We start from the raw sequence: 57,671 nt of genomic DNA, 5'->3' as shown, positions 1-57,671 counted from the left end.
AAAGCCGGTTATCTTTAACTTAATACTTCATATCAAAAAATAGTTTTCAATATATTCAGGACTGTTTTTCTTGTAACCCATCTGGATCATTATCCTTTATCTTTGCTATCTAGTCTAAAAGAAAAGCCCTTGAAAAACTCAAGGGCTTTTTTACTATCTTTGCATTATTCCGGTACACTCGTACTTCCATCATTATAAGCTTCAATATCATCGAAATACAACGTGCTTGATGCCACCGAAGAATCTTCACCTTTATTGACGTAGATTGAGAACATTCGCACATCTTTTAAGCTTGATGCTGTAATCACTTTATCCGCATTCGCTGTATCCCATGGTGCTGGCTTGAAGTCGGTAAAAGGAATCTCGATCATCCCTGCTTCTGTTCCATGAAGCGAAGGATAAGCTTCAAACGAAGTGCCGTTGATATTGATCTGAATGACTAGCTTATTATTGCTACCGTCTGGCTTCATCCAGAAACGAACAGCATTAGTGCCTGACCAGTCACTATTTTGCATATTTTTGGACTCACCTGTATAGCCCTGACTGTTCAGCGTATAGTCATATTTCAGACCGTATTTGCCACTATTTTTGCTATACGTACTGAGTGTGACTGTGTTCGGATCGCCTGCTATCACATACGCTCGATCTAGCAACTCATTGCTACCTTTATACGTTTCAAATTGATCAACTACCCACGGATCGGTTGTCCCATCACTATCACTCACATACAATTGCACTGTTTGGGAAAGAACATTGCCGTCTTTGAGATCAACTTGTACCGTTAATGTGGTTCCCTCTTCTGCAAGAGAAGCATCCGGTGTCCAATCCGCAACATAATAGAATCCGTCTGCATCTTTTTTCATTTTATGCTCTGCACTATTACCTTCCACTTGGTAAGTCACTTTAGCAATCTTGGCTTCATTCACCCGGACTCGAATCGTCGTTGGCTTGCTGAGTGGAATCGTTGCATTGTTGATCGGTGAAACGATATGCATAAATGGTTGCTCTTTGGCTACTTTGGACTTCTGCTGATACGGACGATCTGCTGCAACTTCTTGTTGGAAAGCAGTATACGGATCATTATAAAAAGCTTGGAAATCTGGCAATAGTTCATGATCGCCTAATCCATTCGGTGCATCACGATAAGGGACAAAGATAGAATCTGTACTGAAATTCGCCCATGTGAGCATATACGCCATCTTTTTCGCTTGAGGATCAGATTGTAATGCTTTTAATAACTTGGTAAAAAACTGCAAATCTTTCGTTCCTGTCGGCTTCACATTCGAATAGCCAAATTCGGTAAACGCTGAAATTTTACCTTTCTGCTCTGCGATCTCAGCGACTAAGCGTGCATCTTGGACTGCTGCATCGTACCATGTCGGTGTATTGCCATCATAATACGTATCAAATCCCAGAATATCGACATAATCATCCCCTGGATATGTCTCCAAATAAGTATCTGCATCCTGATTGAATGGACTGCCCGGTGAGAACGCATATAAGAAATTATGCACCTTTTTCACATCGCGTAGATATTCTACCGTATACCGATAAATCTCAACATATTCCTCTTTCGTCCGATAAGGCGCACCCCACCAGAACCAACCGCCATTCTGCTCATGGAAAGGACGGAAAATCACCGGAATCGCTTGCCCGCGGTCATCTTTAAGATGATGAGCAAAGTCGGCAACCTGATCCAGAAAAGCATTATAATCTGCATGCTTGTCTCCACCCGGCAAGATATGGCTGATTACATTCCCTTTGGTATCATAAAAATCATTCCCTGTTACAAAGTTAGGCATATGTGAACTTAAATTGAGTACACCACCTTGCTCGTAAGCCGACTTCATCACCTTAACCAGATTATCCCGATTCTCTGTAGCTGATCCGCCATACACTCCGGGTTTCTCAAATCCTTCTAGACTCAACGTATCCCATCCAAATACTCCCGGCAGATCACCGACAGATCGTTCCACTTCAGATTGCGTGCCATCTTCGGCTGTAATCCCGATCCCTTCGGTAGTCACATGTTGATGACCGAATAGTATTTCTTTGCCTTCATTATTCAGTAAATAGGTAAATAGCGAACGTGTAGCTTTGGTTGCGTCTGCATCTGCTAGATTCACGATCTGCGATTGAGATGTTTTGCTATTGACCGCTTCTACCTCATCTTCTGCCTGTGCCACTTGCCCTGCTGTTGGTGATACCGCCAGCAACATTGCCAATACCCCTATCGCCCAACGCTTCCTCATAATCACAACTCCTCTGTGGTTGGAATAACTATCTATATAGATAGCGCTTACAGAGTTAAATATACAAAAGTATAAGGAAGGATTATATAGGGAAATAAGGAAAAAATAGTGTTTTAACACACAAGCTTTTTTCCTTATTCTTGTTGGTACACTCTTTATGTAAAACTAATTATAATAATGCCAACTATACATACAACTCTAGGTTTTTAAGATCAATAATAAAAGAATGACTTAGCAGGATATCTAATCCTAATAATCCTTGATGATTCTTAGGTAGAATACCGACATCTATTTCAATATTACTAATAATTTCTGCATCAATCTGAATTGAATCTACTACTTTTGTAAAAAATGGGGCGCTCCCACCTATTCCATATGCTTCATAAATAGCATCCCCATTTTCATACACTAAACCTATTTCTTCTAAAATATCAGGGCTAAATATAGTGTGAGAAGAACCTGTATCTATAATAACATTGTTAATTTGCACTGACTTCCCTCGAAATGTAACAGTGAGTGAAACAGTCATTAGTTGCCCATCGTAATTAATTTTCATTCAAACGTCTCACTCTCATTAAAGGATCTTTACGCAAATGTATTATACAATCTGGATTAGCAGTATGATATACCAAATTACCTTCCCCAGCTTGAAAAAATTCTTTATTTGCATCTTCAGCTAAAACAGTGCGAATAGGAGCCACTTCATCTACGATTTTCTTGTTATCTTCTTCATGGTATTGAAGGATAGATACTAATACAAATTGATCTGGAAACAGTTCTCTTACTTCCTGCCATTTCACGATAATACCCTCCCAAATAATAGCTATATTTTATTTTTACTTTAATTTTATCATATTCATTCAATCGTTATATACATAATTTGATATTTCAGCATAGCTATAACTATATAATACTTATCCTTCTTCAAGCACCTTATATACTTTATAATAATCCTTAACTTTAATAGCAAGTTGATCTATATGAACTGCATTTTTGATTTGGTACATTTCGATTCCTATAGGTAATGTGGTAGACATGAACTCGGTAAAAGGTTCATCGTCTTTATGCTGTTGTTGAATCGTTCCTAACTTCTCTCCGATCTGGTTACTCTGTACGGTGAGCTGGTGATCCACAACATATACTCCATTCTTGAATATAAATAAATCTGCACGGGGTGAATCACGGATCGTTTCTTGGGCTAAAATTTCTGTCGTGCTGATTTCTGTAATGTTGTTAGGTTGTACTCCTTGCTGGGTCTGTGTGGTATTGGGACTACAACCTAGAAGTGTGGCTAATAAGGTGATTACTATAGCTGATTTCAAATTAAAATGCACTCCTCTCTAATGTATTCTTCAATAAATATGTAGATTCTCAACAGATATAACACTTTAAACCATACTAGATTCTGCTAGTATAAACAATAAATAAAGAGCCAAAGGAGTTTACATATCTTGCATATTAGAAAAGCAACCCTTCAAGATGCAGAAGCGATTGCCAGAGTTCATGTAGATAGTTGGAAAACGACATATAAAGGTATCATTCCAGATGACTTTCTCAACAACCTATCCTATACCCAAAGAACTGATCTATGGACTCAAGCTATAACACAACAAGATCACTACGTTATGGTAGCAGAGACTTCCGAGGGCGAGATTGTCGGATTTGCAGACGGTTGGAAAAGAGAAACCAACACCGTCCCTCATTCTGGTGACTTAACCTCGATCTATATACTGGAAGCTTATCAAGGCAAAGGAATTGGTAAGCAACTACTCCAATCTTTATTTGAGATATTCAAGCAATTGGGCTGGCAAAAAGTATTGGTTGAAGTGCTAGAAGATAATAAAACATGTGATTAGTATGAGCATTATGGTGCGGCATTATGTAAGACAATGACTGTCCAAATAGGTGGCGTACTTCTCAATGAACGAATCTATGAATGGAATAATATTGACGATGTATTAGCAAGATCATCAAAGTAAATTGATACTACTTCAAGTAAAAAAGCCTATTCAGGAATAGTCGAATAGGCTTTGGCATTGAATAGCATTTGATGTAATACAACAGTAAGACTAGGCTTCAAGATCGGGTTGAATATAAAAAGGTTCCATATTGATCGTGGACAAATATTGACGGAAACGAGACAACTCTTCGACCGCTCTCTCCTTCTGTTGAAACGTCCCTACTGTAAAAGCAGATTCGACTGAACCGTCTCCTACATAAGCGGAAAGAACCGTTCCTTCGGTTGATGTTTCTAGAGTAAGCGCAACAGATTTGACGATGATTTGCTCATCTTGGCTGATGATCCACATGGTTGTTTTCTCCTCTCGGGATATGTATAAGAGGAGTATAAATCAATTTAGTGAAAGATAGAATATGAGGCAACAAATCGTTGCGTTACTATACATTAAGTCACAAATTGTTTCAGGTTCAAGTATAAAAACCAAGCATCTATATCAAAATAACTAATCCTATCAGGCTCTTATTCTTTCTAAGAATGAACCAATAAACTCCTCAAGTACCTGATTCGAATTCATAAAAAATATATTACCTTTGTTCATGTTTTCAATAAAAAAATTATATTTAGTGAAAAATAATTCTTTAACCTCAGTATTTATTACCAATATAACATTGTAATCCTTTTTTTCTGAATATAATTTTATAGATATATCCAGTTCAAGTTTACACCAATTTGACTCCATAAAATCTCTAGTAATATAAAAAAACACAGTATCAGCCTCTTTCAAACCAAGGGTGATCTCTTTTTTTAAAACTTCTTCATTCTCATCAGGCTTCAACCTAAATTTATCAAGCCAGATCAACTCATTGGTGGCTGTCAGATAAGGAATTATTTTTTCTAACTCAGCTTTTTGCTTAGAAGAATGACTTAAAAATAATGATGTTCCACCTATCATTTTTTCAAATAAATCATAACCTTCTTTTCTCAAACGTTGTATGTGATTTTCAGATAAAGAATTATTAAATAATTCATTTTTATTTTGGTAGAAAAATCCATGTGAAATTAAACTTGCATCAAATGAATTTAATATTCCAAAAGAATTAAAACTTCTGTCTCCAATCTTCATAAATAACAACTCTGATGAAAAATCCGGTCTATATTTACCTTTAGAGAATAATACTTCTTTCATTTGTTCAATTTCTCTCAATGCATTAGAATCATATGAGAAATGAACGTAGAATTCTAAACTAGAAGGCACATTATTAATATAAATGCGTAGTTCTTTTAATTTTGGATATACATGTTTATCTGCAATTTCGCCAATTAATTTAAAATTTTTAATTCTATCTTTAAAATAATCAAACTCAAAAATAAAATCCTGATTCATATAATACATCCTTTATAGTATTATTTTTAGAATTAATAATTTATTTTGATAAAATATTTTTAAGACCTTTGAATACAAAATATAATGCTTCATCTATAAATGGAGTATTAAAAAGCTTCAAATTTTCTTCTTCAGATAAACCATTTTTCAAATCTAGGTTGATGATAGAAGACGCAATTTCTTCGTAATTAATTATATTAGGATTTCTTTCTGAATATAATTCTAATACTTCTTTATAACCCCCATTATTTTCAATTTGCCATCCTTTAGTAAGTTCTATAGACATCACTTTATTCTGGATGGATTTACAAATACTTGCTGTAACACCCCCAAACCCACCTAAAAGATATATTGGTAGATTTCTTTGACTTGTAAATAAAATTTCTTCAAGTACTCCTGGCATAATTCCTTTATATCCTGTAAGTTTTCCACCAGCACAAATTCTCACACTACATTTAGCAGATATTATTTTACGCATTTCTGTTAGGTTGCGGCTCCAAACATATAAATTTTGAGTGTTAGAAGGAGGTAAAAAAGATTCTTTACTAGGAATAAACTCTAAAACATCATCAGCTGGTGGTAACTCTATCATTTTGGCAATAGATATATAATTTGCTTTCCAATCCTTAACACTTTCTGTATCAGCTTTATATATTGGCCAAGCTATATAATTACTTAATTGAATTTCATCTGTCATGGTTCTCGTCTGATATGCTAATGATTCATTAAAAATAAATTCTGTAAATCCATCTTCTCTAAGATCGCCTCCATAAATGATTTTTGCTCCTCGAGAAATCAAGTGCCTAGTTAAATCTTGAGATACTTGAATTAAATGGTTTGATGTTTGACCAATTTCTGTAGCTTCTTCAACAGATAAATCAGAGATTGAAATCCCAAAATTATGGTTTAATAAATCACAATAATTTAATTTCAATGGTGTATTGCATTTAATTCCTAATTTACTCAGCAAATTTATTTCTTCTGAATATACTGGAGGTTCTGTGTAAAATAACTGTTTGAATTGGCTTACTATAGCCTTTTCTTCGTTTATTGAAAGTATTTTTTCTAGATCAGATGCTTCAGGAGGACGAGATAAAATTTTCGCATCTTCTGGAATAATTCCTGTAGACTGATACTCTTCTAATAACAATTTAGCGTAAAAATAGCGTACTGTTTCTAATAACGCAGCACTCAAGATTCTCAATAAATCTTTTTTAGTAGGCTCAACATCAAAATTCAAATGAATGGATGGCATATTCATTGCAAAAGGAAATCTTCTATCTTCAAATTCTTCTAGAGAATCCACAGCAATTATAGGTCGATTATTCTCTTTTGCACTAATAATTTCTCTTTGGCACCAATATCTTGATGAATAAGAATCTGTGTGTATGGCAATAACAGTAGATCCTTTTATATGTTCAATAATTTCATTGTCAAACCTGTAACTAGGAGCAATATCTGTTGCATCAAAGAAATTACGCATAGAGCTATTATCAATAAATCTCTTTAATGCCTGGGCAAGAACTACTCCATTTTCTCCATTTTTTGTATGACTCAAAAAAATTTTCAAAGCATTATCCTTTCCATTTGACATTGTCTGAAATTTTTCATTTAATGCAAAACGATAAATTTCGTGAGTAACTGATATAAAAAATAAATCATTTAAATGAGTTTGCTCAAACTCAAAAAATCTTATAAAATTTTCATGTTTAAAAACTGGAGATTGAAAAGCAAACCTATCAAGCGCAATAGGAATACAAATCAAATCTTCTGTATTTTTCATTCTTTCTATATATTCTTTCCAAGAATTATCTATAATTAAATCTCTACTAATGAAAATAAATACTATATTTTTTTTAGATAATCCCTCTATGTCTTTTGGAATACCTTTGTGTGTACTTGTTCTATAATAAACAGGAAGATTCATAGATCTTGAGAACGGTTTATCCACATCTCTTGATAATAAAGAAAAACAATGATCAAAAATAGGTTTTACTTTATCCACATTTGATGGATACCAAACAAAATAAATTGAAAGTGGTGACTTAAAATTTGTCATTAATACTCTCCTTAGAAATAGCAATATTATTTTAAAAGTAGCATTTTATTAGTAATAAAATATTTTTCACTGAACTGTAATTTAAATAATATTTTTACATTAATTCTATTTTTCAAGATAGTTCAAACCATTCTTTAAAAGAAATATCATTTTTATTATTTTTTAAAATTCTTAAATTGTTTGCCATTAAATCAAAAGAAATTTCTTCTACTTGATCGTATAAAGTTAAATATTCTTGGCCTTTAAATTTACTTTTTCTAGGAAACTGTTCAATAGGCATTATTGCAATCTTTTTATTTAGTCCGTCACAGTAGCCCAGTTCCCAAGGCATCCATACAGATTTAGGAGAATTTTTAGAGTATGCAAATATTAAGGTATTTGAACAAGACATTCTGTTACGCATAGTTATTGCAGTTTCTTGTGTTACATTTCCTCTTTTCAAGTTCTTATCTTCTAACCAATCAACGTAAACGCTAAATCCTAACTCATTAAAAAATTTTTTAATACCAGCAATTTCTAATTTATCAATTGAACTATGAGATAAAAAAATATCAAATGTTTTATTAATAGATTCTTTATTGCTCTCACTTAAATAATCATCCAAATTCTTCTCTTGTAAAATAGAATCGGCATACTTACTAATATTTAAAGAGTTAATATTTGAAGTGTATTTCTTAGAAATTTTTTCTTTGAGTGAAAAAAACTGATTTTTATTTAGTGTTTCAATATATTTTATTAACATTTCTTTTTTTATAGACTTTAAAGAATTTAACTTGACTGTTGCTTGTTTTGATTGTTTGATTAAAATTTCAAATAAAAATTTATCTTTAGAATCTTCTATCAAATCATACACTTCAACTACAATACAGGAGTGACCAGTATCTTCAATAACAAGAACTTGGCTAAACTTTTTATTCTTTGTATTTGCTAAATATATATCGCCTGGAAGTATATTCCTATTCATTTAGACTCTCCTATTAAAAATTGTTTAAACGAACTAAACAATAAGCTTTCGTTTTGAATTTTTGGAGTTGATTTAGAAAGTTTTTTATATGCAATGGGTATTGTTTTTCTTTTTCTAAATGCATCATCAATATACTTTTCAGGATTCCTCATGAATGTAGATATTTTAACAATTGAGCAGTAAACTTGATCGTCATCATAATGAGCAACCGGTTTATGAAATTTATTATTTTTAAATATAAGTTCTGGAAGATAATCTTCGAACAATTTTGTTTGTGTGCGCAATTTTATTCCACAATTGCAATTCAAGTTTTTACAAGTAGTTTCAAGATAAATTTTTTGATAAATTTCATCTCTAACTACTGCTAATAAACCTGCTGGATTTTCTCCCCACAAAGATGCTTGAATTTCTGAATTAATAAAAGGACGTTGAGAAGTTTCAGAACCAACTAATACTAATGTTACTGTCAAGTCCTTTAGGAATTTTTCACGAATTGTTCGCATTATTGTATTTTCAGTATTATTAGGATTAATATCACCGTTTTTTACTGATTTATCAATAAAATCATTTGAACCAAATTTTTCAACAATCATATTTTTTAAATCTTGATCGTTATCATGATGATAACTGATAAAGGTTTTGTGCATTAATTTACTCCTACTCTGCTTTGATATATTTATCTAGCTCGTTTATACCAAAGGAACTTTCGTTTAAAATACTATATTTGTAATTATAATTTTTTGATGAATTATTTAAATACTTTTTAACTTAAGTTCACTCTGCAACCGTTCAGTAATACATAAATAATTAAGAATATAATCCATATCTATTAATAGTAAAGGATTTAATTGTTTATTACTTTTCTTCGCATAACAAATTTCATATGAGATCTACCAAGATTCTTTTATTTCTTAGTTTATGATCTTGAATACATAACTTTAATTATAAATCGCTTTCTATAAATTCTGCGATCACTTTTAGATTTTAGTTCATAATTTTTATTAGCGAAATGCAGATTTTTACTTCTTCTTACTTCAACTACTTCATGTATCAAATTTTTAATAATCCTAATAATTGACCTTCTAATTCTTGTCTTGATCGAACATTAAATGATAAAAGATTTCTGGCTCTTTTAGGTATCATCCTCGTATCATCAATATTAAATATCCAAATTTCTATTTTACCTTTTTCATGAAGGTCTAATGCTAATTCAAGTTCATCAAAACACCATGGACTACAAGCATACTCTTTACACCAAGTAGCTATAAATATGTTAGAACGCCTAATCGAATTTTCAATCTCATGCATAACATTGTATCCTGCTATAAAACTTCTTTCATCCCTGTAAACCACTTTATTACGACGACGCAATAAAGTTTCAATAAAGTCTGCTTCTTTAGGTCTTGCCTTAGGATAACTGATAAAATAACTCAATTTATTTTCACTTCTAATAGATTCTTTATGAGAAATTTTCAGAATTAAGTCATTAATTTTTTCTACTATGTTCGTCTCATGTAAAATATACAAATCAGATCTTAAAAAGTCTTCGAGGTGATATTTTTGGCGCTCAAAAGACTTTTCAGCAGCTCCACCAAAAAAAGTAATTGGTAATATAAATTTCCTTTTAGATTCTGCTAACAACAGTAACATATTTGCTGTACCTTCCATTTTCCCTCCTATAGTAATAATTAAATCACTATCATCTAAAGCTTGTAATTGACACAAAAGCCATGAATATTCTTGCGCGGATGCACAAGCTATTTTTTTAATTTTTACCTGATTAAATTCTTTTTCTAATTTTTCTAATTCTTCTTTTGTTTCTTTATCATCTTTAAAATACACTTTGACAGGTTGTGTGCTTGAATAATTAATTTCAGAAAAACCCTTGAGTATCCAATAATCTGCACTATCAGCAAATGGACTGCAAATGTTTAAAGAGTGTTCATTATTCGCTAAATTACGTCCAATATCTTTACAAATATTTTCAAATTGAATTTTATTAATAGATTTTATATTCTCAATAAATTTTCCAATTATAAGACACCTCATAATTAACCTTCCTAACTTCTTATTCTTTATATTCTAGAATTAGCTTATTTCCTACTTTCCTTCACCCTCAAAATCATCTCAACCAGTTCCTCACGATCGACCAAACGGACATTATTCGATCTCGCCAATGTCCTTGCTTGCGGAGTATATCTACTATTAGTTACAACCCAACCGGCAGAAGCTTTGTAATGTGCAATGGCTCCGTACACTTCCTGCACTGCTTTCAATCCTACATTCTTGCTGTACCGCTTCGCCTGAACTACAATCCGCTTGCCATCTTTGTTCAATACCAGATCAGCACCATAGTCTCCTTGTGCCTGAGTCACTGTTGCGTTGTATCCTTGAAGGTGAAAAAGTTGACCTAGATAATGCTCGAACTGATCGCCTGTCATTTTGTCTATTTCAGCTATTCCAGATCTTCTTAATTTGTTGATCCTCGCCTGATTGATCGAGTAGCTAATCAGTGCAAATACAATAATGCCTAAGATGACGGCAACAACACCTACTGCAATACTTTTAGCAAAATAACTAAAGCCTATTCCCCCGAATATAATCAGTCCACCGATTGCATTGGCAGATTCTTGCTGTTGTTTCTTTTTGCTCTTTCTACGTGCCATTTATAACTCCCCTTTGAGAATGTTCTAAAGTCTGTTCTATGATTTGAATCGTTGTTGCTTCTTCTGTTCGACTGCATCACTTGCCTCAACAACCTTCTCTTCCAACCAACCTGCAAATCCTTCAACCTTGCTATAACTCAAAAACAACCAGTCCATCGCTCTCGTCATTCCGATATAAAATAACGACACTTCTCGCTCTGGATGTTCTTCTAACTTAAATGGCATGCTGTCTACATTGACGATAAACACCGCTTTGAAGTCTAGTCCTTTGGAGCTGTCGAGTGTAGATAACTTGACGGCTTCTTGGTGGCGTTTGAATTGTCGTTTGGCGGCTGTATTTTCGGTGAACCAGTTGTACGGAATCTCATGCTTGGATAGTTCTTTTTGCAATACATCGATATAAGAGTACGAATAGCGCTTTTGTACCCGATACAGGACAGCCATTTCGGCGTAAGGTACTTTTTTCTGCTCATGTAGTATCTTCATCTGCTGTGCCACCCATGAGACTTCTTCTGCAAAAGAAGCACAGTGCTTGATCTGTGGCTCTATTCCTTTGCGCTTGGTGCTTTGTGGTGGAATAATCTCTACCCCTTCTATACTTGTGCCTTCTTTGACCTTCTCCCCTAAGCTAGAATGGGTACGGTAGAAGTCCCAGGCGAAGTTGACGATCTGAGCGGTGTTGCGGTAGTTGATACTGAGAATCTTGGAACGTCCACGGAAGTCCAGTCCGGTGTTCTGGCTCAAGCTGGTTTTGCGTTTGTAGATATTTTGCGCTTTGTCCTCGACCAGTAATAGTGATTGGGTCTCCGGGTTAAGCACCTTACTTAGCAATTCTAGCCATGACGGTTCAAAGTCTTGTCCTTCGTCGATCAGAATCGCATCGTATTGCGGTAAGATGGTCTCGCCTCGATTGATCTTTTCCAAGTAGGATTCGATCAGCTCATCTTTGATACGCATGGTGCTCCATAGCCATTCATGGAATGTAGCAATCTGTAGATTGGATTGCTTTTCTATAGAAGGTGTAGAAGACGGATTGCCCTGACTGGCGGCAAAGTCGAACAAATCTTCTGGTTCTTCGAGCATCCGATGGATCTGACTGCGAATCACGCGGGATAACGGAATCCCATAGCAGAGGACAAGGATTTTCCAATCCGGATGTTCTTTGATTAGCATCTTCGCTCTAGCGGCTAGAATTAAGGTTTTGCCACTTCCTGCCACACCTCGAATTAAGCGGTTCTTATCGCCTAACTGTCTGGCAAGTGATTCCTGATGCAAGTCCATCGCTTGTATATTATGAAGCGATAGTAATAGTTGGTCTTGATAATAGGAAGGTTCTCGATACTCTGCACTGATCCGTACTTCCGGGAATAGATGATAACGAATCGCTTTGATATCTTCGTCGGTCAACATCTGATTCATATGGAAAGGTGTATCGAACATATTGGTAATGCGCTCTAGTAGATGATCTGCGGTACAATTCTCATCTTCGAGGTCGATTTCTTCTCGGGTTAACATATATCTAGGGTCGATCACGCGATGTAGACTATGCTTAACAATATGGGTCTGCTTGAGACGGGTAAAGACTACTCCATGTCCGTAGCGGAACTTGAGGTTATTCGCATAGACGCCACTTTGTTGTGTTAGATTCTGATCTTTTTTGAGCTTATTGTTGATTCGAAAAGCATAGTCTCTAGCTTGAAGCAATGGATTTTTGACTGTTTCCATCGATCCTGTTCCTTTTTGGGTATGTAGCTTCCATTCATGAGTATTGAGTTCATAGAGGGTATTTTCAGTGTAGTCTTTGACTTCGAGTACCAGCAGTCCTAGATCAGGGCCGATAATAACATAATCCGGTCGTCTGCCACCAATCTCTGGCTCGTAGTAGACAATATAATCATCGGGAAGGTGTTCTTTGAGCGTTTGAAATAAAAGGCGTTCGCCTGCGGTTGCTTTTCTGGGGATCGTGTCTGGAATAGTATAAGCCATTGATGTATTTCTCCTTCGTGCAGGCAGAAGAGGTATAATAGAGTCCAGTTCTTCTGGAAATCTGCGATAATTTTGCTTTAAAATGAAATATCTCAAATTATTTAGGTCTTAGGTTGGGAATATATTTACCTATATAATACTTCGTCTGGTCGATATTGGAAATACTTTTTTTCAAAATAATGGTTTTAATCCAAAAAAGCAGGACATTATCCATCACTACAATGGAAATGTCCTGCTTTTTATTGAGTATGTTGGTAGTGATCCTTTTTACACAATACATGTTATTCATCTAATTTGATGTACACCGAAGTATTCTTTTTACGCTAAATGCTCTAACCGATACACGACACATCCATGTGGTGGAAGTTCTACTTCCCATTGCCCTTGTACAGTTAGTAGTTCAGTCGACTGCCATAGATTACGCAGATTGACTGGCGCTGTTATATCTAATGAAGACAGATCGAGTGTAACGGTATTCTGTTCTTCCCCTGCGTTAAATAAAGCGATATAGCGATTATTAGTTCCATCTTCTTCAGCTATCCAGATGATCCGATCTTGCTCGTCACGAGAGAGTTGGTATGCTTGACGGCTCTTATGATTCATTTCTAAGATCAAAGGATTGTTCAGTAGTGACAATGTCCATTCATCGTTATCCCGTAGTTCTCCTCCGAACATTAATGGGGAACGGAATATTGACCAGAGTGTCATCATCGTACGCTGTTCATCAGATGTGAATCGTGTCCAGCGATCTGCTCCGCCTCCATCTACCGAACGAATACCGATATGACCGAGTGGCAACATATCACAATCCGGCCAAGAACCCTCGCCTACATACGGTGACCATTTCTCACACCGTTCAAACATCGCATACAACAATGACCAGATATCCCAGAAATCATCGGTGACACGCCACATATTCGCATTGGCTCTTAATTGTTCTTGATATTGCAGTGGCGCTGGGCCTGGAGATAGACTCAATACCATCGGATGACCGCATTGATCGATCGCACGACGAATCAATTCTATTTCTTCTAGATGAGTATCATACAGACGTGAAGCGGCAATATCATCGACTTTGACAAAATCGACTCCCCATTGTGCATACATTTCAAATAATGAACTGTAATATTGTTGTGCTCCTTCTTGTGAAGCATCTACGCCATACATATCTGTATTCCAGGGACAGATAGAATTCGGATGTGCAATCTGTCTGGCGGTGATATGTGTTCCTTTGATCGCTGTATTCTGATGAACCGCTTGTCTTGGAATACCACGCATAATATGTATACCGAACTTCAATCCTAATTGATGTACCTGATCGGCTAACAGACGGAATCCTTGCCCATCTTTACTGGAAGGAAAGCGATTGACTGCTGGAATTAATCGGGAGTATTCATCCATTTCTAACGGTTCGAATTTGCGATAAGCTGACGAGACTGCCCCTGCTTCATACCACTGAATATCGACTACAATATATTCCCAACCATGATCTTTGAGATGGGTAGACATATACTCTGCATTCCCTATGATCTCCTCTTCTCGTACTGCTGCTCCATAACAATCCCAACTATTCCATCCCCGGGGCGGGTATTGTGCCCATTGATGATGTTCCATGTCAAATCTCCTTTAAATGATCTATTTTTTGATCATATGATCTATTTATTTTAAACTTTTTTTGTAAACGTTTGCAATATATAATATTTATATTCATCTTTATTATTTATACATTTATAATTCTTTTTCAGAAAATAAGTTCTTATAACAACTGTTAAATGAATACTTACATTAATTGAAAATAATTTTTATTCAGTTTTCTTATACTACTAGGCATAAATACTTATACATTTTTTAGGTTTGAAATTATTTATTATATTTTTTTACTTTTTAATACATAAGAACTAAAAATATAGCGAAATTTGTCGATATAGGTATTACATTATATGTTCAAACAATTTTCCGAGGAGTGAAATTATGCGTATTAATATTCAAACCAAATTGTTACTAGGCTTTTTTAGCGTAATTGTCTTGTTAGTATTAGTTAGTATTTTGTCGTTATTTAGTATGAATACATTAGGAACACAAGCTAAGCAAATTGACAGCAAATGGATGCCTAGCGTAAGTCTACTAGGTATAATGAATGGAGACATCTCTGATTTAGAGCGTCTGGTACTGAATATGGCAATTGAGAATGATCCCAATCAAATTACCACAATCAATACTACATTAGAACAATTGTTACAAAAAATTGAAACTGAACGAACACAATACAAAGCGTTAATTCAATCGGATGAAGAATCGAAATTGTTTGAACAATTCAATACCAATTATGATAAATTTTTAACAACATTTCCTACATTAATTGCTGCTGCTAAAGGTAATGATATTGAGACAACACGCACATTGCATCGTGCTTCTTATGATGCCTGGTATACTGCTAATGATACAATCTCTCAATTGATCGCCCTAGATAACAAACAAGCAGGTATACTAACAGATCAATCTGTAACTTCAGCCGCTTCTGCAAGTAGAAATACTATTATTTTGAGTATTATTGCTATTATTATTGGTATAGTAATTGCTTACTTGATTGCTCGATCTATCTCTCGTCCAGTCAAACAAATTCAACAAGCAGCTGAACGTATCTCTTCAGGCGATCTCACCGGAGAAGCTATCGTGATTCGTAACAAAGATGAAGTTGGTCTACTGGCTGTTGCGTTCAATCAAATGGTAGCTAATCTTCGTAACTTGCTTGAATCTGTCGCTGCTACTTCTGAATTGGTTGCCGCTTCTTCAGAGCAATTGACAGCTAGCAGTGAGCAAAACAAACAAGCATCTGAACAAATTGCCGAAACGGTACAAGAAAGTGCTAACGGCGCTTCTACTCAAGTCGATATAGCTACAAAATCTGCTCAAGCGATGCAAGAAATGGCAATCGGAGTAGAACAAATTGCTGTTCGTGCACAGACGGTATCCAGCTCAGCAACTGAAGCTGCAAGCAAATCGTCTAACGGTAACAAAGCGATTCAGCAAGCAGTCAATCAAATGGATTCGATTCAGACTTCCCTACACTCTTTAGGTTCTGTCGTGAAAGAATTAGGTAGTCGTTCACAAGAAATCGGAAATATCACTAAAGTGATTACAGGTATTGCGACACAGACCAATCTACTTGCGCTTAATGCTTCGATTGAAGCGGCTCGTGCTGGTGAAGCAGGTCGCGGATTCGCGGTTGTTGCTGATGAAGTAGGTAAATTGGCAGAACAATCTTCTCAATCGGCGAAGCAAATTATTGAATTGGTTACTTTTATCCAGAAAGATACAACAGATGCCATTGACGCTGTAGAATTGAATAATCTTGAATTTGATAAAGGATTAGCTTCCGTATCGATCGCAGGTGAAGCGTTCCGCGATATTTTACAGGCTGTTAACCAAGTGGCTGGTGATATTGAAGAAGTATCCGCAGGAGCAGAGCAATTATCAGCAAGCACTACCGAGATTGTCGAATACTCCAAACAAATCAATCATATCGCTCAACAATCTTCTGAAGGTATGCTTAGTGTATCTGCGGCTACACAAGAACAACTGGCTTCTATGGAAGAAATCACGTCCTCTTCTTCTTCTCTAGCACAGACAGCGGAACAACTTCATAACGAAGTTAGCGCATTTAAAGTGTAATTTATAACTGTATAAACAATACCCCTTAACCTGTATGATCAGCAGATCGTATCTCAAGGTTAAGGGGTATTTTGCTATTACGCTTTGCACAGATATTGTTGGAGATTTACATTTTAATCTTTTTGGTTTTTTTACCATGATCATCGAGAATAGATAGCTTTCCTTCTGCTCGCTCCATTTCTATAATCTTTTCAGCCAAAATCTTACTAGAATTCGCCAGTACTGCCATTTTGAGCGAAAGATTACTTAGCATTTCCTGCTCTGTTGTTGCAGTCTGACCGAGTAATTTGCTTTCGGCTTTGGCTTGTTCCATCGTATAGATGGATGCTTGTTCTTGTTCAGTTACAAAGTGATCATACACTTCAGCAAACGTTTTGGTCTGTGATTGAAATTCGATAATCCCTTGTATGACTGCTAAAGGTAATACCGGCTTGAGTGTGCAGAGCATCATTAAGTAAGCGATATGTGTACGAGAATAGCGCTTTTTGATTGTCGGCGGGATAATACCTTGTTTGACATAATTATTGATCATAGACGGGGAGATTAATTTGCCTGCACTCTCGCCCGGGAATTTGTGAAAATGCTTTTCTAATAAAGCGACCACTTGATCCATATATAATTCGATGTCTGGAATCTGCTCCCATCTAGGAAATTGATAAGTCACTTTTTCTATGCCCCATGACTCTAATTCTTGAGCGAGTTTGTCTTTCATTATGTATTCCTCCTTGAATTGAGCATATAGTATAAGGTTCATTGTGTAGAATTTGTGTTTAAGGTTGTATATGGTTATAATAACTATATCATAAAGTTATTAGTTTTATATGTTAAAATTTTAATAAAATGAATATAGCATGTTGCGTATATTCTATCTTTGTAAGAAGAAAGTGTGGTTTGGATGAAATCAATTGCTTGGGTGACCGATAGTACAGCTATGATCGATACCGATTTTGCAGCAGAACATCATATTTATATTGTACCTTTACGTCTGATTGTGAACAATGAAGCGTACAAAGAAAATGTTGAGATTACAGCAGAACAATTTTACGAAAAAATGCGTCAACACGAAAGTGTAGGTAGCTCACAGCCACCGATTGGCGAATTTATGGAATTATATGAATCAATTAAAGATAAATATGACGATATTATCGTGATTCATTGTTCTTCTGAATTAAGTGGTACGTATCACACTTCACTACAAGCGGCTGAGATTACCGAAACTTCAGTACTCGGGATTGATTCCAAAGTCGGCGCTTTTCCTTTACGTGAAATGATTATACAAGGGATCAAATGGCAACAACAAGGTGATACAGCGCTAGAGATCAAAGCCAAAATTGATATGATTATTGAAAATATGGACTTTTATCTGATTCCAGCAAGTCTTTCTCAATTGCATCGTAGTGGACGGGTATCCGGTACTCAATTGGTGATCAGTCAATTACTACGTATTCACCTTCTATTACGTTTTGTCGAAGGAAAGATTATTGTAGAAGACAAAATTCGTACATTCAAAAAAGCCAAACACAAGTTAATGGATATTCTCAAACGGGATATTGATCTGGTCAAAAGTGTATGTATTATGCATGCTAACAATATAGAAGAAGCTTTTCAAATGGAAAAAGAAATCAGTCTATTCGCTCCACGACTCAAAATTGAAATTGCTCCCTTTATTCCGGTTGTCGGTGTTCATGCCGGTGAAGGTACAATGGCATTAGCATGGATTCGACACAATTAGAAAAGTATTCAGTCATCGCTTTTATTATAAACGACCACTTATAAATAGGATCAAAAAGCAATTTGTAGCTATATGCTACAGGTTGCTTTTTTGTTTTAGCAGATCATTTTATCTCGCTTACCATCTACTTTTCATAACTTCTAGCTGTGATTTATCTTATAGAAATGTAAGCATTACCAATTCCAATCTTAAGAACTATATCTTAAGAACTAAAATTTACAAAAATGTCTAAGATATTAAAAAAAATTGTCGATATAAATAAAGTTGAATGCGTTACACATTACATATTGGGGGACAACATTATGAAACGTTTGCGTATAGGTAAAGTCAAAATGAGTATACAAACCAAATTATTAACTGGCTTTTTAAGTGTTATTCTTCTGTTGGTGATTGTCAGTTTACTGGCTCTTACAAGTACACGAAGTATGGGTTATCAAGCAACTGATGTGAATACGAAATGGATGCCAAGTGTTACTTTATTAGGAACACTTAACGGAGATGTATCCGATCTAGAACGTCTATTACTCAATATTATTGTAGAGACGAACCAAGATGAAATTGCCAAGCTTAATCAAGATTATGAAGCATTGATCAAAAAAATTCAAACCGAACGCACCGCCTATGAGAAGCTAATCGAAAGTGATGATGAACAACGATTATATCAACGTTTCTCTACACAATATGAAGCCTATATCAAAGTTTCTCCAAACGTGCTGAACGCAGGTCTAAACAACGATTTGAATAAAGCGATCTCTTTGCATCGCAATGCGTATGCGTTCTGGTATACTGCTAACGCTACTATTGCAGAATTGGTAGCTTATGATAATAAACAAGCAACCCAAATTACAGATCAATCGGTAAGTACTTCGCAGAAAGCAAGTTTTAATATCATTCTGCTAAGTGTAATCGCTATTATTCTCGCTTTTGTTATTGCTTTCCTGATTGCTCGCTCGATCTCTAAGCCTGCTAAATCATTACAAAAAGCGGCTGAACAAATTGCTGCCGGTGATCTGACCGGGTCTGATTTGATGATTAAAAATAAAGATGAGATCGGTTCATTAGCGATATCATTTAATCATATGAAGCACAATTTACGTCAAGTGATTGAATCGGTAGCTTCTACTTCTGAATTGGTCGCTGCTTCTTCAGAACAATTAACAGCAAGCAGTGAACAAAATAAACAAGCGGCTGAACAAATTGCTGAAACGGTACAAGAAAATGCTACTGGTACAGCCAAACAAGTCGATATTGCCACAAAGTCTTCTCAAGCGATGCAAGAAATGGCAATAGGCGTAGAACAAATTGCTGTGCGCGCGCAGACGGTATCCAGTTCTGCTATTGATGCAGCAAGCAAATCTTCCGATGGGAATCAGGCAATCCAGCAAGCAGTCTCTCAAATGGATTCGATCCAACAATCACTACAGTCTCTGGGCGCTGTCGTGAAAGAATTAGGTAGCCGTTCTCAAGAGATTGGTAATATCACTAAAGTAATCACCGGTATCTCTTCGCAAACAAATTTACTAGCGTTGAACGCTTCGATTGAAGCAGCTCGTGCCGGTGAAGCAGGTCGAGGATTCGCGGTTGTTGCTGATGAAGTAGGTAAATTAGCAGAACAATCTTCTCAATCCGCGAAGCAAATTATTGAACTGGTAGCTTTTATACAAAAAGATACGTTGAATGCTATAGAAGCGGTTGATCTGAACAATCGTGAGTTCGATAAAGGGATGGCTTCTGTTGTAATAGCAGGTACTGCTTTCCAGGATATTTTACAAGCGGTTAATCAAGTAGCAAGTGATATTGAAGAAGTGTCTGCTGGTGCAGAACAAATGTCTGCTAGCACTACCGAAATTGTAGAGTATTCAAGACAGATTTCTCATATTGCTCAAGAATCGGCGGCTGGTATGTTAAATGTATCTGCTGCTACGCAAGAGCAGTTAGCATCGATGGAAGAAATCAATGCCTCCTCTTCTTCTTTGGCACAGACGGCTGAACAGTTACACAGCGAAATGAACGAGTTCAAAGTATAATATAGGACAATCTATACCAATACTACGCTAAAATAGATACTCTAACCTATAGCTCAAAAAGCCTTCATTCTCTACAATGAAAAGGATTGCTTTTCTTAAAGAGATGAGGGCTTTTTGATGTCTACTTGTATTGGCTATTCGTAGTAAGATAAAATAAAGATGATTGATCAACTAGATGTTGACAAAAGAAGTAATAAAAGTAGCGTTACTACCGATATATACAATAAGCACGTAGCAGAAAAGAAATTTTAAATTAAGATCTTATACTTTATGATCCCTTTCTATAACTAAGCAACTTCGTCAATTATTCTGAATCAGGAGGAATGGTAGCTATGAGTACATCCAACAAAGATTCGTCCCAACCATCTAGCTCTCACCTACATACCGAACAACCTTCTCTATCTGAAATGTCTCATACCTCTACTCTTACAGATGAAGAAGATGTTCAAGAAGCCAAACGATTGCAATCACGCTTTCCCTGGTTAGATGCTCGCTTATTAGTCGTTGTTGGCTTTACTTCTGCAGTCATGCTGATCTTATTGATCGTGCCTATGCCTACTGAAAGCACTTATACAACTGCTAATTCATGGGGCAAATTAGAACCATTTCATGAGTATCAAAGTGATGTTATTCAGAACCAGAGCTTAATGTCCGCGATCAAGCATAATTATATTCAATATGTCAATGAGAGCGCTGAAAAAGACGGCTATATCGTTACTGTCAATGCTGTGACCGCTGATGAAAATCAACTCATTATTCTCTATACTGCCAAAAGCTTAAACGGACAAGAAATATACGGGATGAATAGTGTCAAATTAAGCAGTATTGCTACAGGTAAGCCTCTTGGTCATTCACGCAATAATGGAACTCATGATACAGATAGTGAAAATGTATTTCGTGGTACGACTACTATTCGATTGAAATCAAGAGAGCCTTTCCCGCAGGAAATTGCAGCCAAATTCCAAATTGCTTCGGTCGATGAAGGCAGACTAAGCGACCCAGTGACCAATACGAGTACAGAAGATATGCATTATTCTCCTACCTTACTTATTCACTTCTCTTTAGCCGGTCAATTCAAACGACCGGAGACAGAAATTGTTTATCCGAACCATACTATTGAATTAGGTGATCACAAAGTCGCTTTGACAAGAGTAGAAATGTCTCCTTTAGAGATTCGTGTTCGCTTTACAGGAGATCAACCATTTGAACCCTATAACACTAATAAACCGTGGGTTGAAGCGACAGGCATTATTGCAGGTGAAGGTGATCAAGCTGTACTGTTACGCGCCTTAAATCGCAAAATGGCTTTCGATGATCCGAACAGTTACGAATATATATTTTATAGTAATCTACTTGATCAGCCCAAAACACTGCAATTGCAAGTCGTTACACGAGAAGCTGATAATATCGGAGATACGCAACTTATACAAATCAAATAATATTCAGATTACTTCACTGCTGGCGGTGTCCAGCGGTGACTTTCGCTTGTCTGCGGATAATCAATTCCATGTGGGTAAGAAAGTAATTCAATTAATGTTCCCCAGGGTGCACGTCCATACACAAATAAATGTTCTTCTCCCTTCTCCACACTAGGCAATGGGTTAGGTGAAGATAGCAAAATGCCACCCGCCGATTCAAAATGACGGATCGCTTCTGACATATCCTCTACGTACAACGCCATATGTTGAATACCGTAATCTACTGCTAGTGCTGGAGAACGCTGCTGGGTATTTTCAAATTGGAACATTTCGATACTTGCGCCCTGACCGATCTGAATCAATCGTATATGACGCACTTTAGCCCCTTCTGGTAATCCTAACTTCTGCTCACTCTCTGCTCCTTCTTGAGCAGGTTGTTGAGGTGTGAGCGTATCATAACAAATACGAGCTCCAAATGCTTGCTTAAAAAATCGAGTCGCTTCTTCGATATCAGGAACGGTTAGACCGATATGATCAATACCTCGTATAGATCGATAATCTTGATACTTTTGTTGAGATGATGCAGACATATGTATCCTTCCTTTCTATGTGCAACAGATTGGATATGATGCGTATGTCTTTTTTTACACTTGTTTTCTGAAAATTAAACGGTAGATTCCAAAGCTTTGTTCAATAGTAACGGTGAAGTTACGGGCGACGGCATCATTCCAGCAGATAGCGCCTCACATTCATGAAAAGCAAAATGCTGACAACCACGACAACGTTCCAGATCAAGATAACTCAAAGCTTGATGAATAGCGATACCGGTACGCTGATAAAAATGATCTGCTCCAATCATCGTATATAACCCCGTTTTGCGCATCAATTCAAGTGGTTGTTGCTGAATCCCGGAGATCATTACTATGCCACCATAGGATTGTACTTTACGGATCAATATCGCTAAGTTAGCATCTCCTGTTGTATCAATCATCGGTACTCTACTCATACGAAGTAATACGATACGCGGTTGATTGGCGATAGCTTCATCGATCGCTTGTTCAATCAGATGTGTACTGCCGAAAAAGAGTGCGCCTTCGATTGTATAGATACTAATCTGCGGACAATCGTGATTTTCAGTGACCATATGAGGTTGTACTTGCTGATTAATTGCTTCTGGATCAGGTAATACTTTGGTTATTGTTAATCCTTGACTCATTCGTTTGACAAATAATATAACCGCTAACAATAATCCTACTTCAACAGCAGTCGTCAGATCAGCAAATACTGTCAATAAAAACGTGATTGCCAGTACGAGCGAATCACTTGTTTTGATTTTCAAAATATGTACAAAATGTTTACGTTCGCTCATATGCCATGCTACTAGCATTAAGATTGGAGCCATACTTGCAAGCGGAATATGAGAGGCATAAGGAGCAAATAACACCAATACAAGCAATACCACAATACCATGCACGATACCAGAAATAGGTGATACAGCGCCATTTTTGATATTAGTAGCTGTGCGTGCGATAGCTCCTGTAGCGGGAATACCGCCAAATAAAGGTGTAATCATATTCGCGATGCCTTGTCCGATTAGCTCTCGATTGCTGTTGTGACGTGTGCCTGTCATACCATCAGCCACTACTGCCGATAACAAAGATTCGATACTGCCTAACATTGCAATGACTAAGGCTGGACGAATCAAAAACATCATTTTATCCCACGTTAAATCAGGAATATGAAAATGAGGAAGCGCTCCTGAGATCGCGCCAAATGAAGATTCGATAGTAGCCACTTTACCTTGAAAAAATAGTACAGCTACCCCTGTAGAAATACATAGTCCGATCAATGATCCTGGAACTTTAGGAAAAAAGCGTGAAGTCACTACTATGGCTACAAAGCAAATCAATCCGGTGATACAACTGTAGATATTAAATGTGTTCAAATGAACAACAATTTCGCGCATATTCGAGAAAAAATCTTCATGCTTAGTCAGTCCACTTAATCCTAAAAAATTAGCAATTTGTCCTCCAAAAATAGTGACTGCGATACCTGCGGTAAAACCAATAGTGACCGGTCTTGGAATAAATGAAATTAACTTGCCTAAGCGAAGCAATCCCATCAGAAGCAAAAAAACACCTGCCATAAAACCAGCAATCAACAAATTTTCATATCCGTACTGCATAACGACAGCGAATAATATAGGGATAAATGCACCTGTCGGGCCACCGATTTGGAATTTGGAACCTCCGCACAAAGAAATAAGTATGCCTGCAATGATCGTTGTATAAATTCCATATTCAGGCTTAACCCCTGAAGCAATAGCAAAAGCCATCCCTAAGGGAATAGCAATAATACCTACAATCATGCCTGAAATTAAATCTTTGCGTAAGCTGTTACGGTTATATCCAGCAAATCTTCCTGTCCACTTCATTTGTCTACCTTCTTTTTGTATATTTTAACGTCTTATTCTAAATATCTGATTATTTGAATATAAAGAGATAGTACGCCTGTATACAGATGGTGTCAATGATATTTTATGCATAGCAAAAAAGTATCTCTTTATACATAAGAGATACTTTGATGGTGTCTAGATAATTGTGGTATAGAAATGAATGGATCTATAGATTGTACTGAGGTTTGAGGTTAGCTTGATTTATTTCTCAAGCTGTCTGCTTGCTTCCGGTTCATTACGCATCCCTTCCAATAAAGAGATCGCATCTACCAGATGATTATCAAAAATACGCTTCGCTACTGCTAACAATTCTTGTATTAACGGATCACGTAACGAATAGATTACCGATGTGCCTTCTTTGATCCCTTGTACTACATTTTTGCTACGTAATATTGATAGTTGTTGAGAAACAGCCGATCCTTCTGAACCAACAATCGCTTGCAGTTCATTGACCGTCTTATCTCCAGTACACAGAGCTTCTAAAATCTGAATCCGCATCGGATGAGCCAAAGCTTTGAAGAAATCAGCTTTGAATTGCTGTATATTTTGGTTCATGACTCCATACCCCTTACTGTATTATCTTCAACAGATAGGGATATCATAACACAAAACAATCATCATACCACCAGATGCCCCCGCTTCTCAGCTACGCCGATTGTTGCTGTCATGCCTGAATTAAATTCCAAAAAGTCGCTTTCGACACCATCGCTAAAGATCACTCCATTTTCAGGCATTTGCGATATAATACGCAATGGCTGATTAGGATTGATTTGTCCGAATACACAGTTGGTAGAAGTGGTACGGCTAGGAAAAGGTTCTCTAACTGTAAAATACAACTGTGGTGTATCCCACGCTAATGCAGTAGTCGTAACAGATGTGGTCTGCTCATACTGGACACTGCCTGTAATCTGTTGATAACTTTCACTGTGTACAATACCACTTGCGCCTGCGAGTACACTTTTGAACCAGCCTGTAGCACCCATTCCTGTCGATACAATAATGCCACTTGAAGATTGTTGCTCCACATGCCCTGCTAACTGCAATTGATAACGTGCCGAGACATGCGTTTTGCGTCCGATAAATAGATCGTTTACTCCGTATAATGTCTGCCCATCATTTAATTCTGCTTTGGCTAGCATTACTTCTTGAATATGACGACGGCGATTCAATACCTCAGGTACCACTTGGATCAGATCACGTACTTGAAAAGGAAGCAAAACGCCATCCCAACGTAATGGATCAGGATTCACGCCGATTAACGGCTGATGTGTAACATACTTCATCGTATTTGCAACCAGTCCATCTTGCCCGAGTACCACTACAATATCATCGTCTCCAAAAATAAAATTCGGTACATGTTCACGCTCTAACAGTTGTACTCTGCCGATCGTTTGTAAAACAATCATCGATTGTTCTACAGCATGACGATAATTCTGATCTTCTTGTATATAGTCGGTAAAATCAACACCCAGACGCTCAATATAAAATTGTGCTTGCTGGATCGTATTATAACGAACAATCAATTCTTCTAGTCGTGTTTTACGCTTTACCAGTACAATTTTATTTTCGCTTATCCGGCTATTCATCTATTCCGACCTCCTTGCTGATGTTGATGATCATTCGATTCTGATAATAGTCCTTGCAATAGATCTGGCGTAATATTCAATTGTCCGATACGACCAGCATTTTCAGCCAACCCTTGAAAAGCAATAGCAATCAACTTATCAGGATTCATGCCCATATTCGCCATCGATTGTAGCAAGGCTGGATTAACGCCTTCAAGCGACTTCATTACCGCAGACATTTCGTATGCTTTGGCATCGGCTTGTGCTCTAGCATTAGCAATCGACAGTTCTGTTAATTGCTGTTTCTTTTCCTCCATCATCGTATCGAATTGCAATTGTTCTTCTTTGATCTCATTCTTTTTCACACTGACCGAACGCTCGGCGTCTAATTGGGTTTCGCGAATTTGTTTTTTCTTGGTTTCTACTGCAATTTCGGTGTTCAATTCATTTTCTTTGACCCGACGTTCTTGTTCGATCGATGCATTACGGCGTTCATATAGTGCATCATCTGCATTGCGTAGAATCTGTTCGCGTGCTTGCGCTTCTAAAGCTCTCATTGTTTCTTTATTAGGCAAAATTGCTAACACAGAAAAGCCCATCAATTCGATACCAAGCTTCTCTAATTCAGCATTTTGCATAATTTCGCGTGTAATACTTTGAGCTAATCGTTCACTGGATTGAATCGCTTCTCGCAGTGGCATTTGCTCCAGATGCTTTTTGGTCAATACTTTCGCAATATTAATTACCCGTTGAGCCAGCTTGTTAGGATCATCCGAGATATATTGATTTTTGCGTAAATTGTACGTGTAATTTAAGATTTGAGTCGTTTTGCGGTAATCGACAATCCGGTATGTCAATTGCCCTTGTACGGTTACCGTCTGATAATCATTCGTTATTTCTTCAAATATAAACGGGACATCAATCGATGATACAGGTACGACAATGACAGAAGTCGTCGGTGCATAATAGCGAAACGATAAGCCTACACCTTCTTTTACTATTTTCCCGTTTCTTACTTTCATCACATATTCACTTGGTTGAAATTTGACGAAGCGAAATCCAAACATAATCACTCTCTCCTTTGTTATTTCCTTTATGTTAATAACAATATATCACCATCTTTTGATATTTACAATATGATAATAACATTTTGTTAATTATTATTGGATTACGCTGATTCCAAATCATGTTACACTCAATATAGACAATAGAAATAACGCCATGATTATAATCATCATTCGGATGCTGTGTATTGAAAGTTGCGTATTGAAAGCTATGTCTTAAAAAGGAGTGTTGAAATGATATATCGTCCTCTTCAGCCACCGATGCTACAATCTCATTTACAAAATAATCATTATCATTATGAGGAATATGCTCCACAACCATTATTGCAATCTACAGTTGCTTGTTATTGGTCATCTACATTTCAGTTGAGTTCTACGACTCTGTCTACTCCTTTTGCTTATCGTATTATTCCAGATGGATGTATCGATATTATTTTTGATTTGGATGCACTTTCTGTTACTCAAGGTGCTTTTGTTTCTTCATGGATGTCTACATATGATGTTTTTTATCCTAAGCAATCTATGAATTTTTTCGGTATTCGTATGTATGTGGAAGCGGTGCAAGCGATTGTTGGATATCCTATTGCTGATCTTCATGAACAAATATGGTTACAAGAATTATGGGGACATTCTGCAAGCTATTTTTGGGAGCAAGTGGTGTGTGCATCTGATAATGCGCTACGAATCGATATAATCGAGCAATACTTACAGCAAGCATTATATACATATGATATTCATCCTCGCCCTATTCATCCACTACTATCGCACAGCTTATCATTAATGTATGACTGTGCTGGACAGATCGATTTAGCAACACTTGCGCAACAAGTACATTACAGTGAACGAACGGTGCGCCGTATTTTCCAGCAAGAATTCGGTATTCGTCCTAAAGAAATATTAGATATTATTCGCTTTCAGTCTGTGTTACAGAAGATGTATCGTTATCCGCAATACAGTCTTGGTGAATTAGCTTTCTCTGGTGGTTATTATGACCAATCTCATCTTATTCATGATTTCCATCGTTATTATGGTCTAACTCCCGGGCAATTATCTATACAGGTTCAGTCCAACAGTGCTCTATAGACATAGAGTAGGCATAATCAACAATATGACCGTTTTTTCCAATCTTTTTGCAGTAAGGTTGTCTATAATTTAAATAGATCAAAGCAGTAACAACAAATATAGAAGTCACTATAAAGGGGTTGGCACAATCAATGAAATTAGCGATGAAGTATATTATTTTGTATATTCATGATGTAGAACAGACTATGCATTTTTACAGAGATATTCTGCAATTACCGGTCAAAATGCAAGTTGATACTTATGTGGAGTTTGATACGGGAATGACGACATTGGCATTTAATACACGCGAGTCTGTTCGACAAGAGATTGGACTCGAAGTTGCTGAAGAAATGGCAATATCCAGTACATTTGAAATTGGATTCGTAGTAGATGATGTAGTTGCAACGATAGAACAGTTGCGTGCGCAACAGGTAAAGATTATCAAAGAACCTGTGATCAAACCGTGGGGGCAGACAGTAGCTTATATCGCTGATCCAGATGGACATTTTATCGAAATCTGTAGTACATTAGCTTAAATTTACGATAGTTACTAGCTTCTGATTTTGAATATTGTACCTGTTTAATTTATCTACCAACAACTTGCCGGTAAAAAGGTGAGTTGTTTTTTGTTGTAAAGTGATTGAAATTTTTATTATTGCTTTATATAGTACAGGAACTTACGTTGTAAATGTATTAATTATTGTTGTATTTAATGGACAAGTCTTAGTACCTACATATTCAGGATTTATTTATTTTATTCGACAAATTTCATGTTTTATGTATACTCTATTGTTATCTTATAACCGATATAGTATTATGTACCTATATCTAAAAGACTAAAAAAAGAGATGTAAGGGGTGATTGTGTTGACTCTAACGGTGGATTATTGTGCGAAGTGCGGTTCTATTTTCCAAAAAAATATGCGTAACTTATGTTCCTCTTGTAGCAATCAATTAGATCTAGCTTTGAAAAACTGCATGGATTATATGTGGAGATTTCCTAAAGCGACGACAGAAGCTTTAAGTGAAGCGACCCAGGTCCCTTTAGCAGAATTACACGATCTGATCAAACAAGGTAAATTATCTAATGGCTACAAAAATTTGACTTATCCTTGCGAATGTTGCTTACAGCCTATTGCTCAAGGACGTCTATGCTCAGGTTGTTCTACTTCATTCAAAGATGCTTTTCAAACGGCTCCCAAAGCACAATCTACAGTTGTACATGGTGCTCCTAGCCTTAATAGCACAGGTCAAAAAGTATTATTCACTTCCAAGACACGTTCATCACGACGTTAACGATATCGTATATAGCCGCTACTATACGATATATAAATTAAAACCGCCACTCTGCTTCTACAGACTGGCGGTTTTTTTGCATTGTATTATAAGTGTGATCTATTTGGCTTGTTCTGCTGTTGCTCTAGCTTTGGCATATTCGGTATTCATATAGGTAGATAATTCGTCTGCTCCTGAACTTTTGAACGTTTCGATCGCTTTTTGCTTATTGGCTGCAAAGTCTTCATCTGTTTTGGATAAAATCATAGTTGCTGCTGTGCGTGCAGCCACTTCTTTAAGCTGTGTTTCTTTTTTGAGTAGATCATCAGTAAGCACAGGCAATACAATTGTATTTTCCATAATAATCTGTTCTGGTGTTAAATTTTTGAGCGGTGTATTTTCATCGTTTAACTTGCCTTCTTTGACTAGATTAGCGACCACTTCTCCCGGATAAGACGCATGGTAATATTGACTAAAGTCTTTCTCCAATGTGGTTGCATTGGTGGATAATGCTTCTTCTGTAGCAAAGAGATCAAGTGGGGTCTTAGTGGTAGGATCAATCACATTCCCACCTAATCCGATCAAGTTAGGATCAAGAGCAATTCCTGTACGTTCCCAGGCATCCCCTCCTGTTACTTTGAGCTGCGATACTTCTTTACTTAATTGGGGTACTCCTTTTTCAATCGTCCAGTTGGTTCCTTCAATACCGCTATACATCGTTCTTGCACCTTCATATGAATATATATAATTTAAAAATTCCATCGCTTTTTCTGGATATTTTGAACTTTTTGAAATAGCATAACTTTTATCTGCCCAACCGATTGGACGAACGCCACCTGACCATGCTTGCTTACCTACAGGTAACACGATAAACCCTTTGCCATCTTTAGCATATTTGGAATTGAAATCTCCCATTGCCCATGTAGCAGGCCCTAATACAAATTGCCCTGCTGTTGCTTTAGCCATATAATCATTATTTTTCATTGTTAACGCATCGGGATCAAGTAACCCTTCGCGATAAGCTTTGTTATAAAAATCTAAAGCTACCCAGTAATTTGAATTGGCATCAGTCAGTACATTAATCAATTCTTTGCCACCTAAAGGCTTCGCAAACAAATCTGAATTGCCTGCTGCGGTCTGTTGCGTGATCCATGTGAACGGAATAATATACGGCCATAATCCCCAATCTTGCCACATTGAGACTCCATATACTTTTTTACCTTCATCTGTCGTAGGGTGTTTGGCAACAATTTGTTTGAGTACATTTAACATATCGGTTGTACTGTTAATAGCTGGTGCTCCTATTTCTTTATAATAATCCCAGCGAATTGTTGGCCCAATCGAAAGATTGGCATAGACCGGACTAGGATCTGCTTGTACTTGAGGAGGCAAAAAGTACAATTTATTTTGTCCTTCACTCCAGTTCTTTTGACTGTATTCTACAACTGTAGGGATATTTTTCGAAATGTCTTTACCATATTTGGCAAGTAGATCATCCATCGGAATCACCAGATTTCCATCTATCAATTGCTTACCATATTGAGTCGGATCGGAGCGCACGATATCTGGCAAATCTCCACCTGCTAGCAATACATTCATTTTATTGGAATCGGCTTCTACATATTCAATTTTGACACCGATCTTTTTTTCAATTGCTTTTGCTATTTCATTATCTGGATACGTATTCCATTTGGTTCCTGTCTCATTGACCAAAACACGTAAAGTGACAATGCCATTCGCATCTACTGTACCTGATTGTGTAGCAGAACGAGTAGTATCGGTTGTATTATTTGAACAGGCTGTAAGCGTTATCAAAATTAGTACCAATAATATACTGATCGTACGCTTAAATGGCTTGATTCTACCATTATTCATGAAGCTTCCTCCTCAGATTCTTATAGATTTCTACAAGCTATAATCGATTTAATTCAGCAATAACACTGCTTTGGTTATCCTTTAACCGCGCCCATCATAATTCCTTTTACAAAAAAGCGTTGCAACATAGGATATACAATGACGATCGGTAACGTGACTAACATCGTAATCGTCATCTGAATAGATTGAGGAGTCATCACTCTAGCTTCCGCAGACATTGTCAAATCAGCCGCACTCATATTGGAAATGCTGTTAGATTGGCTCAAAAAATTATAAAGTAACAATTGTAATGTTTGTAATTTAGGATTTTCGACTAGAAAAAAATTATCGAACCATGTATTCCATTGCCCTACAGCCGCAAATACAGCTATCGTCGCTATAATCGGTGTAGACAGTGGAAAAATAACTTTGGTAAAAATAGTGATATAACCAGCACCGTCTATTTTAGCAGATTCCTCTAGTGCAGGTGGTAGCTGCTCGATAAATGTTTTGATCAAAATAATATAAAATCCTGTTAATGCAGTAGGTAGAATATATAACAAAAAATTGTTTTGTAAGCCGTACATTTTCATCGTTAAGTACCATGGAATAAAGCCCGCATTGAAATACATCGTAATCAGTACAAATCGGTAAATGATTTTGCGAAAAGGCATTTCACGCTTGGTAATCAAATAAGCAAAAAAGGAACAACATACTACAGTGATCGCAGTTCCTAATACGGTACGCAATACCGAAATAATCGCCGCATCACCCAATCCTTGAAGCTTAATTGTTGCTTTATAACTTTCTAGCGAAAAGCCAGCAGGCCATAAAAAGACACCACTCTGTGCACGAAATGAATCGCTGATCGAATAAATAAAAATATAATAAAAAGGATAGATGGTCACAATTAATAAGATCGTCAATAACGTGTAATTGACTGCATTAAATAGCCAGTCTGACCATTGAATAGACTTGGTATTTTCCGCTCTAATCATGGATTGTCCTCCTCATGTGCATAATGATTATATAATACTTTCGCCACGTACCCGTTTGGATAAGCTATTGATCATAAATAACAGAGCAATACTGATCACCGATTTGAACATACCTACAGCAGTCGAGTAAGGGTAATCATTGGTGACCAATCCAAGACGATACACATACAGGTCAAGTACTTCGATTTTGTCAGCAACCATAATATTGTTAAATACCAAATATTGCTCAAACCCTGCTGATAGCAAATTACTAACTGCTAGCAAAAGCAATACAATAAAAGTCGGCATAATATTCGGAATAGTAATATACCAGATACTTCGTAATCGTCCGGCTCCATCGATTCGGGCTGCATCATATTGTTCTCCATCAATTCCTACAATCGCAGCAAGATAGATGATCGCATTCCAACCAATCGTTTTCCAGATTAACAATAATGTCTGTACTAACCATACATGATCTGGATTTCCCAATACATTAAGTGGAGTATCGCTTAACCCTAGTCGATCAATAGCTGTATTAATCGCTCCTTCAGAACTAAACATACTGAAAGCCAACGAGAATACAATAATCCAACTAATATAGTTCGGTAATGTAGTGGTTGTCTGAATAAGACGTTTGAAAAAGCCATTACGCACTTCTGATACCATAATCGCCAGTACTAAGGGCAAAGGCGCAAATAAAATAGATAATACACTCAAAGCTAATGTATTGATCATCACTCTTCCCATATCGCGATCATGTAACATTTCTCGGAAGTGTTCTAATCCTACAAAAGCTGTCTGGCTCAGCGGTATACCTGGCTTATAATCAAAAAAGGCATATACCCAACCAAATAACGGCACATAACTGAAAGCGATTACAAAAAGAAGAAAAGGAATAGTCATAAGTAATAAACGGATTCCATCGGCATTATATTTCCGCCTTTTGATCTGAACGACTTTTTCTTTTTTATACGTGATATCCATAGCGGAACCCCCTTCGATAGATGACTGTTGAGTGCATAATCTACAGATTCAATAAATGTGTAAATATCGTTTGCTTGCTTTTAATAGTAAAGGTATTGAAGCACAGACTGAATGAACAATCTGTAGATAGAATTGAATAATATACAGATATGGCTTCGCTATTCTTGAATCATTTACAGATGAAGTTGAACAAATACAACACAAAAAGCATTCCAGATCTACTCTGAAATGCTTTACATGATATGACTGCTTAGTATTTAGTTAGATAGTATCCTATTGTATATCATTTAACCTTAATAAGCCGTCCATCCAGCATCAGCTACAATAACGGTTCCATTTACAAAACTAGCATCTTCTGAAGCCAAAAATAAAGCCACTTTAGCAATATCTTCAGGCTGACCATTTTTGGGATTTAAGCCCATACCAATCATCGCTCTCTCCATTCCAAATGGATTCGGTTCACTAATTGTACTGCTAATATTCGTAGCCACACCACCCGGTGCAATCGCATTACAACGTATTCCTAATGGAGCATATTGAAATCCGATATTTTTGGTCAAACCTACAACCGCATGCTTAGAAGCTGTATAAGCTGCTCCTGCTCTTGATCCATTTAATCCACCTGCTGATGCGATATTGATAATAATCCCGCTTTTTTTCTCTGTAAAAATAGGTAAAGCTTGACGAACAGTTCGCATCGTTCCGGTTGTATTAATAGCAAATACTTTTTCCCATAATTCATCGGTCACATCGGCTGCCGGTACAAAGTTATCCATGATCCCTGCATTATTTACCAGAATATCCAGTGTTCCATAGTGTTCGACTGCTGTTTGAATAAGCAATTGGACTTGATATTCTTGAGTTACATTGGTCGCTATAGCAACAGCTTCGCCACCTTGAGCCAAAATATCATCAACAGTGACTTGCGCTGAAGCTTGTTGAATATCAGAAACTACCACTTTAGCGCCTTCCTGTGCGAACAACAAAGCAATCGCTCTACCCATTCCTGAAGCGGCTCCTGTAATAACAGCAACTTTATTTTCCAGTCTCATTCTGATTCCTCCTGCGATCTATAGCTTCTCATATTAATCAACATCTGTTGGTTAACAAACATCTGTTATAATCATCTTAAAATCTACAACATAGACATGCAATCAGCAAAAAAGAAGCATTATGTTCAAAAATAAACAGTTGCTAGGCTGAATGTTGATTATCTGTTGCAGAATCGATAAAATCACAGATTACTCAGTGATAGATTATAAACTTATGCCAAAGGAGAATCGCTATAATGGATCGCCGGGTACGTAAAACCAAACAAGCACTAACAGATGCGTTATTATCATTATTGCAAACAAAAGAATTTCGCAGTATCACTATTACCGATATCGTAACGATAGCAGACGTGAATCGTGGTACATTTTACAAACATTATACGTACAAAGAAGATTTGCTCGATGATATCGTTGAACGGGTGATTATCGATCTTAAAGATTCATATGAAGAACCTTACCGCCATGTGAGTACGTTAATTATTCAAGAAATGGTAGCATCAGCTATCAAGATTTTTGATCATGTAGCTACTCATCGTAATTTTTATCAATTGATCACCCATTCCAACGCTTTACCCGGATTTCAGCAACGTATTTGTTATGAATTGCAACAATTGTGTATGCAGGACATGCGCAATGCAGAAGCGATTCGCGCGATGAATCAAGCAGGAATAGATATCGATCTATATGCTAGTTATCAAGCTTATGCTATATGGGGGCTTATTATTGCCTGGATTCAAAATGACTTTCAATACAGTGCTCATTATATGTCTGAACAGCTATTACAGATTATTACGCAACAAAGTGGTCATCGTAAGCCTGCCCCATCTTAACATCTAGTATTAGACGGAGGTGGCAAAATGATAGGCTGATAAGCTAAAGCTTCATCTACAATTTGAGTCGCTGTCCAATCTTCTTCATTCCAGAAAATAAGATTGCTGATCTCAGGATGTGATACTTGTTGCTTTACCATCGTTAGCCATTCATCAATCTCTGCTTCACTGCCTTCTGCGTTCATAATACGTTCAACCCATTCTATCAATTCGGCTCGCGAAAGTTGACTCATATCGATTCGGTTATCCTTTCTGTTAGACGATACGATCTGTATCGTCTAGTAATCGGGGCAAATGAATAGTAACCTCTGCTCCATAAGGAACTTGAGGCAATTGAATACCATAATCTTTGCCGAAATATAGCTGAATACGCTTATTTACATTATACAAACCGACACCGCTGCTATATTCTTGTTGTTCCGAAGGATAGCTATCTCCGGTCTGTAACTGATGATTTAATTGTTCACGCATCTGTGGATCGAAGCCACGACCAGAATCAATTACGGAAATCCAGAGATCATTGTTTTGTTCATACACTTCTATCGCTATATCGATCACGTCATCATCCGGTCTGCCAGATTTGGTCGAATTCTCAATCAATGGTTGCAAAATAAAGCGCGGAATCCGATAGTCCAAATACGACGGCTCAATATCAAATGTAAATGTAATCGTATTGTCAAAGCGATAATTGATAATTTTGATATAATTCTCCAAATAATTAATTTCATCTCGTAGGCAACACATACTATCTTTACTTGCAAAGACAGGACGCAAAATATTGCCTAATGCTACTACACTATTGACGATATGATCTGCTTGGACTGCTGAAGCCATCCAACGAATCATATTGAGTGTATTGTACAAAAAATGCGGATTAATTTGATATTGTAACGCTTCAATTTCTAATTCACGTCTTTTCTCTTGAATCTCATTATTGCTACGAAGCAACTCTACAATACTAAGCGACATCTCGTTAAAGCGCCGCATTACCATGCCAAATTCATTATTAGGAATTTTTGTAAATGTTACTCCTAATTCTCCCTGACTGACATTTTTCATTTTATGAGCTAATAAATGAAGCGGACGAATTAATTTACGTAACCAAAAATAAGTCGCACAAAAAATGACCAGAATACTTAACGAGAATACGATTACCATGATCCGTTGTACTGAAGTAATCTGCTCTGAAAATAACGTCAATGGCACCTCACGTACCAGATACCAATTAGCATCTTGCAGTTTGTAATAGACTATCTGTAGCGGTTCATGATCACGTGTAATATCATAACTACCAAAATTAGCATCATTGTTTTGCATCGGGCTATACGCACTTTGTGTACCTACTTGTTCCGCCCGATTAGCTGAAATGATTATGCCTTGCTCATTAACAATATACATATCTCCTTCAGCCATATCGAGAGACGCTGCATAGGTGGAAGCCAGATACGTTTCATCAATATTAAATACCAATGTAGCATTGGTACGCGGTTCATAAATAGGTCTTACTCCACGAATCAAGCTCACCAGATTGCCATTATGTTGATCAGCCTCATAAGGATTGTAATAAGATTCTTTGATTCCGCCTTCGATAATCAGATTAGGAAAAGCTTGCTTGGCTTTCTCATATCCGCCAGATTGAAAAAAGCGATCTGTCCATGCTTGTTCTCCATGTACCAGTGTCTGCGTTGTATTGCCTCCTAATGCACCCCGCGTATCTGAAATGATATAGATAGAATGAATGTAGTTATAATTGCTAATAAAATTAGTGATCCGTCCATAAATCGCTTTTTTCAAATCAATCATATCGATTTCAGTTGTCATATTCGTATTTTGAATATAGTTCTGTACATGATCATCTAGTAAAAAAAGCTTGGATAAACGATCCACATCTCCTACCAGACTATGAATATTATGATCCAGTTGTTGGAATTGTTGTAACAACAATTTTTCATTTTGTTCTTTGATCAATCCCAACATAAATGAATACAGCGAATACGATGCGATCGAAAATACTATAATGCTAAGCGCCATAAAAAAGACGATCAACTGCGTACCTAAATGTTGTACTTTACCGATTTTTTTGATTTTCTGTATATTATGCCAGCGTCGCTTGTTCATGACGAGCCTTTAAGAGATGCAGATGATGAAGATGAATGATTTAGAGTAGAAGTTTGTTCTCCTTGTGTCCAATATTGACGGCGATATTCATTGGGATTCAAACCGGTTACCTTTTTGAACACTTTACTAAAATACGTATATTCTGGCGAAAATCCGACTTGAGCTGCAATATCATATGATTTGAGCGAAGTACCGACTAATAACTCTTTAGCACGTTCAATCCGGTAACGATTAAGATAATCGATAAAAGTGATCTGTAATTCTTTTTTGAACAAATTGCTCAAATAACCAAAACTCAAATTCACATGTTCAGCCACTTGTTGCAAGCTAATATTTTGAGTGTGATGTTGCTTGATATATTGAATCGCTTTGGTAATTTCACTGCTCATATGCATCATTGTACGAGATTGCTCTACAACTTCTGACAGATACAACTGAATTTGTGTAAGCATTTCAGGCAATGTATCACATTGTTCTAATTGATCGGTAATATTGAACAAAATCGTTTTTTCATTTTGATGATAATCATACAGACTGGTACTGATCCATTGTATTAATTGAAATAGCAAATGCTGTATAGAGCGCCGATCTGCATACAGATGCTCATGCAGAATACGTATATAATCATCGTATCGTTCTTGCTTCATCGGAGATAGTAATTCACGTAAAGGACAATATAGACGAATCTGCTCTAATCGAGCTTGAATAGGGGCAACATCTATACGCTCTTGCCCTGTATGATACAATCCTGTACCTGTAAGAAATTTATGTTGCAACCGTTCATGAGATTCTAAATACAATCGAGGAAGTGATTTGTAAGCGTTATCTATTTCGCTAATTCCAAAAGAAACAGAACTGTTGAAATACGTTCCAATTACATGTTGTACCCGTTGTAAAATCAATACGGTCTGCTGACGAATCTGTTGCTCGGACAATATGTCTTCAAAGCTTAACAATACAAGATAATGAGTCTCATCAATATACAGACTTTCTCCTTTATGAAAAGCAGTCGTAATTTCATTTAACATATTAAGCAATGTCATTTTGATTAGATGCCCGTGTTCATCTTTAAATTTTTGCTTTAATTTGGAATAATGATCCACTTCCATCATACAAACAACCAGTCGTATCGGAGACAACTGCATCTGACTCTGGACAGCAAATCGTTCAAATTCTTCGACAGAATAGATACCATATAACAGAAAATCTTTAATATACTTTTCTTTGATTAATTCTATATTGGAGGGCAATAATGAAGGGCGATCTTCGACTACTCTAGCACGTTGTTGATGATCTAGTTCATTACGAATCGTCTGTAATATCGTTTGAATTTCTTCTTCGGTCATTGTGAGTTTGAGGATATAACCGGATACTCCTAAAGACATAGCTTTACGCGCAAGTTCAAATTCCTCCAGACAAGATAAGACTACGATTCGAGTCGATTTATCCTCTGCACGCACATGAGCAATCAATTCCATGCCGTCCATTTTGGGCATTCGAATATCGGTAATAATAAGATCAGGACGTTCTTGATGATACTGCTCCCAGGCACTCTGCCCGTCTGGAAGATCAGCAATCACCTGCATATTGAACTTGCTCCAGTCCACTGAATTTTTCAAACCAATGCGTACAAGCATCTCGTCTTCTACAATCATAACTTTATACATGCAACCTCACTCCTTACGTACAGAATGAATATATAACACCCAATCTTGACCCCGTCCACTGGATGGAGCTGCAAGCGTCTGTACTCCATCATTCGCCACGATATCGATCGGATATAATTGTCCGGTTCGTGGACAATACCAGTTCAGACTGACTTGATCTGTATTCAGGATACCTAATCTTACTTTAACATACAGACCTTGAGGACAATAGACTAGAATATAATCGATACCACGATTAGCGACTTGATAGTTAGCCCCTGCAAAGTTAGCTGTTACTATCGATTGATCAGGTACACCTGTCACAAAATCAACAGATTGCATCAATTTGCGCAACCATTTCATCTGTTCAGCCCCAGGACGAGTTAGTGCTTGTTGCCAGGACATGATAATAAAGTCACCGACTTGATCAAATGCCGTAGAATCATACATCCCATCACTCATACACCATACAGAATGATGCCCGTACGTATACCCTAGTGAACCAGCAAGTACAGCATAATAAGCAGTCTGTCTAACATCTACTTCATCAAAATATCCATTACTAGCTTGAAAATCTATCGGAATATCTTCATAACATGGTTCTGCTTCTAATGTAGGCTTGATCGGTTGTAATTGATAATCATGTTGTATCATCACATAATTATTACGTACACCTGCGGCATGACCGGATTGAATCATATGAAAGTCTACCCATGATTTGGGATGCACATATTGAGATGAAGAAGCAGAACCTTTAGGATGAAATGTGATCAGATGTGTATGATCATCCCCTGCTTGTAACCCTTCTGCGAGACGATCAATAATCTCAATATGATGAGGTTGATCCAGTGGACGATCGCCACCAAGCACCCAGACGATATTAGTATCATTTCGATAACGCTCTCCTAACCATTTCCCGTATGTATAAGCATTGTCTGCTGTAAATATTTCTGGCCCTTTTCCCCATAATTGATTATATTTATCGCCCCATGTCGGTAAGAAAGCAATATATATGCCGAGCGTAGCCGCTGTATGTACAATGTAATCAATATGATCCCAGTACGAGTATTCTCCTGTAGTATCAGGCAGACAAGGATCGTATGCCCCTGCTTCATTTATAAAAAAAGGGATTCTTTGATACGCATTTCCTGTGGTTATCCCATCAAGTTCAGCTAAAGCAACAGCTTGAACCACATTAAAACCTTGCTTCGCCCGGCACGTCAAATACATCTTTGCCTGCTCTCGATCCAAGCGGTGAAATAACTCCCACGCAGTATCGCCTAACCAGAAAAAAGGTGTACCATTTTCCAGTGTTACAAACCGCTGATTCTGACTGACTTTCAAACGCGACATCTGCGGGATAGATTGGTGTTCATTAGATATTTCGCTCATAACTATAGTGCTCCTCTCAAACTCAAACTCAAACTCAAACTCAAACTCAAACTCAAACTCAAACTCAAACTCAAACTCAAACAAAGGGTGCAACCGCTGGTGTATGATTGCAACCCTTTTGTTTGAACTATTGTATGCACGCTATACTATTCATAATATAGAAATAACAGGATTGCTGGTTAAGCCAAATGCCACCATACAATAACGTGGTGTATAGATATGTTCAGTATCGATATCACCATCTGTCCAGCTTGGTGTATCTTTAAAACTATCCGGCCCAACCATAGTTAACTCACCACGAATATGATGATGTGGCCCTAACAGATTACGACAACTGGAATATAATTCGATGACCACTTCATTTTCACCACTATGCACATAAGGAGTAATCTCTACCTCATAAGGCGCCCACAAAAAAGTATGCACTTCTTGCTCGTTTAACCATAACTTGGACAATACAGCATCAGGACGATCCCATTGAAAATAGATTCTTTGATCCGATGTATATTCAGGTAAAGTCATAGATTGCTGTAATTGTATATTACCTGCATAAAATAAAAGCCCTTGTGTTGTCAAATCTCCTGTTTGCGCTGTATAAGTCGCTTCTTGTAATACAAACTCACCATACGTATACAGACTATCATTGCTATCTGTTGCGTATTGGTACGGGGTCAGGCTATGCACATCAAACTCTCCCAAAATATAAATACTTTCAATCTCTGCTTCATAACTCAACTTATTGCTTTCTGATTCAAATACTTGTGCTCGTGCTACTGCATCAAATGTTGACTGCGAATTTTGGAAATGACGTTGTAAAACGATCTGATTAATCCCTTTATGCAAATGATTTTGAATATTGATTTTGCGAAATGAAATATCTCGCCACCACCCACAATCCTGATGATCTACAGATGTTCCATTGATCGTAATACGATAATGATGAGGTTGTTCTAGTACCAGATACATGTCTTGACTCACTTGAGGCTCGTACTGTAGCTGTACTTCAAAACACATACCGATCTCAACAGCTCGACCTATATTTACTAATTGATCTTGTAAAAAAATAATCGGTTGTGGTTCGCTCCATTCATCTCCATCGATCTGTAATCGACACTGATCTAAAGTGAGACTATTTAGATCGCTTCGCGTCACTTGCCAGTTAGCATCTATTTCCACAATATACGGGTCGTCAACAACAGCAGGAGAATGTAGTGACAAATCAACCGTTGGTAATAGATCGGTTACTCGCTCATCTGGTAATATGCGGAATAGATAAGATTGAGCAGGTGCAAATGTAAGCTTGATATTCATAGTATGACTATGACTTGCAATGCTTGTCGCATTAGATACAGTATCTATATCTCCTGTTTGAAGATGAATCTGCTCTATATGCCCCTGATAAGGAAATTCAATTTCTACCGTATAGCTAGTAGTACGATTAGTATTGACGATATAGTATAAATCATATTTTTCTAATGTACTTCGTTGTGTCAGAATTGGTGAATGATTAGGAGCAGATAATGATATTGTCTGTTGCTGTGAAGATACGACCGGTGTGATCTGATGAAGCTTGATCGTAGCAGATAGTCGTTGATCCAGCTCATCCGCTATCATTTCTCGATCTATCTTCAATACTGTCACTTGCTGTTCGAGTTGGAGCAGACGTTGATCTGATTGTCCGTCAACCAAGATAGGTAATGTACCTAGTGCAATCGCCTGTCCTCCTTGCTCTAACCATGATAATAACAAGTCTAATGTCGTATTCGCTATCGTCGTCATCGGCGGTAAAATGACCAAAGAATATGAAGCTTGTCCTATAAGTAATTGCCGATCTTGTATACGCCCATGATTAGCTATAATCGATTCTGAACCGTAATCATGACTGCGCTGAAGTTCACATAGCCATTGACTGATTTGGACAAAATCTTGATGTATCTGTTCGCCCTCCGTATTGATCTGATCATTATAAGCAATCCATGAGGAGCGAATAGGATGTACCAACAAGATATCGATATGCTTATCACTTTCAGCCAGTAGCATCGAGAGTCGTCCAAAATAATCATTAAACTTATGATATTCTTCCCACCACGGTTGCTGATAATACAATGAAGGTGGATAATCCCGTTTACGAATCCCACGCAAGCTATATCCTTCCAAATGCTGACACATCAAATTAACACCATGTACATATTGCCATTCTGCAATCCATTTTAAATCTGCAAAAGATACATTCCATCCACTACAGCCAAATGTTTCAGACAAAACAAATTTTTGACCTAATTGATGGGCAACAGAACTTACTTGCTTGGGTGTTAATGGATGATCGATTCCTCTGCCTAACCAGTCAATTCCCGGAGTCTGCATATACTCATAAGAAGCCATAGCATCGCCAACCGAACCGACTTGAGCGGTCAAATGATCTTCACACACCACATGACCGGTCAAGCGAATATTTCGTTGTTCACACCAATCCCCGATTTGCTTCATAAATGATTGACTGAATAGTCGGGTAACCAGTTGCCAGAATTGATAGCGAAATGTTTCATAGCCTTGATGCTCTTGAAAAAGAAGAGGTAATTCGGTCAGAAGCGAATATCCATAAGTCTGTTGAAATTGCTGTTCTAATGTAAATGACCACGGAATCTGATAACGTCCATATTGAGGTTCATCGGTAAATACACCTGCAATCGCTTGTCCAAAATGAGTTGCAAATTGTTGATGATATTTCTCATACGTAGATTCAATAAAAGCCTGTACTACTTGAGTATCTAACGTATCGATATAGTATGGATTGACTTCATAATAAGCCCGATATTGTGCAATCTCTTTGTATTGTTCATCCAGAACAACCCATTGTCCATTTTCGATGCGATACCATGCAATCGTATGATCATCCTGTGTATGACGATTATCTTGTGTGGATAATGGTTCTAATTTCAGCCATTTTTGCTGATAGTCCAATCCTAACTGTGGCACGACTCCATCAGCGAATCCGCTAGGCCAACCATTTTCGTCATAACACCAGACATTCATTCCTAATCGTTGCCCTTCTTCGATGCCTGCTCGAATACATTCCATCCAGCGTTCGCCCATATAAGGTGTTTCTAATCCTGCACGCGCATGCATAATATATCCACCTAAGCCAGCGGCTTTCATTTCACCAACTTGTCTACGAATTTCTTGCGGATCCAGATCATCATTCCATGACCAGAAAGGAATCGCTCGATACATACTTGGCGGATTCTGTAACTTATCAAATATAAATACAGAGGATTGCTGATCTACACTATGCTCTGCTGCTTGATTAGTTGGTATGTTGTTATTAGGATCTATCCATGAAGACCGGTTCATCTATATCTCCACCTTTGGAAGTTATCTATCGATTAATCGTACATACTATGCAATAGACTATAATGTATTGTTACTGAACGTTATTGAAATGAAGGGTATTACTATTCCATGCTTTTACTTGCAGAAGACGAGTATCGATTACACCGATCCAGCGACTTTCTCCAGCATCCAACCAGAAAAAATTATCACTCGCTACAAATATAGCTGATTCTATATCTTGTGATTCGCTGTATAACTCTACACCTACTGCGGGTACATTCCCTGTATTTCTGACTTCAATCTCATATAGAAAATCAGCAGAGGAATGAGATTGTGGTAACTGAGATTGGCGAATCTGACCTAATGTTAATGAAGTCTGTGGTAAGTTCCATAGCACTCCCTGACGATCCGCAAAATGCAACCAGTAAAAGGTGCGACATTTCACTTCATGGCTTTGCATAATTTCAGATACGATCAACAGAGCGGACTTTTCTAATGGGGCATGTTGAAGTTCAATCGTACCTATAGGATACACCGATGGCACTTTGCCTTCGTGTTGCCAGTGCTCTGCTTGGATCACCTGTAATTGCTGATCATACACGCGTACTCCAACTGCCCATGAATCATCTAATACACCTTGATCATCTAACACATAGACAGGTAATGACTGATCTTCATGAGGACTATTTAACTTGTTAAACAACACTGAAGCTAACAAAGGTTGATAGGCATCCTGTGTGAAATAGTGCGACATTTTGGGTACTCCATACCAATCAATCGTTGCCCAGGATACGCCGATATATACATCATTTAATTTATAAGTCACTACACCAATCTCATCTGGAAAATGACAGCGAGCAGATTCCATTTTATGACGTAATGAAGTGACTTGAGCAAGCTGTGTTCCGATTACAAAGTGCTCCAAACGATCACACACAATAAAAGAATCTGCAAATTCTGATAAAATGCGTAACTCATCCCGTGTATCAAAAGCAGGCAGATGATGGTAAAAGCTTTTGCCCGGTAGCGGTGGCCATTGTTGCTGTTCTTCTTCCGGCATATAACGCAATACCGATTCCAAATTAGGCGCAGATGCTAATCCAAATTCACTAAGCATAATACCATCTAAAGTGGCATAGTAATCAAAGCTATATGAGGGTGTCCATCCATTCCATACAATATGATCATGTGTACTTCCACCCCATGGATCTGTACGGTGAAAAGGTCGAGTATTATCAAGTTCTATACTGTAACGTCCCATCATCTGGATAGCGGGATGATCCAGTTCTGTACTGGTTTCATTGCCTCCGCACCACATCACCAGAGAAGCGTGATTGCGCAAACGTAATGTATTCAGACGTACCGTTTCTTCTAAAGCATCCTGCGGTTGACGTGCATGACTTCCCCAGCAAGTCGGCCACTCCTGCATCACCATAATGCCTTTGCGATCACATAGATCATAAAAATCATCCGTCTCTGGAATGCCACCACCCCATGCACGTAAAAAATTAGTATGCTGTTGAGCCGTCAAACTCAAAAAATGATTATACCGTTCTCTTGAAAAATCCATCAAAGCATCCAATGTACACCAACCACTGCCTTTGATAAATACAGCTCGATCATTGACTGTTAGTGTCCAGTTATACATATCTGCTTGCTGACCGGAAGGTAACGGTTTCATTTCGATATATCGCAGACCAAAGGTAATCTCTTGCTGATCGATCAGTAGATGATAGGGCTTGGTTGTAGTGTCTGCTGACGCTGGAATGTCTGGAATAAATGTCAGTTGTAATCGGTACAAATACGGCTCGCCCATATCTAACGGTGACCATAAATGTGCATCAGGAATGGTTAATTGTAAATGTACATCTCGAGTATCATAAAGTGATAAACGCTCTTGAACCGATAGATCCGAATCCTGTTGAATCGTTTGTTGGAACTTAATCGATTGTCCTGCAAAATTATCAGGAATAATTTCACCATAGAGAACACCTTTATAGGAGGATTGCTGACTTGCTAATGTGAAAGCAAGATGAATCTCTCCTTGTTTGGCTTGAGCTGTACTTTCCACTTGAACAAAAGGATGTTGTATCTGGACTGACGGAACAGCTTCAATCCGCACAGGACGCCAGATACCGACTGCTGGTAAATTCACATAGTGCCACCCGTAATTACAATTAAATACAACAGTGGACTCCCAGATATTCCACTCATTTCCGAGTGGCGCTGGATGCACTTGAACTATCAATGTATTAGACGATTGCAACAGCGAACCAAGATCATATGTTGGCCCACCAAATGCTCCTTGATGATCACCAAGATGAGTACCATTTAACCAGACATCGCATGATGGAGACACACCTTCAAAGATCAAGCGGGACGAAGCAAAAAGAGCCATATCTTCGATATCAAATGTACAGCGATACCACCATGTTTGGTGACTATACATTTTAGCTTCATCTGCATGTTCTCCAAAAGAAGGATCATTTAATATACCTGCTTGTACCAATCCTTGATGAATACTGCCCGGTACCGGCACTGAAATTATAGATTCCCACGATTGATAGATTCTTTGTTCAGCTTCACCGCCTTGCACCATTTCCCAGTTGCCATCTAAATCGTATTGTGGAGCTTTCTTATACGATGGGTTGACAGCATAAGTAGATATAAAATCATGCCCTATATCTGAAGAAGGTTCTGCTAAAGGTTCTACTATTATTCTCTCACTAGGTATATCCCATGGTGTACGTGTAGCAGCAAAGCTTTGTCGATCTTGATCATCAAGACTGCGAACTTGCTTGATATTCATAATGTGATTCTCCCTCTTGATAACAACAACCGATAAGACGAATAGATATCGATAGTCTTATCGGTTGTTGATCATTTATCTAGATAACATGCTATTTGCGAAACAAATAATATTTCAAAAAAATACTTTATTACGTATTTTCTTGGATACACACTCTATTTTTGAATGAGTTTTACTTGATCGATAAAAGCAGTATTATCGCCAGTAGATGTTGTAGCTACAAATTTGATAACATGCGCGCCCGCAGTAACAGCAAAGTTATTGGTAGTATACGATGTGTATGTGCCTGCTGTAGGTGAATATGAGCCGACCACTTTGTTATCCACATACACATCAAATGTTTGTGTTCCTCCTAAGCTGGTTCGTTTGGCTGCTTGAAAAGTCAATGCGTATGTTCCGGCTGGAAATGTAATACTTTGACTAATCGATCCTGCTACTCCACCATCGGTTTTGAGGTAGGCTGTCTGTACACCGTCTGGAGCATTAGCGGCGGGATTAAATACACTCCCATTATGCTGAATACCTGAACGTGTACTGAACACCCAATCACTTGTAAAAGGCCCTACTTTGGTATTGGTTGTTGCAGGGCTCTCAAAGCTTGCATTGGCTATCACTGCTTCAGGATTTTGCGGTGGTGTTGGTGTATCGCTGGCTAACTGGATCGACACTTGATCAAGAAATGCTGTATTATCGCCTGTTGTAGTTGTAGCTACAAAACGTATCGTATGCTTGCCATTGGCTGTAAAAGCATTGGTCGTATACGTTGTGTAATTGCCGGATGTAGGAGCATAAGATCCGATCTTTGTCTGATCTACAAACACATCAAAAGTCTGTGTTCCTCCAAAGCTGGTTCGTTTAGCAGCTTTGAAGCTAAGCTTATATTCACCTTGTGGGAAGTTCAGTTGTTGCGTAATACTACCAGATACGCCTCCATCGGTTTTGAGATATGCTGTTTGTTGTCCTTCCGGTGCTGTAGTTGCTCCAAACGCGCTACCATTGCGTTGAACGCCAGACCGACTATCGAATGTCCATCCACTGGTAAATGGCCCTGTTTTGGTCGTGGTTACAGTTGGCTTTTCAAAGCCGGTATTATAGATAGCTACAACAGGTGTCTGCTCGGGTACATCGTTCGTATAATAACAACGCTTCGGTACATTAGGCGTTGGATCACCACCAAAAGATTCATCTGTACAAGCTACACCATTTGTAAATGTGCCATATTTGAATAATCCATCTGCTCCATACGCTACACTGGCTTGACCTTCAAAACTACATGTCCCTCCTTCATACATACAGAATTGATAACCTTCCGGCCCTGTGCTATTTTGCAATATTTTATACAATGCTGAAGTAACCCCGGAAGCTGTTAATCCTGATTTAAAGGCTTTCGCTTTGAACACTTTCGTTCCGCCTTCCGGTAAAATTACAGGCTTGGTATACAGACTTGAAGAAGTAGTAGGTACACTACCGTCCAATGTATAGCGAATCTCTGCTCCTGCTGTGCCTGTTTTTACAGTTACTGCTTCAGAAGTATCATATACGCCAGATTTCAAACTAAGTGTTGGTGCATCTACTCGGCTTCCTATTGATTGTGGAATCACTTTGATTAGAGCAATTCCATATCCATTAGGATCTGCTACACTTGTCGCTTTGATAGCTACTAATTTCTCGGTCGTTACATCAGGAGGAGAATAGACTCCTGTACTGCTAATCGTGCCATTGCCTGATCCGACAACACTCCAGGTCACATCTGTTGATGCGGAAGCCAGTGTATTTTCTTCGGACGTGGAAGCATACGTATTTGCAGTGGCAGTAGTCATATCATTGTCATCATTAACAATACGCTGTTCTTCTTTCGCATTTACGTCATTTTCGGTAACGGATACTGTAGAGTCTGTAGTATACGTATCTGCTGCTACCGTTGTATTGCCATAACTCGCATCAATCACTGTAGCATTCAGTGTTACTGTACTGCCTGAAGACACTGTGGATTCGATCGGTGTCATTTTCACCTGTGTCTGTGGTTTCGCTGTGGTATAAATAGAAACGTTATACTCGTTATTGATTGTAGAATCAGTGAATGATTTAGTAGCCGCAAAAGATTTTTCTACCGCTGGCAATAAAGCATTACCGTCACGCTGTACATCATCTTGATAATTCATTTTGTAAAATGTTTTGCCGATCGTTGTTGTTCCAAAATCGAACGTAACATTTTTACTTTGTCCGCTTTTGGATTCCAATACAATTGTATAATTACCATCTTTGGCTTTGAAAGCAGCAGCACGAATATCGCTGGCTCCACCTGTATTTACTGCCAGTACTTGACTATGTTCAGGTACATATCTAGCTAACAATCCCGCAGAATAATACGTTTTGTTAGGCTTCAATCCTAGCGGTAATCCATCCCACATCGTATAACTTCCATTTGTATCTCCATCAGGATCAGATGTCCATGCTCCATTCAGTTGCCACATCAGAGCTCCTTGCAGACCATCATTAGCAGCACGAATCACTGAATTAGCAAAGCCTGAATCCCAATTGCTTGCATTATCATCGCCCCATCCAAATTCAGTCATAACAATCGGCTTGGAACCAACTGCTAATTTGCGCTCTGCGATCCGCGCTCCCAAGTCGCTATAGCTGGCTCCGTATACATGGAACGTATACGCATCAAATACATCATCTGCATTTTGTTTCATGTATTGCGTCCAGTCGAGCGCCCCTGTTTCTTCCGGGCCCCATAACTGAATTCGATCACGTAATCCATCTGCTTTTAACTGCTCACTAACTGCACGAGACATTTGAGCAAAATATGCTTTCTGATCGGTAGGTCCTTCAAAATCCCAACTTCCATTAGGTTCATTATAAAAAGTCATATATTTGATATTGTCATATCCACGTTGATTGATTAATTGGTTCAGCAAAGCCGAAGCCGAACGAGCATAAGCCGGTAGATCGGTAGGTGCACTAACATACGGATCTTTTAAATTAGGAAAGTTGAACCAGCTTTGGATACTGGAACCGACTTTCCATCCAAAATTCAATTCCACTTCAGTTCCTGACGCTTTTAGGGCATCAATATACTGGTAAAACTTTTGCATTTTTTCACTATTCCATGTGTATGTGCCTTTACTTGGTTCCATCCAGTCCAATTGAAACCAGACACGAGCTACTTTAGGTTGAAATTGATGAATCCGTTGTGTATCCATTGCCCAATAAGCATCGTTATATCCATATTTAGCGCCTAGTGCCATTAGATTAGTTGGAATAATATTGACACCTATTCCCAAAAAGTCAGACTGCACTACATTTGACGGATTAATAGTCACTGTGCGGTTAACGTCTGCTGAGGTGGCTGCAAAAAGAGGCTTTTGAAAACAAGGCAGTAAAAGGGATAAGATTAAGATCGAAATTCCTATACCACTGCACACCGATCTTGCTTTTTTCTTCATCCTGTTCTCTCCTTTTATGATAAGAATAACAAACGGTTCGTTTGTAAGCTTCTTAATCATATTACAAAGATAGCGCTTACAAATTGAATAATTGTTAGAATTATTTGAATAATCTACAGATGCATTTGATTATTTCTTCACAAACTATTGAATAATCTAACGATAAACTTGAACAAACTACGATCCTACTCCTGTAGCACAGATTCTTATTTTCAAATTCAGGTATTGCAATTCTAAAAAAGAGGGATTATACTAAGCCTACGATTTTGATCGATCAATCGCTAATCGTTTTATCTATTGCCTATTATGATTTCACTTATAAATAATGACGAAGTATATACACATTCTATGACGAGAAAGAGTATGCTTGTCATCTGATCTACAGAGAGTTGGGTACGGTGCAAACCAACGTTCAGATGCTAGCTGAAGCCATCTCCGAGAAGCAGGCTGAAATAACCAACTAGGTGCTGCCGCATGTCCAGCGTTAACGGGAACACGTATTGATAGATACGTAGCAGAGTGTCACTTTGTGTACGCAAAGTGGAACTAGGGTGGTAACACGGGTAAAAGACTCGTCCCTTTTTAGGGACGGGTCTTTTTTGTTTTCTTTTCTATCATCCTCTACTGCATCTGATACGTGAACAGATAAATATTTACTTGAACATTCACTATACCAAGACTTTTGAGGAGGAACACACATGACAACATCAACCATTGGCCAATTTTTAACCCCTTCTATCCAGCAAATGCAACCTTCAGGTATTCGCAAATTTTTCGATTACTCATCAGAACGTACAGATATTATTTCACTGGGTATCGGTGAGCCTGACTTTCCGACACCACGTCTGGTACGTGAAGCTTGTGTTCGAGCGCTAGAAGAAGGCAGAACGACGTATACTCATAATGCAGGATTGCCTGAATTACGCGAAAGTATCGCTGAATATCTGCATACAAATTTCAATGTTCATTATAACCCTGCACATGAAATGATGGTTACAATTGGTAGCAGTGAAGCGCTGGATTTGGCACTACGTGTATTGATTAACGAAGGCGATGAGATTCTTGTGCCTGCTCCTTGTTATGTATCGTATTCTCCGATCACCAATCTGGGTGGCGGTGTCGCTGTTGAAGTAGAGACATTTGCTCAAGATCATTTCAAATTAACACCAGCTTCTTTACTTGCAAGTCTGACACCACGTTCCAAAGTCTTGATTTTGAGCTATCCAAGTAATCCGACAGGTGCAATCATGACCTACGAAGACTGGTTGCCGATTGCTAAGATCGTCGAAGAACATAATCTAGTCGTAATTACAGATGAAGTATATGCAGAATTAACGTATGGACAAAAGCATGTCAGTTTTGCAAGTCTACCAGGTATGAAAGAGCGTACCCTATTACTTAGCGGCTTTTCCAAAGCTTTTGCAATGACAGGTTGGCGGATTGGATATGCTTGTGGCCCTGAAGAATTGATTCAAGCGATGCTCAAAATTCACCAGTATACAGTGATGTGTGCACCAATTCTCGGTCAGATTGCTGCACTTGAATCGCTCAAACCGCATGGTCTGGCTGCAAAAGATGAAATGATGGCTTCCTATAATGCTCGCCGTATATCTTTTGTACAAGGATTGCGTCAGATTGGGCTACAATGCCATGAACCACTTGGTTCCTTTTTCGCTTTTCCTTCTATCGCTCATACCGGTCTGAATTCAGAGCAATTTGCACAGCGTTTGTTACAAGAAGTCGGTGTGCTGGCTGTACCCGGTACTGCATTTGGTAAAGGGGGCGAAGGATTTATACGTTGTTCTTACGCTACATCCTCTGTCCAACTGGATGAAGCTTTAGAACGGATGCGCCAATTTTTACAAACTGTATAATCCATATCCTTTATCTGTAGATGATCAATCATGATAGAACTGAATCATTAGAGTTCAGTTCTATTGATTGCATCGTTATCGATACCCCACTCTATATTTACTCTTTTCTGTAGACGGTTGATTATATCATTCCAGTCGATTTGTTGATGGATATGATATATTCCATTATTCATCTTCGATGTATATACCATTTCTGCTACAATAGCAGTCACTTCAGCAGTAATCGTAGACTGATTATATCCTGTTAACCAACCGGATACAGTTACTGATTGACCTTTGTAAAGTCCAGTCGCTTCGGCTTTAATACCATACCGCTCACTACCAAGATGGATATGATTAAATAAAGAAATGATAGCTTGACGTATCCATGAGATCGATAACAAACGGAAAAATCCAACTTTCTGTAAGCCAGCAATCATACGCGTAATACCTGATGAATCAAATCCAAGACGTGTAGATATGGTAGGTATATCTGTTGTTCTCGCTAGCGCTTGTTGATCTGAAAATGGAAAACGATATACTTTTTGAAAAGGTAATGCTTTGCCAAATGAAACTGTTCGTCCTTCGGTAAAACTATCAACTTCGCTCCATTCTCCTTGCTTTTTCACCGGAAAAGATGTACTCATCTGATCGACTGTCCATTCGATCGCTGCTTGACCATGATGTTCTCCTAAGCCCAATAGAACCGATAACTCTAGTTGATGAATATGATCTAATGGAGTATAGACATGCTGTGCCAATAGATTGGTTAATCCAGGCGCCAGCCCTACACCAAGTAAGGCTGTTGCTTGCCATGAAGCCGAATTCCATTGCTCTAACAGATAAAGAAAAGAATCTTTAGCCGAAATATCAATATAATGAATACCTGCACTCAAACAATATTTCACCCATGTAGTATCGTTCTGATCCAGACACATAATCACTACTTTGACTGTTGACCATTGATATAGTTCTTCAAATTGTGCTTGAATATGAGGATCGACCGAAGCATCGAATGTGGTCGTAGAATCTTCTGTTACTCTGGCGGGATGTTGCTGAATATCCCATTGTAATGGTTTTACTTTTCCTTTTGTGTTACGGCTAAATTGTTCTGCTCGTACTAGACTTCTTCCAGCGGCATAGACTTGATCTGGAAATACTTCACTTAATCGCTGACAAATCTTCTGCCCTACACTCCCATATCCACCTACAACAACAATCTGATCTTTTTTCACCGTTTACACCCCTACTATTTATCGCTACATCGATCTTTTTCTATGATTTATGCTTTGATTGCACACCATGCTTGAATCAGAAAGCTTCCAAAATAAGAAGTAATCGTAGTCCATCCACTTTTTTTTAACAATTGTTCTACTTCTATAGAAGATATGGGAAAAGATTGTTGACCTATCGAATCAGCAAATGCTTGCCATTCGTCTATTGGAATCTGTTGATTTAACATATGTTGTTTCCAAGCTTTCATTTGCCAGAGAAAAGCGGGACTTTGCGGTTTACCGGTGATACAAGCTATACAGATCGGCGCTCCTTTTGGCATATGTTGTGCAATTTTGCGTAACAGCTCTAGTTTTTGATCTCGCTCTTTTATAAAATGTAGTACTAATAAACAGGTAGCTGCATCATAGGTAACCGATGAATGTGTAGGTATATCATCTACAGTTCCTTGTATCCACTCAATAGATGCTGTAATGCCCTGTTGCTTCACTCTTTGCTTGGCTATATTTAACATTTGTTCTGATAAATCTATAGCAGTGAACCGCCACTCAGGATGTTCCGCTCCCAGAGTGACAATCTCCTGTCCTCCACCTGCTCCAATAATTAATACTCGTTTTTCTTCGGTTGAAGCAGATGAATAATAATATTCTGTAGAGGTCTGCGATTGCGTATGAAGTAAATGTTCTGTTAGCCTGTATAGATACTCATAACCTGGAATCTTACGATGTATACGCTCTGTATACTGCTCTGCTATCGGATCATTCCAGCTCATTGAGGTAGTGGAATTGGTCATAGTCGTACTCCTTCTGGTATAATCGGTAACTATTATTAAGTATATAGAGTTATCCTAAGATCACTATCCCAGAAAGATGGGATTTATATCGTACACATGAACCAATATAGAACTTGGTTGAAAAGAAATCTAACAAAGGTAGGCGATCAGTATGAATACACAGACTTACATGCAAAAGCTTGACGAATTAGCACAAGGTTCTTACTCTTCCTATGCTTATATCCACTCTCTATTGGAAGAATTAAAACCAATTATTCCTTTTGCAGGTGCTTGTTGTACCAATATTGATCCGTATCGCTTGCTGTCTACAGGAGCAGTAGTTGAACACAATATCGAATCGATCCATCAGCAGTTGTTAGCTTATGAATATGGACATGAAGATATTAATCACTACGATGAACTGGTTTATTCCGATCAACCTGTAGTGACATTACATCATATGACAGAAGGTCAACCCGAGCAGAGTTCGCGGTATCGAGATATTTTAGAGCCTGCTGGATTTGGAGATGAATTACGGGCAGCTTTATTGTATAAAGGTAAGTGTTGGGGATATTTGACCCTTTTTCGGAAAAAAGATCAATTGTTATTCAGTGAACAAGAATGTCGTGTATTAAGCGAGATTACTCCTGTGATTGCCCGGCATTTACGTCAATTCAGTCTTATTCTTCCTTTTGCAAATGAGATCAAATTACGTTCGCCTGGCATTATGATGTTCTCTGAACAATTAGAATTGTTATCATCCAATTCTGATAGCCAGCACTGGTTAGACTTATTACGTCAGCATGAAGGAATGACCGAATCTGTACTTCCACGCCCTATTCTTGCTGTCGCAAGTATGGCATTAGCTGATTATAACCATGCAGAAAAAAAATCATGTGACGATCAAGATCGTCTTTCGGCGAAGAATGCACCGATTCAAGTATGTGTGCCTGTACGGCAACACGATTATGTACACATTACAGCGTATGGATTGTATGGTAAGACCACAGGCATTCAGTTGATGATAGCGATCCAATCTGCTTCTCCGCTTGATATTGTGCCCTGGATGATGGAAGCTTACGATTTGTCTGTACGTGAACAGCAGATCGTCGATCAGGTGATCGAAGGATTATCTACACACAAAATTGCTAACATTTTGCATATTTCACCTTATACAGTGCAAGATCATCTCAAATCTATTTTTAGCAAAACAAAAACGACCAGTCGTAGAGAACTGATCGCTCGTCTATTATCCCGCACAGCAAGCGCAAAGGATCATATTGTATCTTTGTAATTATCAAATCACGCTATGATAAGTAAATATCTTATCAATATAGAATACGTTTAAACGAACATGATTTGGCTATGCAATAACCATATTCTAAATAGTCATTTTCGCTTATTTCCAGACTGCGGTAATATGCTTGCTTTTGCGTCTCAGGTATCGTTTGAATGCACTTTCGCTTTTGCGAGTTGCCAGTGTCTGCTTCACACCTTGCATTAGCAATTTATAGCGCCAATCATCATCATGACTAATTTTGTGTAATTCGTCCAAAAATTCTTCACTCATTGGTATCACTCCAGTTCCAAAATATGAACTCTATACATATAATATACCCAATGTATATGAATTCTTTATGGAAACTAGCTTAAAAGAAGCTGAAAAATAGGTGAAAAATTGCAACTTATTATGATGATGTGTGTATATGATTCAATAAACTTGCTGATTATCCGATATATAGTACGGAAGATATACGAACATAATCAGGAGGAATAAGAATGGATACATACCCACCTTATCAAGATCCTTACCGAAAAGAAGGTCGCAATCGTTTTGGATTGGCTTTGACTTCTTTTATTTTGGGGATCATTAGCTTTTTCACTTCTTTTATGAGCTTTGCTATTATTGGAGAATTTGGACAAGAAGCTAGCGGTTTTTTTGATGTATTGCTTGCTTTAAGTGCATTTGTAGCGCTTGTGTTGCTTATTCTTGTACTCACATTTAGCATCATTTCGATTCGTACTACTCATGGTAGAGCTTTTGCTATTACAGGGCTTGTATTAGGATCAGTTCAGATCCTTTTTGCTCTTCTACTGGTATTTGCAGTCCATTAAGTCTATAGGCATCAACCTTTGATCGCACCTTCAGCCATTCCAGCTAATACTTGCTTATTGAAAATAGCGAATAATACTACAGTTGGGATGGTAGCGATCATAATTGCAGCAAACATCGGTGCATAATCAGTTGTATATTCGCCTGCAAAACGGGTTAGTCCAACAGGAAGTGTTAATTTGTCAGGATCAGAAATAAAGACAAGTGCTAATAACAACTCGTTCCACACCCCGACAAAACTTAGAATCGTTACTGTCATCAGAGCCGGCTTCGAGATCGGTATAACAATTCGCCAAAAAATACTATACACCGTACATCCATCCATAACAGATGCTTCCAACATTTCTTTGGGAATACCTGTAAAAAATCCGCACAATACCAGTACAGCCGCTGGCAATCCAAATGAAATATAAATCAGGATTAGGCCAAACTGCGAGTCCACTAATCCGACTTTGGTAAAATATACAAATAGTGGAATCAATGTTGCATGAATCGGCACCATCATCCCTAGTAAAAAATAAACAAAAGTCGCTTTAGATAATTTCCAGCGCAACTTGGTGAGAGCATATGCTGACATCGCACTAAATACCAGTACAGCGACCAAAGTAGCGGAAGAAATCCAGACCGAGTTCAGCAGATATCTGCCTGTATTGCCTGTTGTCCAGGCATTCCAATAATTACTCCACATCCAGTGTTTTGGCAATCCCCATGGATTGGTATAGATTTCAGGTGTTTCTTTTAACGAGTTAAGCAATAACCATAACAACGGATAGACGTAGAAAATCGCTACAAAACATAACACAGCATAAATCATGATTTTACCGATCGGAAAAAAACGTCGTGTCTCTACATTGGTTTGCCGTTTGGTTGTCTCTACATAAGGCGAAGATTTCATCCTTCCTGTTCACCCCCATCACTATTCGATTTAATATTCAATACTTGATTTGCGGAAAATCATATTGATCAGTATCGTTGCCGCCAGACACATCAACAGCAAGATGACAGATAAAGCATCTCCATATCCGTATTCAAATTGGCGGAACGATCTACCATACAGATAAGATGCCAGTACCTGTGTCTGATTAGCAGGGCCGCCACCGGTCATTACAAATACCAGATCAAAGAACTTGAGTGAACCAATTGTTATCAGAATCGTAGTCACTTTCATGATCGGTTGTACGAGTGGAATCGTCATATGCCAGACGACTTTCCAACCTACCGCCCCATCGATTCGCGCCGATTCAAAAATATGTGCAGGAATATTCTGAATTGCCGCAATATAGAGAATCATCGTATACCCAAGATATTGCCAGCCGACAACAAAAGACACCGCCCACATGGCTGTATCCGGTTGAGATAACCAATCATTAGCCAGCGAGGACATTCCTAGCACTTCTAACAATTTATTAAGCATGCCGATTTCAGGATTATAGATAAAGCTCCACATCATCCCTACAGCTACACTAGAAATAACAGCTGGGAAAAAGAAAATATTTTTAAACCATTCTTTACCTTTGATCGAACCTGTAATCAAAATAGCAAGCAAAAACCCAAGTCCTTGCTGAATAACCAGACTGACAAATAATAAAATCATCATATTTTTGATACTGGTAAAAAAGACTGAATCTCTGGTAAACATACGTGTGTAATTATCCAGACCGATAAACTTCATCGGACTAATCACATCCCATTTGAAAAAGCTAAAATAAATCG

General features: G+C 37.8%; 48 protein-coding genes and 1 other annotated feature (2 of these 49 running past the window's edge). Of the genes, 13 read left to right on the top strand and 35 right to left on the bottom strand.

What is annotated here, in order from left to right; all coding sequences use genetic code 11:
- Positions 1-18: the 3' portion of a hypothetical protein gene (locus ACFSGI_RS08305; RefSeq protein WP_204823677.1), read on the top strand. 486 nt of this gene lie to the left of the window's left edge; 18 of the gene's 504 nt are visible here — the last part of the coding sequence; its start codon lies beyond the left edge, outside the window; it ends in the stop codon at positions 16-18.
- Positions 19-164: 146 nt separating this feature from the next.
- On the opposite strand, the gene ACFSGI_RS08300 is transcribed toward ACFSGI_RS08305, so the two are convergent.
- The 4 genes from ACFSGI_RS08300 to ACFSGI_RS08285 all read right to left on the bottom strand — a co-directional run bounded on the left by ACFSGI_RS08300 (position 165) and on the right by ACFSGI_RS08285 (position 3,574).
- Positions 165-2,252 carry a glycosyl hydrolase gene (locus tag ACFSGI_RS08300; RefSeq protein WP_204823676.1) on the bottom strand — a complete coding sequence of 696 codons (2,088 nt, stop codon included), beginning with the start codon at positions 2,250-2,252 and terminating at the stop codon, positions 165-167.
- Between the two features lie 184 nt (positions 2,253-2,436).
- The gene (locus ACFSGI_RS08295) at positions 2,437-2,808 is read right to left on the bottom strand and encodes an aspartyl protease family protein (RefSeq protein ID WP_204823675.1); all 372 of its coding nucleotides are present in this window, start codon (positions 2,806-2,808) and stop codon (positions 2,437-2,439) included.
- Entirely contained in the window at positions 2,798-3,052 is a 255-nt protein-coding gene (locus ACFSGI_RS08290; protein ID WP_204823674.1) for a hypothetical protein, read from the bottom strand. Before ACFSGI_RS08290 ends, ACFSGI_RS08295 begins: the two co-directional genes overlap by 11 nt.
- 114 nt (positions 3,053-3,166) lie before the next feature.
- Positions 3,167-3,574, bottom strand: coding sequence for a hypothetical protein (locus tag ACFSGI_RS08285; protein ID WP_204823673.1), 408 nt, complete (start codon positions 3,572-3,574; stop codon positions 3,167-3,169).
- 129 nt (positions 3,575-3,703) lie between these two features.
- Here ACFSGI_RS08285 and ACFSGI_RS08280 point away from each other — a divergent pair, with 129 nt between their 5' ends.
- Positions 3,704-4,108: a GNAT family N-acetyltransferase gene (locus ACFSGI_RS08280; RefSeq protein ID WP_379282917.1), complete on the top strand. Its 405-nt coding sequence runs from the start codon at positions 3,704-3,706 to the stop codon at positions 4,106-4,108.
- A 213-nt stretch (positions 4,109-4,321) separates the two neighbouring features.
- Here the strand turns inward: ACFSGI_RS08280 and ACFSGI_RS08275 are convergent, their stop codons facing one another.
- The 9 genes from ACFSGI_RS08275 to ACFSGI_RS08235 all read right to left on the bottom strand — a co-directional run bounded on the left by ACFSGI_RS08275 (position 4,322) and on the right by ACFSGI_RS08235 (position 14,885).
- On the bottom strand, positions 4,322-4,561 hold the full coding sequence (locus ACFSGI_RS08275) for a hypothetical protein (protein ID WP_204823672.1): 240 nt from the start codon (positions 4,559-4,561) through the stop codon (positions 4,322-4,324).
- 162 nt (positions 4,562-4,723) lie between these two features.
- Positions 4,724-5,596 (bottom strand): toll/interleukin-1 receptor domain-containing protein, encoded by an 873-nt coding sequence (locus tag ACFSGI_RS08270; protein WP_204823671.1) that lies wholly within the window; start codon positions 5,594-5,596, stop codon positions 4,724-4,726.
- Positions 5,597-5,636: 40 nt separating this feature from the next.
- Positions 5,637-7,655: a TIR domain-containing protein gene (locus tag ACFSGI_RS08265; RefSeq protein WP_204823670.1), complete on the bottom strand. Its 2,019-nt coding sequence runs from the start codon at positions 7,653-7,655 to the stop codon at positions 5,637-5,639.
- A 112-nt stretch (positions 7,656-7,767) separates the two neighbouring features.
- A complete protein-coding gene (locus tag ACFSGI_RS08260; RefSeq protein WP_204823669.1) occupies positions 7,768-8,619 on the bottom strand; it encodes a toll/interleukin-1 receptor domain-containing protein in 852 nt (283 codons plus the stop codon).
- Entirely contained in the window at positions 8,616-9,266 is a 651-nt protein-coding gene (locus ACFSGI_RS08255) for a TIR domain-containing protein (protein WP_204823668.1), read from the bottom strand. The genes ACFSGI_RS08260 and ACFSGI_RS08255 overlap by 4 nt, the downstream gene beginning before the upstream one ends.
- Before the next feature lie 403 nt (positions 9,267-9,669).
- Positions 9,670-10,668 (bottom strand): toll/interleukin-1 receptor domain-containing protein, encoded by a 999-nt coding sequence (locus ACFSGI_RS08250; protein ID WP_204823667.1) that lies wholly within the window; start codon positions 10,666-10,668, stop codon positions 9,670-9,672.
- Positions 10,669-10,712: 44 nt separating this feature from the next.
- Positions 10,713-11,285 (bottom strand): restriction endonuclease, encoded by a 573-nt coding sequence (locus ACFSGI_RS08245; RefSeq protein WP_204823666.1) that lies wholly within the window; start codon positions 11,283-11,285, stop codon positions 10,713-10,715.
- A gap of 36 nt (positions 11,286-11,321) precedes the next feature.
- On the bottom strand, positions 11,322-13,271 hold the full coding sequence (locus tag ACFSGI_RS08240) for a 3'-5' exonuclease (protein WP_204823665.1): 1,950 nt from the start codon (positions 13,269-13,271) through the stop codon (positions 11,322-11,324).
- A gap of 318 nt (positions 13,272-13,589) precedes the next feature.
- Positions 13,590-14,885, bottom strand: a complete 1,296-nt coding sequence (locus ACFSGI_RS08235; protein WP_204823664.1) for an alpha-galactosidase — start codon at positions 14,883-14,885, stop codon at positions 13,590-13,592.
- A gap of 357 nt (positions 14,886-15,242) precedes the next feature.
- Here ACFSGI_RS08235 and ACFSGI_RS08230 point away from each other — a divergent pair, with 357 nt between their 5' ends.
- Positions 15,243-16,943: a methyl-accepting chemotaxis protein gene (locus tag ACFSGI_RS08230; RefSeq protein WP_204823663.1), complete on the top strand. Its 1,701-nt coding sequence runs from the start codon at positions 15,243-15,245 to the stop codon at positions 16,941-16,943.
- Between the two features lie 106 nt (positions 16,944-17,049).
- Here the strand turns inward: ACFSGI_RS08230 and ACFSGI_RS08225 are convergent, their stop codons facing one another.
- Positions 17,050-17,655 carry a DUF1836 domain-containing protein gene (locus ACFSGI_RS08225; protein ID WP_204823662.1) on the bottom strand — a complete coding sequence of 202 codons (606 nt, stop codon included), beginning with the start codon at positions 17,653-17,655 and terminating at the stop codon, positions 17,050-17,052.
- A 183-nt stretch (positions 17,656-17,838) separates the two neighbouring features.
- Here ACFSGI_RS08225 and ACFSGI_RS08220 point away from each other — a divergent pair, with 183 nt between their 5' ends.
- From ACFSGI_RS08220 to ACFSGI_RS08210, 3 genes are all read left to right on the top strand, one after another.
- Positions 17,839-18,675 carry a DegV family protein gene (locus ACFSGI_RS08220; RefSeq protein WP_204823661.1) on the top strand — a complete coding sequence of 279 codons (837 nt, stop codon included), beginning with the start codon at positions 17,839-17,841 and terminating at the stop codon, positions 18,673-18,675.
- Between the two features lie 302 nt (positions 18,676-18,977).
- Entirely contained in the window at positions 18,978-20,702 is a 1,725-nt protein-coding gene (locus ACFSGI_RS08215; RefSeq protein ID WP_204823660.1) for a methyl-accepting chemotaxis protein, read from the top strand.
- Positions 20,703-21,034: 332 nt separating this feature from the next.
- Positions 21,035-22,141: a DUF4179 domain-containing protein gene (locus tag ACFSGI_RS08210; protein ID WP_204823659.1), complete on the top strand. Its 1,107-nt coding sequence runs from the start codon at positions 21,035-21,037 to the stop codon at positions 22,139-22,141.
- An 8-nt stretch (positions 22,142-22,149) separates the two neighbouring features.
- On the opposite strand, the gene ACFSGI_RS08205 is transcribed toward ACFSGI_RS08210, so the two are convergent.
- The 5 genes from ACFSGI_RS08205 to ACFSGI_RS08185 form a co-directional block, all read right to left on the bottom strand.
- The gene (locus ACFSGI_RS08205) at positions 22,150-22,710 is read right to left on the bottom strand and encodes a VOC family protein (RefSeq protein WP_204823658.1); all 561 of its coding nucleotides are present in this window, start codon (positions 22,708-22,710) and stop codon (positions 22,150-22,152) included.
- 74 nt (positions 22,711-22,784) lie between these two features.
- Entirely contained in the window at positions 22,785-24,554 is a 1,770-nt protein-coding gene (locus ACFSGI_RS08200; protein ID WP_204823657.1) for a SulP family inorganic anion transporter, read from the bottom strand.
- A gap of 222 nt (positions 24,555-24,776) precedes the next feature.
- Positions 24,777-25,130 carry an ArsR/SmtB family transcription factor gene (locus ACFSGI_RS08195; RefSeq protein WP_204823656.1) on the bottom strand — a complete coding sequence of 118 codons (354 nt, stop codon included), beginning with the start codon at positions 25,128-25,130 and terminating at the stop codon, positions 24,777-24,779.
- Between the two features lie 62 nt (positions 25,131-25,192).
- Positions 25,193-26,161 carry an NAD(+)/NADH kinase gene (locus ACFSGI_RS08190; protein ID WP_204823655.1) on the bottom strand — a complete coding sequence of 323 codons (969 nt, stop codon included), beginning with the start codon at positions 26,159-26,161 and terminating at the stop codon, positions 25,193-25,195.
- Complete coding sequence (locus ACFSGI_RS08185) at positions 26,158-27,207, bottom strand: SPFH domain-containing protein (RefSeq protein ID WP_204823654.1); 1,050 nt, start codon at positions 27,205-27,207, stop codon at positions 26,158-26,160. The genes ACFSGI_RS08190 and ACFSGI_RS08185 overlap by 4 nt, the downstream gene beginning before the upstream one ends.
- Positions 27,208-27,438: 231 nt before the next feature.
- Here ACFSGI_RS08185 and ACFSGI_RS08180 point away from each other — a divergent pair, with 231 nt between their 5' ends.
- The 3 genes from ACFSGI_RS08180 to ACFSGI_RS08170 all read left to right on the top strand — a co-directional run bounded on the left by ACFSGI_RS08180 (position 27,439) and on the right by ACFSGI_RS08170 (position 29,561).
- Positions 27,439-28,287: a DUF6597 domain-containing transcriptional factor gene (locus ACFSGI_RS08180; protein WP_204823653.1), complete on the top strand. Its 849-nt coding sequence runs from the start codon at positions 27,439-27,441 to the stop codon at positions 28,285-28,287.
- A 131-nt stretch (positions 28,288-28,418) separates the two neighbouring features.
- Positions 28,419-28,802 (top strand): VOC family protein, encoded by a 384-nt coding sequence (locus ACFSGI_RS08175; RefSeq protein ID WP_204823652.1) that lies wholly within the window; start codon positions 28,419-28,421, stop codon positions 28,800-28,802.
- Between the two features lie 330 nt (positions 28,803-29,132).
- Positions 29,133-29,561, top strand: a complete 429-nt coding sequence (locus ACFSGI_RS08170) for a hypothetical protein (protein WP_204823651.1) — start codon at positions 29,133-29,135, stop codon at positions 29,559-29,561.
- A 99-nt stretch (positions 29,562-29,660) separates the two neighbouring features.
- On the opposite strand, the gene ACFSGI_RS08165 is transcribed toward ACFSGI_RS08170, so the two are convergent.
- The 4 genes from ACFSGI_RS08165 to ACFSGI_RS08150 form a co-directional block, all read right to left on the bottom strand.
- A complete protein-coding gene (locus tag ACFSGI_RS08165) occupies positions 29,661-31,415 on the bottom strand; it encodes an extracellular solute-binding protein (RefSeq protein ID WP_204823650.1) in 1,755 nt (584 codons plus the stop codon).
- Positions 31,416-31,489: 74 nt separating this feature from the next.
- Positions 31,490-32,392: a carbohydrate ABC transporter permease gene (locus tag ACFSGI_RS08160; protein ID WP_204823649.1), complete on the bottom strand. Its 903-nt coding sequence runs from the start codon at positions 32,390-32,392 to the stop codon at positions 31,490-31,492.
- Positions 32,393-32,419: 27 nt separating this feature from the next.
- Positions 32,420-33,358: an ABC transporter permease gene (locus tag ACFSGI_RS08155; protein WP_204823648.1), complete on the bottom strand. Its 939-nt coding sequence runs from the start codon at positions 33,356-33,358 to the stop codon at positions 32,420-32,422.
- A 293-nt stretch (positions 33,359-33,651) separates the two neighbouring features.
- Positions 33,652-34,410, bottom strand: coding sequence for an SDR family oxidoreductase (locus ACFSGI_RS08150; protein WP_204823647.1), 759 nt, complete (start codon positions 34,408-34,410; stop codon positions 33,652-33,654).
- Positions 34,411-34,646: 236 nt separating this feature from the next.
- Between ACFSGI_RS08150 and ACFSGI_RS08145 the strand changes: the two genes are divergently transcribed.
- A complete protein-coding gene (locus ACFSGI_RS08145; RefSeq protein ID WP_204823646.1) occupies positions 34,647-35,240 on the top strand; it encodes a TetR/AcrR family transcriptional regulator in 594 nt (197 codons plus the stop codon).
- Here ACFSGI_RS08145 and ACFSGI_RS08140 read toward each other — a convergent pair.
- The 7 genes from ACFSGI_RS08140 to ACFSGI_RS08110 form a co-directional block, all read right to left on the bottom strand.
- Positions 35,237-35,473 carry a bacteriocin immunity protein gene (locus tag ACFSGI_RS08140; RefSeq protein WP_204823645.1) on the bottom strand — a complete coding sequence of 79 codons (237 nt, stop codon included), beginning with the start codon at positions 35,471-35,473 and terminating at the stop codon, positions 35,237-35,239. The genes ACFSGI_RS08145 and ACFSGI_RS08140 overlap by 4 nt on opposite strands.
- Before the next feature lie 22 nt (positions 35,474-35,495).
- Positions 35,496-37,358, bottom strand: coding sequence for a cache domain-containing sensor histidine kinase (locus ACFSGI_RS08135; protein ID WP_204823644.1), 1,863 nt, complete (start codon positions 37,356-37,358; stop codon positions 35,496-35,498).
- A complete protein-coding gene (locus ACFSGI_RS08130) occupies positions 37,355-39,025 on the bottom strand; it encodes a response regulator transcription factor (RefSeq protein WP_204823643.1) in 1,671 nt (556 codons plus the stop codon). The genes ACFSGI_RS08135 and ACFSGI_RS08130 overlap by 4 nt, the downstream gene beginning before the upstream one ends.
- Before the next feature lie 6 nt (positions 39,026-39,031).
- Positions 39,032-40,396, bottom strand: coding sequence for a glycoside hydrolase family 140 protein (locus ACFSGI_RS08125; protein ID WP_379282906.1), 1,365 nt, complete (start codon positions 40,394-40,396; stop codon positions 39,032-39,034).
- Between the two features lie 150 nt (positions 40,397-40,546).
- On the bottom strand, positions 40,547-43,747 hold the full coding sequence (locus tag ACFSGI_RS08120) for a glycosyl hydrolase (protein WP_204823642.1): 3,201 nt from the start codon (positions 43,745-43,747) through the stop codon (positions 40,547-40,549).
- Positions 43,748-43,817: 70 nt separating this feature from the next.
- The gene (locus ACFSGI_RS08115) at positions 43,818-46,535 is read right to left on the bottom strand and encodes a glycoside hydrolase family 2 protein (RefSeq protein ID WP_204823641.1); all 2,718 of its coding nucleotides are present in this window, start codon (positions 46,533-46,535) and stop codon (positions 43,818-43,820) included.
- Between the two features lie 155 nt (positions 46,536-46,690).
- Complete coding sequence (locus ACFSGI_RS08110) at positions 46,691-49,987, bottom strand: chitobiase/beta-hexosaminidase C-terminal domain-containing protein (RefSeq protein ID WP_204823640.1); 3,297 nt, start codon at positions 49,985-49,987, stop codon at positions 46,691-46,693.
- 339 nt (positions 49,988-50,326) lie between these two features.
- Positions 50,327-50,570, top strand: a binding site (T-box leader).
- A gap of 115 nt (positions 50,571-50,685) precedes the next feature.
- Between ACFSGI_RS08110 and ACFSGI_RS08105 the strand changes: the two genes are divergently transcribed.
- Positions 50,686-51,861, top strand: a complete 1,176-nt coding sequence (locus ACFSGI_RS08105; protein ID WP_204823639.1) for an aminotransferase class I/II-fold pyridoxal phosphate-dependent enzyme — start codon at positions 50,686-50,688, stop codon at positions 51,859-51,861.
- A gap of 47 nt (positions 51,862-51,908) precedes the next feature.
- Here ACFSGI_RS08105 and ACFSGI_RS08100 read toward each other — a convergent pair whose 3' ends face one another.
- Both ACFSGI_RS08100 and ACFSGI_RS08095 read right to left on the bottom strand, forming a co-directional pair.
- Positions 51,909-53,075, bottom strand: a complete 1,167-nt coding sequence (locus ACFSGI_RS08100; RefSeq protein WP_204823638.1) for a saccharopine dehydrogenase family protein — start codon at positions 53,073-53,075, stop codon at positions 51,909-51,911.
- 47 nt (positions 53,076-53,122) lie between these two features.
- A complete protein-coding gene (locus ACFSGI_RS08095; protein ID WP_204823637.1) occupies positions 53,123-53,866 on the bottom strand; it encodes a class I SAM-dependent methyltransferase in 744 nt (247 codons plus the stop codon).
- A gap of 151 nt (positions 53,867-54,017) precedes the next feature.
- Between ACFSGI_RS08095 and ACFSGI_RS08090 the strand changes: the two genes are divergently transcribed.
- On the top strand, positions 54,018-55,139 hold the full coding sequence (locus ACFSGI_RS08090; protein ID WP_204823636.1) for a helix-turn-helix transcriptional regulator: 1,122 nt from the start codon (positions 54,018-54,020) through the stop codon (positions 55,137-55,139).
- Positions 55,140-55,244: 105 nt separating this feature from the next.
- Here ACFSGI_RS08090 and ACFSGI_RS08085 read toward each other — a convergent pair whose 3' ends face one another.
- Complete coding sequence (locus ACFSGI_RS08085) at positions 55,245-55,415, bottom strand: hypothetical protein (RefSeq protein WP_204823635.1); 171 nt, start codon at positions 55,413-55,415, stop codon at positions 55,245-55,247.
- A gap of 209 nt (positions 55,416-55,624) precedes the next feature.
- Here ACFSGI_RS08085 and ACFSGI_RS08080 point away from each other — a divergent pair, with 209 nt between their 5' ends.
- A complete protein-coding gene (locus tag ACFSGI_RS08080; RefSeq protein WP_204823634.1) occupies positions 55,625-55,960 on the top strand; it encodes a hypothetical protein in 336 nt (111 codons plus the stop codon).
- Between the two features lie 11 nt (positions 55,961-55,971).
- Here ACFSGI_RS08080 and ACFSGI_RS08075 read toward each other — a convergent pair whose 3' ends face one another.
- Positions 55,972-56,853 carry a carbohydrate ABC transporter permease gene (locus ACFSGI_RS08075; RefSeq protein ID WP_204823633.1) on the bottom strand — a complete coding sequence of 294 codons (882 nt, stop codon included), beginning with the start codon at positions 56,851-56,853 and terminating at the stop codon, positions 55,972-55,974.
- Positions 56,854-56,883: 30 nt separating this feature from the next.
- Positions 56,884-57,671, bottom strand: partial view of a carbohydrate ABC transporter permease gene (locus tag ACFSGI_RS08070; protein ID WP_204823632.1) — the 3' portion only. 97 nt of this gene lie beyond the right edge of the window; 788 of the gene's 885 nt are visible here — the last part of the coding sequence; its start codon lies off the right edge, out of view; its stop codon occupies positions 56,884-56,886.

This window comes from Paenibacillus nicotianae, assembly GCF_042681745.1.
Classification (GTDB): Bacteria; Bacillota; Bacilli; order Paenibacillales; family Paenibacillaceae; genus Saccharibacillus; species Saccharibacillus nicotianae.
This window is presented reverse-complemented; position numbering and strand designations above follow the sequence as displayed.

What these genes read in the sequence shown, in the direction of transcription:
- ACFSGI_RS08260 (WP_204823669.1), bottom strand. Translation starts at nt 8,619, where the DNA reads ATGAATAGGAATATACTTCCAGGCGATATATATTTAGCAAATACAAAG.
- ACFSGI_RS08200 (WP_204823657.1), bottom strand. Translation starts at nt 24,554, where the DNA reads ATGAAGTGGACAGGAAGATTTGCTGGATATAACCGTAACAGCTTACGC.
- ACFSGI_RS08165 (WP_204823650.1), bottom strand. Translation starts at nt 31,415, where the DNA reads ATGAATAATGGTAGAATCAAGCCATTTAAGCGTACGATCAGTATATTA.
- ACFSGI_RS08135 (WP_204823644.1), bottom strand. Translation starts at nt 37,358, where the DNA reads ATGAACAAGCGACGCTGGCATAATATACAGAAAATCAAAAAAATCGGT.
- ACFSGI_RS08140 (WP_204823645.1), bottom strand. Translation starts at nt 35,473, where the DNA reads ATGAGTCAACTTTCGCGAGCCGAATTGATAGAATGGGTTGAACGTATT.
- ACFSGI_RS08175 (WP_204823652.1), top strand. Translation starts at nt 28,419, where the DNA reads ATGAAATTAGCGATGAAGTATATTATTTTGTATATTCATGATGTAGAA.
- ACFSGI_RS08215 (WP_204823660.1), top strand. Translation starts at nt 18,978, where the DNA reads ATGAAACGTTTGCGTATAGGTAAAGTCAAAATGAGTATACAAACCAAA.
- ACFSGI_RS08180 (WP_204823653.1), top strand. Translation starts at nt 27,439, where the DNA reads ATGATATATCGTCCTCTTCAGCCACCGATGCTACAATCTCATTTACAA.
- ACFSGI_RS08095 (WP_204823637.1), bottom strand. Translation starts at nt 53,866, where the DNA reads ATGACCAATTCCACTACCTCAATGAGCTGGAATGATCCGATAGCAGAG.
- ACFSGI_RS08195 (WP_204823656.1), bottom strand. Translation starts at nt 25,130, where the DNA reads ATGAACCAAAATATACAGCAATTCAAAGCTGATTTCTTCAAAGCTTTG.
- ACFSGI_RS08160 (WP_204823649.1), bottom strand. Translation starts at nt 32,392, where the DNA reads ATGATTAGAGCGGAAAATACCAAGTCTATTCAATGGTCAGACTGGCTA.
- ACFSGI_RS08230 (WP_204823663.1), top strand. Translation starts at nt 15,243, where the DNA reads ATGCGTATTAATATTCAAACCAAATTGTTACTAGGCTTTTTTAGCGTA.
- ACFSGI_RS08110 (WP_204823640.1), bottom strand. Translation starts at nt 49,987, where the DNA reads ATGAAGAAAAAAGCAAGATCGGTGTGCAGTGGTATAGGAATTTCGATC.
- ACFSGI_RS08190 (WP_204823655.1), bottom strand. Translation starts at nt 26,161, where the DNA reads ATGAATAGCCGGATAAGCGAAAATAAAATTGTACTGGTAAAGCGTAAA.
- ACFSGI_RS08250 (WP_204823667.1), bottom strand. Translation starts at nt 10,668, where the DNA reads ATGAGGTGTCTTATAATTGGAAAATTTATTGAGAATATAAAATCTATT.
- ACFSGI_RS08090 (WP_204823636.1), top strand. Translation starts at nt 54,018, where the DNA reads ATGAATACACAGACTTACATGCAAAAGCTTGACGAATTAGCACAAGGT.
- ACFSGI_RS08105 (WP_204823639.1), top strand. Translation starts at nt 50,686, where the DNA reads ATGACAACATCAACCATTGGCCAATTTTTAACCCCTTCTATCCAGCAA.
- ACFSGI_RS08145 (WP_204823646.1), top strand. Translation starts at nt 34,647, where the DNA reads ATGGATCGCCGGGTACGTAAAACCAAACAAGCACTAACAGATGCGTTA.
- ACFSGI_RS08075 (WP_204823633.1), bottom strand. Translation starts at nt 56,853, where the DNA reads ATGAAATCTTCGCCTTATGTAGAGACAACCAAACGGCAAACCAATGTA.
- ACFSGI_RS08270 (WP_204823671.1), bottom strand. Translation starts at nt 5,596, where the DNA reads ATGAATCAGGATTTTATTTTTGAGTTTGATTATTTTAAAGATAGAATT.
- ACFSGI_RS08240 (WP_204823665.1), bottom strand. Translation starts at nt 13,271, where the DNA reads ATGGCTTATACTATTCCAGACACGATCCCCAGAAAAGCAACCGCAGGC.
- ACFSGI_RS08120 (WP_204823642.1), bottom strand. Translation starts at nt 43,747, where the DNA reads ATGAACCGGTCTTCATGGATAGATCCTAATAACAACATACCAACTAAT.
- ACFSGI_RS08125 (WP_379282906.1), bottom strand. Translation starts at nt 40,396, where the DNA reads ATGAGCGAAATATCTAATGAACACCAATCTATCCCGCAGATGTCGCGT.
- ACFSGI_RS08295 (WP_204823675.1), bottom strand. Translation starts at nt 2,808, where the DNA reads ATGAAAATTAATTACGATGGGCAACTAATGACTGTTTCACTCACTGTT.
- ACFSGI_RS08265 (WP_204823670.1), bottom strand. Translation starts at nt 7,655, where the DNA reads ATGACAAATTTTAAGTCACCACTTTCAATTTATTTTGTTTGGTATCCA.
- ACFSGI_RS08150 (WP_204823647.1), bottom strand. Translation starts at nt 34,410, where the DNA reads ATGAGACTGGAAAATAAAGTTGCTGTTATTACAGGAGCCGCTTCAGGA.
- ACFSGI_RS08210 (WP_204823659.1), top strand. Translation starts at nt 21,035, where the DNA reads ATGAGTACATCCAACAAAGATTCGTCCCAACCATCTAGCTCTCACCTA.
- ACFSGI_RS08300 (WP_204823676.1), bottom strand. Translation starts at nt 2,252, where the DNA reads ATGAGGAAGCGTTGGGCGATAGGGGTATTGGCAATGTTGCTGGCGGTA.
- ACFSGI_RS08080 (WP_204823634.1), top strand. Translation starts at nt 55,625, where the DNA reads ATGGATACATACCCACCTTATCAAGATCCTTACCGAAAAGAAGGTCGC.
- ACFSGI_RS08085 (WP_204823635.1), bottom strand. Translation starts at nt 55,415, where the DNA reads ATGAGTGAAGAATTTTTGGACGAATTACACAAAATTAGTCATGATGAT.
- ACFSGI_RS08185 (WP_204823654.1), bottom strand. Translation starts at nt 27,207, where the DNA reads ATGTTTGGATTTCGCTTCGTCAAATTTCAACCAAGTGAATATGTGATG.
- ACFSGI_RS08235 (WP_204823664.1), bottom strand. Translation starts at nt 14,885, where the DNA reads ATGGAACATCATCAATGGGCACAATACCCGCCCCGGGGATGGAATAGT.
- ACFSGI_RS08255 (WP_204823668.1), bottom strand. Translation starts at nt 9,266, where the DNA reads ATGCACAAAACCTTTATCAGTTATCATCATGATAACGATCAAGATTTA.
- ACFSGI_RS08220 (WP_204823661.1), top strand. Translation starts at nt 17,839, where the DNA reads ATGAAATCAATTGCTTGGGTGACCGATAGTACAGCTATGATCGATACC.
- ACFSGI_RS08115 (WP_204823641.1), bottom strand. Translation starts at nt 46,535, where the DNA reads ATGAATATCAAGCAAGTTCGCAGTCTTGATGATCAAGATCGACAAAGC.
- ACFSGI_RS08155 (WP_204823648.1), bottom strand. Translation starts at nt 33,358, where the DNA reads ATGGATATCACGTATAAAAAAGAAAAAGTCGTTCAGATCAAAAGGCGG.
- ACFSGI_RS08205 (WP_204823658.1), bottom strand. Translation starts at nt 22,710, where the DNA reads ATGTCTGCATCATCTCAACAAAAGTATCAAGATTATCGATCTATACGA.
- ACFSGI_RS08245 (WP_204823666.1), bottom strand. Translation starts at nt 11,285, where the DNA reads ATGGCACGTAGAAAGAGCAAAAAGAAACAACAGCAAGAATCTGCCAAT.
- ACFSGI_RS08225 (WP_204823662.1), bottom strand. Translation starts at nt 17,655, where the DNA reads ATGAAAGACAAACTCGCTCAAGAATTAGAGTCATGGGGCATAGAAAAA.
- ACFSGI_RS08275 (WP_204823672.1), bottom strand. Translation starts at nt 4,561, where the DNA reads ATGTGGATCATCAGCCAAGATGAGCAAATCATCGTCAAATCTGTTGCG.
- ACFSGI_RS08130 (WP_204823643.1), bottom strand. Translation starts at nt 39,025, where the DNA reads ATGTATAAAGTTATGATTGTAGAAGACGAGATGCTTGTACGCATTGGT.